Genomic DNA, 53975 nt, shown 5'->3' on the forward strand with positions numbered 1-53975 from the left:
CCTGCATCCGCCGACCGAGACGGTGGCGACCACGCGCTGGCCCAGGATTCCGAACTTCGTCTTCACCGCGACGCGGACGCTGCCTGCCCCGGTGCTTGCCGACATGGATTGGCGCGATGCCGACATCCTCGACCACGCCCAGCGCGCCCGGGTCGCGATGCCCGTCCGCACGCTGTGGCCGCAGCCGCAGCTTGCGCGGTTCGCATCGGTCTCGACATTGCCGGTCCCGGCGTCCGACGTGTTCCGCGTTCCCGAAGCGCTCGACCTGACCCTGCTCGCAGCCCGATCGGCGGCCGATCGCCGCCTCGCGCGGCGCGCGACCGTTGGCGTTGGCGTATCGCGCGCGCAGGCGTTCTCCGCGCGCCAGGCCAGGCATCCGAACCAGGCTGCGCATCAGGCGCCCGGCGCGGCGCACGGCAGAGCCCACGGCACACCCTTGCATGTCGCGCCGCCGGCCGTGGAGAATGCTTCAGTCCACGTCGCCAATAATTTGAAGAAGCGCGCGCCGCGCGCCGAGGCGTCGGCTGGCAGGCGCGTGCCTGATTGACGGGATCTAGCTGGCCACGATCTTGGCGACGCAGAGCAGGATCACCAGCGCCAGGAAGAAGATGTCGATATAGGATTTGATCTCGCCGGCATGCCTGAGCACAGTGACATCGGCGACGATCTGCCTGCGCGAGGCGACAGCATTGGGCCCCTCGCCGGCCGCCGCGGCGAGCCGCCGCGTCTCGCCCTCCAGGCGCTCGATGCGCTGGAAGAAATAGAACGAGCGCAGGCCGGAAAAGGCGTGCATCGCCGCATAGACCAGGATCAGGACCGCGACCGTCGCACGCTGCTCGTACTTCTCCAGAAGGTTCAGCATGAAATAGACCAGCCCCAGGAACACGAAGTTGGAGACGACGCGGTAGGCGTAGCTGGCAAAGATCATCAGGCGCCCCGGGTGGGGCAGGCTTGCAGCCGCGCGATCGGGGGAAAGCGGCCGGCTTCGGTCGGCAACACCAAACCGGTAAGGCCATGCATCCGCGAATCTACCTGACCGGTGTTACATGACCGCATCGACCGGCACCTCCACGTCACCCGCCTGCACTCGTCGGACCTGCCCCCGGAGGGCACGGGCCGACATAGCCGGCGAGCGGCCATGTTCCGAAAAGTCCAGCGATTTCAAGGATCGGCTGAGGTATGGTGCGCTCGGAGGGACTCGAACCCCCACGGTGTTACCCACTGCCACCTCAAGGCAGCGCGTCTACCAATTCCGCCACGAGCGCTAGGATGCCGGATGGAACCCTAAGGCGCCGCCGCATCGACGGGGCCATGTAACAAATCATGCATGCAGGGACAAGGCGATTAATGCGCGAATTAACTGCGAACGCCGGGAGATTTCGGCAGCATTTGCTTGACCTCGACCGCAATCCGGTTGCGGTCGACCAGGACCACGCCGCTGGCCACCGGCAGGTTGTTGGCGAGGATCTTGACCTCGTCGGCCTCGGTGGCATCCAGTTCGATGATGGCGCCGCGGGATAGCCGCATGACCTGGTGAATCGGCATCGTGGTGGTGCCAAGGACCACCATGAGATCAACGCTGACTTTATCGAGGGTGGGCACTTCTGAACCGCCGAACTGGAACTAGATTGTGGGTTCACCTGACCACGTTAGGGTTAGCTAATGGTTAACGAACGCCAGAGCCTCGATTCGACGACTTTTGCGCGCCCTTCGGGCGAAGGCGCGGTCGAATGGCGGATTTCGGACCGCGCGGTGCCCTACCCCGATTCGCTCGCCGCAATGGACGACCGGGTGGCGAAGATCGCGGCCGGCTCGGCCCCCGAACTGGTATGGCTGCTGGAGCACCCGCCGCTCTATACCTCCGGCACCAGCGGCAAGGCCGACGATTTGCTCGCGCCGCGCTTTCCGACCTTCCAGAGCGGCCGCGGCGGCCAGGTCACCTATCACGGCCCGGGCCAGCGCGTCGCCTATGTGATGCTCGACCTCAAGCGGCGCCGGCCCGATGTGCGCGCCTATGTCGCTTCGCTGGAGGAATGGATCATCCGCACGCTGGCCGCATTCAACGTCCGCGGCGAGCGCCGCGAGGACCGCGTCGGGGTCTGGGTGCGGCGCCCGGACAAGGGACCGGGCCATGAGGACAAGATCGCCGCGATCGGCGTGCGGCTGCGCCGCTGGGTCTCCTTCCACGGCATCGCGATCAATGTCGAGCCTGATCTTGCGCACTTCCAGGCCATCGTGCCCTGCGGCGTGGTCGATCCGCGCTACGGCGTCACCTCACTGGTCGATCTCGGACTGCCGATCACGATGGCCGATGTCGACATCGCGCTCCGGCAGGCCTTTTCCGAGGTGTTCGGCGACACTGCAGCGCGCCTGCCGGAGGCGACGTCATAGGCTTCACGCCGCCTTCTGCGGCGCGACCTCGAGCTTGCCGGCGATGTAGCGACGCTCCTGGGTGAGGCCGCCGAAGCCGTAGGCGTCGCCCTTCACCTCGTCGACATGGGCGTAGCTCTCGGTGTGGATCGGCCCGAGCAATTCGCCCATCCGCTTGAACAGCGCCGCGAGATAGGCCGCCTTCTCGTCCTTGGTGTTGGTGCCCTCGGTGACGTGGATGTCGAGCCAGTAGCTCGCAAGCCCCTGCTCGGCGAGCGACTTGCCGCCTGCGAACCAGTCGTCGGCATCAGCCGACTTCACGATAACAGCGGTGACGTTCGGATCCTTGTGCAGAATCCGTGCGTTCAGATCCGACACGGCGGCGGCGATGTCGGACTTCAGCGACGGCCTCTCGCGCGAGGTCGCGTAGGTGACGGTGATGAGCGGCATGATCGGTCTCCTTGAATTCGGTTGGCGCGGGTCAATCGCGCCTCCTCTAGCTAGACCTTCGCGCATCATCTTGGTATCTTATTTATGCAGATAGTAATGATAACGATCATTGATCATGACAACCACGCTCGATATCGACACCGTGCAGGCCTTCCTTCTGGTCGCCGAGCTTCAAGGCTTCACCCGCGCCGCCGAGGCGCTCGGCACCACGCAAGCGGCGATCAGCATGAAGTTGCAGCGGCTCGAAACGGTGCTCGGCAAGCGGCTGGTCGAGCGTTCGCCGCGCACGGTGCGGCTGACCGCCGACGGCGCGGCCTTCCTGCAGCACGCCCGCGCGCTGATCGAGGTGCATGATCGCGCGCTGGCCGGCGAGAAACCGGCGCGCCAGCAGCTCACGCTCGGGATCAGTGATCACGCCGCGGGCCCGGAGCTGGTGCCGCTGCTGGAGCGGCTGCACGCGATGGCCTCCCAGCTTGCCCTCTCCGTGACCATCGGCTTCTCGCGCGAAATGCTCGATGCTTACGATGGCGGCGAGCTTGACGCCGTGATCGTGCGCCAGGAAGGCAGCCGGCGCGGCGGCGAGAAGCTGACCGAGGACGAATTCGGCTGGTTCGCCGCCAAACGCTTCGTCTGGCCGCGCGGCGATGCGCTGCCGCTGGCAACGCTGGCGCCGCCCTGCGGCGTGCGCGCCCTCGCAGCGCGCGCGCTCGACAAGGCCGCTATCGCCTGGACCGAAAGCTTCGTCGGCGGCGGCGTCACCGCGGTGGTGGCGGCCGCGCTTGCAGGGCTTGCCGTTGCGCCCCTGGTCCGCCGCATCGCACCGCCGGGCCTGGTCGATATCGGCCCTGCCCACAAGCTACCGCGGCTCGGCACGTCGAAGGTGATGCTGCATTCAAAGGTCGGCGATCCCGCCAAGCTCGCGGCACTCAGGACGCTGGCTGCGACGTTTCGGAGCGTGGCGTCTGCGGCATAGGTTGAACATCGTAGCGGTTCACATCGAGTCTTCGCCTGTCGCCAGTTCGCACACGACGAACCAGTAGGTCAGGCCGGCGACAAAGCCGGCCACGACGAACAGGCAAACCAGCCCAGATGTCCAGACAGCCGGGGATCGTAGAAGGACACTGATGCACAACGCGCCGATCGCCGCGCCTGCGCAGGCGAAAAATCCCGCGGCCCGGATCTGGAACTCCTCGGTGAACCAGACGACGATCGCCGTGGGAATTGCTGTGAGCAGACAAGTGATCACGAAGATCGCAGCCGACGGAAGCAGCATCACGACGATGCCGTAGAGCAGCCGCGCGACATCGCCGTGCGACGTCATCATCAGAATGGTCTGACCGACGGCGGAAATCACCGCGGTCGCGGCGCCACAGCCCGCAAGCCAACCTCCGAATGCACGGGAACAGGTGCTGCACATCCAGACCTCCTTACAAGATGGCATCGAACGCGCTGCGCAAGGTTTCGTGCCGGAACACAAAGCCGTTGCTCAGCGCCTTGTTCGGCAGCACGCGCTGGCCGCCGAGCAAGAGCTCGTCGGCGAAGTCGCCGCCGACGGCGCGGAGCAGCGCCGCCGGAACGCGGACGATCGCCGGCCGGTGCAGACGGCGTCCGAGCTCCTGGGTGAATTTCGTGTTGGTCACCGGGATCGGCGCGGTCGCGTTGACAGGACCGGACAGTTCAGGTCTCGCAATCACATGCGCGATCAGGCGCACGAGGTCGTCGCGCTCGATCCACGACATCCACTGCTTGCCCGAGCCGAGCGGGCCGCCGAGCCCGAACTCGAACGGCGTCAGCATCCGCGTGATGAAGCCGCCGTCGGTGCCGACCACGAGGCCGATCCGCAAATATGCCACGCGCACGCCGTGATCCGCGGCCGGCATCGCCGCATTCTCCCAGGCCTCGCACAATTCGTGACTGAAGCAGGCGTGGGATTTCGCCGACTCCGTCAGCACCTGGTCCTGCCAGAGTCCGTACCAGCCGGTCGCGGAGCCGCTCACGAGTACCGACGGCTTGCGTTCGAGGCGCGCGATCAGCTTGATCACGTCAGACGTCATGTCGATCCGTGAGGCGATGATCTTGCGGCGCTTGGCCTCGGTCCATAGGCCGTTGCCGATCGGCTCGCCCGCGAGATTGACGATGGCGTCGATCCCGGTGTCGGCGGGCAATTGGTCGAGGCTCGTGATCAGCGTCACCGGTGGCGTCAGCATGTCCGCCTTTGCCGGATTGCGGATCAACGCAATCACCTGATGGCCGGATGCGGTGAGGCTCGCGACCAGGCGGCTGCCGATGAAGCCGGTCGCGCCGGTGACGAGCACGGTCCGCCGCGCCGGCAATTTCTCGACCAGCGTCGCGGCCGGCACGCTGACCATCCGTCCGAGGCGTCTGGCGGCGGCAAAGTCGCGCGCGCCGAACAGCGCGGCGCCGAAGGCCGCAGCCGTCGCGAACAGACTTAACGGACCCGCATAGGCCGGCGCGACGGCGGTCGGCAGCATCGCCCAGCCGGTCAGGACCGGCACCAGCAGCACCAGGATGGCGCCGTAATTGATCGCCAGCAGCGTGTGATTGATCCGCTCGCTCGGCGGCAGCTTTCGGCTCAGATCCTCCTCGACGAAATCCATCAAGGTGATGACGACCTCGACGACGAGAACGGCCATGATGGCGATCGCAAGAATGCCGTGCACCTCCAGCCAGCCGAGCACGAGGAACAGCAGCGCATAGAGCATGTTGCGAACGCTGTGCAGCTGGAGCTCGTGGCGCTGCGAGGGACGCCAGGCCAGCCGCTCGGTGAATTCGTGGTGATAGAACGTATCGAATGCGCCCATTGCAATCTGGATGGCGACAAGCGTCCAAAGCAGCGGCGTCATGGCGTGGCCTCCCTGAACACAGCGGACTGACGGATCAGCCGGCCGAAACGCGGGTGGATGATCTCCAGCGTGAAGCGGAAGTCGCCGCAGCCGAGATCGGAATGGGTCACGGTGAGACCGCCCGGCGTGAGCCATTCGGGCAGCGGCATCCGAAACGGGCCGAGCTGCAGCGAATAGCCGACGCTGCGAAACACCAGCGCCTCGTGCTCGACCGCGATCCGCAGCGCCATGCTGACGCCGGAGCCGACATATTCCTCGAGCCCGGTGGACCCGGCAAAGCGCTTGGCGGAATGAATCACCTGCGGGAAGCCGTCGCGGCGCGCGCAGATGCGGGTCCAGACCTGGCCGCCGCTTGCCGCGTCCTCGGTGACGGTGACGATCATCGGCACGCGCGTTTCGGTGCCGGTCGGGAACGGCCCGCCGATCAGCCGCGCGGCCTGCGCCAGCCACCAGCCGATGCGGCTGCTCGCCGCCTCCTCGACCTCGCCGACATAGACGACGGTGTTGCCGTCCTCGAACCGTTTCGAGAAGCGCCGCCAGATCGCAACCGGCAGGCGACCCCAATCCTCGTCCGACAGCAATGCGCGGAAGCGATGGTCGTCGAGCAGCTTTGTATCGGAAGCCGGTGCTGTCTTTAAGGTGGATATCCTTGCTGACGCCATCGCACGCTCCCGTTACGCCGCCGCCTTTATTTGGCCCTGCCCGTGGGCAGGAAACTCACGATCTTCTCGCCGAGCTTGATCAGCGCGACCAGGCGCGGCCGCGGCACGTTCAGCATCTGCGTGTACCAGCGGTCGACCAGCTCGGTGAATGTCAGCATCTCCTTCAGCCGCTTGCTCGCGAGCGGGCTGATAGCCGGATCGTCGGCCGCGTCGGAGACGCAGGCGCGCAGCGCTGCGAGCGCGGGATCGATCTCGCGCTCCTTGCGTCCCGCCGCGATCTTGGCCGCGACCTCCCAGATGTCGGTCTCGGCCTCGAAGTGGTCGCGGCGGTCGCCAAGGATCGGCACCCGCCGGATCAATCCCCAGGACAACAGCTCCTTGATCGAGTTGGAGACGTTCGAGCGCGCCATGCCGAGGGTGTCGGCGATGTCCTCCGCCGTCATCGGCGCTTCGGCGAGGTAGAGCAACCCGTGGATCTGGCTGACCGAACGGTTGACGCCCCATTCGTCGCCCATGTCGCCCCAATGCAGGATGAAGCGCTCGACGACGGCAGGGAGTTTTTTCTTGGCGGTTATTTCTGTCATGACAGAACTATCAGACCGTTCGGAGCAGAAGTCAAGGCTGGCCATGCGGTCCACAAAGACGCAGGAGACATGGCAGGTCTCCTGACCTACCCGATGCCCGGCGAATGCCGTTCGTCACAGGTGAGGAGTTTTCCTTTGTCGCCCCCGAGCTCTTCGTCCAAGCTGATCCGGGTGGATGATTTTGGGCCGTGCACCGGATTGCCCGCGTCACGGCCGCAATGGAGATTGCGCATGCCAGCGTCCGACAAGGAGTTCGTTGGGTCCATTCCAGAGCTTTACGACCGGCTTCTCGTGCCGATGATTTTCGAACCCTACGCACGCGATCTGGCGCAACGCGCCAAGGTTCTTGGCCCGCGCGACCTGCTTGAGACGGCAACCGGCACCGGTGCCGTCACCCGCGCGCTGGCGTCCGCGCTCGGCTGCAACACCAGGATCGTGGCGACCGACCTGAATGAACCGATGCTCGAACGAGCAAAGTCACAGATGCCGGGCGGAACCGCAATCACCTGGCGGCAGGCCGATGCACTGAACCTGCCGTTCGACAATGCGAGCTTCGACGTCGTCGCCTGCCAATTCGGCGCGATGTTCTTCCCCGACAAACCGAAGGGTTATTCGGAGGCTCGCCGTGTGCTGAAGCCGGGCGGCCGTTTCCTGTTCAGCATGTGGGGTCGCATCGAAGACAACGAGTTTGCCGACGTGGTGACCCAGGCATTGGCGGAGGTCTTTCCGGCCGATCCGCCGCGCTTCCTGGCGCGCACGCCTTATGGCCACTACGCAGCCGACCCGATCCGGGCCGACCTTGCAGCCGCGGGCTTCAGCAAGATCGAGATCGACGACGTCCGGCTGCAAAGCCGGGCGAATGCGCCGCATGATCCTGCGATCGGCTTTTGCCAGGGATCACCGCTCCGCGGCGAGATCGAGGCGCGCGGCGGTATCGGCCTTGATGCTGCGACCGAGCACGCCGCATCGGCGCTCGCGCGCCGGTTCGGCAGCGGCGCGATCGAAGGCCGGATTCAGGCGCTGGTGATCTCAGCGGTCGCGTAACGACGCGCTTCAGATCGTCGGCAGGACCGAGAAACGCTCCCCTGCCCGGCGCTGGTTCAAAAGATCGGAGTTGCCTGATGCGGCGTGCACGGCAGCGACGCGCGCCGAGAACGGACCGCGGTTGCATGCCGCAATCACGTCAGTGACGACGTCGTCGGGGCCGGCAAACACCGCCTCGACGCTGCCGTCGCGGCGATTGCGGACCCAGCCTTCGAGGCCGCGTGAGTTTGCCTGCTCGTCGACCCAGGCGCGATAGCCGACGCCCTGGACGCGACCGCTGATGGTGACGTGGCGGATCACGCCGCTCATTTTTTCAGACCGAGGAACTCGCCGCTGCGCGCCTTGGTCTCCGCCTCGCGCATGACGCGGCCGGTCAGTTCGGACGAGGCAATGCCCCTGAGGTTCTTCGGCGAGGTGCCTTCGCGCAGCGCCTTCAGCGTCTCATAGACCGCCTGGGTTGCGGCCGCGAATGGCGCGTGGCCCTGCAGCGCGATCCTGACGCGCCGGCTCGCCAGATAGTCGAGCGCGGTCATCTCCTCCGGCGCGCCGCCGAGCACGATCGGCAGCGTCGTCGCGGCCGAGAGCGCCTCCAAATCGCCGCGCGATTTGATGCCGGTGAAGAACAAGCCATCGACGCCGACCGCCTCATAGGCCCTGGCGCGAGCGATCGCATCGTCGAGATCAGTGATCGAGGCGGCACCGGTCCGGCCCAGGATGACGAGCGTCGGATCGCTGCGGCCGTCAAGCGCGGCCTTCATCTTACCGACACCTTCTTCCAGCGAGATCAGCTGGGTCTTGGCCTGGCCGAACGCTTGCGGCAGCAGCGTGTCCTCGATGGTGAGGCCGGCGGCGCCAGCGGCCTCCACCTCCTGCACGGTGCGACGGACATTGAGCGCGTTGCCGTAACCGTGATCGGCATCGACGAGCACCGGCAGCATCGACGCACGCGACATGCGGCGTATCTGCTCGGCGAATTCGGTCAGCGTGATCAGCGCAATATCGGGATCGCCGAGCACGGCGAGCGAGGCCACCGAGCCGCCGAACATGCCGAGCTCGAAGCCGAGATCGTCCGCAATCCGGATCGAGGTCGCGTCATAGACCGAGCCCGGGCGAATGCAGGCTGATCCGCTCAGAATCGATCGCAGTGCTTCGCGGCGTTTGCGGAAGGCCATCTTGGTGACTCCTTGTTCGTCCTTGCAAAGGCCCGGCGACACTTTGATCGCCGAAGCCTTCGAAGGTGGAGCTTCTTAGGCGAACTCCAGGATCAGCGCGTCGACCGCAAGCGTAGCGCCGGGGGCGGCGTGGATCTTCTTGACCGTGCCGTCACGCTCGGCGCGCAGCACGTTCTGCATCTTCATGGCTTCGACCACCGCCAGGGTCTCGCCGGCCTTGACCTCCTGCCCCTCGGTCACCGCGATCGACACCACGAGACCGGGCATCGGGCACAGCAACTTCTTGCCGGTGTCGGCGGCCGAGACCACCGGCATCAGCCGCGCCGAGGTCGCCTCGGTCTCGGTGAAGACATAGACCGGGACCTCAAAACCCTGATGCGCGAGGCGGAAGCCGTTGTTGATCGCCCGCACCTGCACGGCGACAAAGTTGCCGTCGACGGTGCCCTGCCAGACCGGCTCGCCCGGCACCCAGCCCGACACCAGATTGTGCGGATTGCCGGGCAGCCCGTCAGCGCCGATGAAGCGCACCGCGATGGCGTCACCCTCGCGCGCGACGTCGAGCGCGATCTCGGCGCGGTCGAGCCACACCGCGCGGCGGCGCTCGCGCAGCACCACGCGGCCGCCCATCTGGCCGGAGATCTGCCGCTTGCGTTCGCCCAGCACGTGGTCGATGGCGGCGCCGACCGCGGCCAGCCGCCGCGCGATCTCGCCCTCGGGCGCGCGCGCCGAAAATCCCTTGGGGAACTCTTCCGCGATGAAGCCGGTCGAGAGCCGGCCCTCGCGCCAGCGCGGGTGGTTCATCAAGGCCGACAGGAACGGAATGTTGTGCCGGATGCCGTCGACATAGAACGCGTCGAGCGCGGTCGCCTGCGCCTCGATCGCTGCGGCGCGCGACGGGGCGTGGGTGACAAGCTTGGCGATCATCGGATCGTAATGGATCGAGATCTCGCCGCCCTCCTGCACGCCGGTATCGTTGCGGATCGTGATGCTGTCATGGCTGGCCTCGGCCGGCGGACGGTATTTCACCAGGCGCCCGATCGACGGCAGGAAGTTGCGGAACGGATCCTCGGCATAGACGCGGGATTCCACCGCCCAGCCGGTCAGCGTCACGTCCTTCTGCGCGATCGCGAGCTTCTCGCCGGCGGCGACGCGGATCATCTGCTCGACGAGGTCGATGCCGGTGATCAATTCGGTGACAGGATGCTCGACCTGCAGGCGGGTGTTCATCTCCAGGAAGTAGAAGCTCTTGTCCTGGCCGGCGACGAATTCCACGGTGCCGGCCGAATCGTAGTTCACCGCCTTCGCCAGCGCGACCGCCTGCTCGCCCATCTTGCGGCGGGTGGTCTCGTCGAGCAGCGGCGACGGCGCCTCCTCGATGACCTTCTGGTTGCGGCGCTGGATCGAGCACTCGCGCTCGCCGAGATAGATCACGTTGCCATGCTTGTCGCCGAGCACCTGGATCTCGATGTGCCGGGGATCGACGATGAACTTCTCAATGAAGACGCGGTCGTCGCCGAACGACGACTTCGCCTCGGCCTTGGCGAGGTTGAAGCCTTCGGCGACCTCCGCCTTCGAATGTGCGATGCGCATGCCTTTGCCGCCGCCGCCGGCGGAGGCCTTGATCATCACGGGGTAGCCGATCTCGTCGGCGATCTGGACGGCGTGCTTGTCGTCCTCGATGACGCCGAGATGACCCGGCACGGTCGAGACCTTGGCCTTGGCAGCGGCCTTCTTGGATTCGATCTTGTCGCCCATCGCGGCGATGGCGCCGGGGTTCGGGCCGATGAAGACGATGCCGGCGGCTTCCAGCGCGCGCGGAAACGCCTCGCGCTCGGACAGGAAGCCGTAGCCGGGATGCACCGCCTGCGCGCCGGTCTTGCGGCAGGCCTCGACGATCTTGTCGATCAGAAGATAGCTCTCGGCTGCGGCGGGCGGGCCGATCAACACGGCCTCATCGGCCATCTCGACATGCAGCGCATCGCGGTCGGCCTCGGAATAGACGGCAACCGTCTCAATCCCCATACGGCGCGCAGTCTTGATGACCCGGCAGGCGATCTCGCCGCGGTTGGCGATCAGAATTTTCTTGAACATGCTCTTCTTGCTTGGGCTTCTTAGGACTTGGGCTTTGGCAGGATTCCTCCCCGCGCAATCTGGCACGGGCGATTGGGCGTAACCACTCCGTGGTACAGCAAATTGCCCCGGAGGCAACGGTCTAATGCACGTCCTGCCCGATGCTTGGCCAAATCCTCGGCCAAATCCTCGGCCAAATCCTCGGCGGTAGCCTGAGGGGTACTTCAGCCCGAATAGGTCTTGAAGCGGCCACGCGAATGCGCCTTCGCGACGGCTTTCATCAGTTCGCTGACCTCGTTCTCCAGGAATTCATTGGCCACGATCAGCGCCCGGATGGTGGCGCGCAGATTGCCGCCGCAGGCGGAAATGGCCTGATCGACAGCGGCCTCCAGCCCGTCATCGTCGTCAGATTCGGGCCGTGCAGACATCATGGGGTATCCGGGATTCAGGTGGCGCATCATGTTCCTATTTTGTTCTCATCAAGTCAATCGGATCTTTGATCGGGTCTCCCGAGCCGCCTGTCTCTTCCGCCGCCAGCGCGCGAGACATTGCAGGCTCCAGATGTCGGTGACGATTTCGGCAAGGACGTTGATGATGAACTCGGCCATGCGCATCCCTTCGATGGCAATGTCCGGCCGTTCTACGTCGCGGAATGCCGATCGGGACGTGACGGTGCGCACGCCCCTGTTCACGAACAGTCCTTGGTTGGATCGTACCGGCTTGTGCTAGAAGTTTGGCTGCCCGCCAAAGATCTGAAGTGAAAAAATGCGGTTTCGAAATCCCGTCGCCACGACGCTTCTCCTGACCTGCCTGTCTGCAATCCCTGGCCTGCCCGCCACCGCTGGCCCCGCGGCGTCAGCGATCATCAAGGACGCCGGCACCGTTCAGCTCGGCAACACAACCTATCGGCTCGACGGCATCGACGCGCCGGCGGTCGATCAGCTCTGCATCGACGAGCACGCCGACGTCTGGACCTGCGGGATCGAGGCGCGCGACCAGCTGACCAGACTGATCGGCGGCAAGCAGGTTCACTGCGACGATATCGGCGTCGATCCGACTTTCAAGAAGCGCCGCCTCGGCGTCTGCAAGATCGAGGGCGACCCGACCAGCCTCAGCCAGGTGCTGGTCCAGAAAGGCTATGCTCTCAATGTCGAAAACTCGGCCACTGGCCGATTCAAGCCGGATGAAGCCACCGCCAAGGACAATCGCGCCGGGCTCTGGAAGGGCTGCTTCGTGGCGCCGCGCGATTTTCGTACGGCCAGGAAGGACAGCGCCCTGCTCGGCAACGCCTGCCCCGCCGACCGTGACACGCAGATCCGCAACGCGCTCTTCCCCGACGACCTGCCGATGCCGGCCAGCTGCAACATCAAGGGCAAGTACGCCGTGCGGGCCCGCGTCACCGGCAATGTCGGCATCTACCACCTGCAGGCGTGCCGCAGTTACCCGGGCCTCGGCAATCCGGATCGCTGGTTCTGCACCGAGGAGGATGCACAGGCCGCCGGGTTCCGCCGGGCCTATAATTGCCGGCCGCCCAAAGCCAAGTGAGTGGCAAGTGAAGAACCAGTGAAGGGCAAGTGATCGCGATAAATCAAGCTGGCAAAGCCGCCTCGTCCTGTGTGAGACTGCACCGAGAGGTTGCCGGCGCGTATGACCCCATCCGATCCCGCTGATGTGCTTCCCGAAGCTGCGGCAGCCGAACGGCTGCGGCAGCATCTTGAGGAGATCGCGCGCGAACGCGATCGCGCCCATCGCGAGCTCCAGGAGCGCGAGGCGGAGCTGGCGCGGATCCAGCGCATCGCGCGGGTCGGCGGACTCGAGATCGATTTCCGCGACGGCGTGCGCAACCGCCGCTCTCCCGAATATCTCCTGGTGCATGGGCTGCCGCCCGAAGAGGTCAACGAGACCTATGAGAACTGGGTCGCGCGCATCCACCCCGAGGACCGCGAGCGCACGATCCGGCACCTGTTCGGCGTGCTCAAGGCTGGCGGCGAAGACTACACGGCCGAATACCGCATCATCCGCCCGAACGACGGCGAGAGCCGCTGGATCCGCGTCGTCGCCAAGATCGAGCGCGACCGCAGCGGCCGTGCGCTGCGGCTGGTCGGCGCCGATCTCGACGTCACCGATCAGATGCTGGCGCAGGAGACCCTGCGCGAGAGCGAAGAGCGCTTCCGCCTGATCGCCGACAGCGCGCCGGTGCCGATCTGGGTGACCAAGCTCGACCGCACCCGCTCCTTTGCCAACCAGGCCTATCTCGACTTCCTTGGACTGCCGTTCGAGGAAGCGATCGTGTTCGACTGGCGCAAGGCGCTGCATCCGGATGACCTGCCGCAAATCCTGCAGGAGCAGATCACCGGCGAGCTCTCGCTGAAGCCATTCGTGCTCGAGGCCCGCTATCGGAACGCCGCAGGCGATTGGCGCTGGCTGCGCTCGGAATCGCAGCCGCGCTGGGACCCGAACGGCAAGCACATCGGCTTTATCGGCGTCGCTCACGACATCACGGCGGCCAAGGAAGCCGAGATCGAGCTTCGCAAGCTCAACGAGTCGCTGGAGCGGCGCATCCTGGAACGCACCGCGCAGCTCGAATCCCGCGAAGCGCAGACGCGCGCGATCCTGGAAACCAGCCACCAATACCAGATGCTGCTCAACCGCGATGGCGGCCTGCTCTACACCAACCAGACGGCGCTGGCCGGCATCTGTACCGATGCCGCCGACGTCGTCGGCAAGCCGTTCTGGGACACGCCGTGGTTCGCCGCGACCGAGGGCATGCCGCGCGTGATCCAGAATGCCTTTGCGACTGTGATGCGCGGCGAGGAAGTCAAGATCGAGATGCAGCTGCGCCTGCCGATCGGCGAACGCTATTTCGATTTCGCGATGCGGCCGCTGCAGGACCAGCACGGCACAATCGTCGGCGCCGTGCCGGAGGCCGTCGACATCACCGAACGGCGCCGCGGCGAGGAGGCCCTGCGGCAATCGCAGAAGATGGAAGCGGTCGGCCAGCTCACCGGCGGCGTCGCGCATGATTTCAACAACCTGCTCACCATCATTCGCTCCGCGACCGACTTCCTGCGCCGTCGCGAGCTGCCGGATGACCGGCGCCGCCGCTATATCGACGCGATCTCCGAGACCGTGGAGCGGGCCTCCAAGCTCACCGCGCAGCTATTGGCATTTGCGCGCAGGCAACCGCTCAATCCGGAAGTGTTCAATGTCGGGACGCAGGTCGACAGCGTGACGCAGCTGATCCGCCCGCTGGTCGGCGCGCGGATTCACATCGAGGTCAGGATCGAGGATCCCGACTGCTTTGCGATCGCCGACATCGGCCAGTTCGAGACCGCGCTACTCAATCTCGCGGTCAACGCCCGCGATGCCATGAGCGGCGAAGGCCAGCTGACGATCGGCGTCCGGAAGGTCAAGAATATCCCTGCCCTGCGCGCCCAGGCCTCGCGCAGCGGCGATTTCGTCACGGTCTCGATCCAGGACACCGGCACCGGCATCTCGCCGGAAAATCTCGACGCGATCTTCGAGCCGTTCTTCACGACCAAGGAGGTCGGCAAGGGAACGGGTCTCGGATTGAGCCAGGCCTTCGGCTTCGTCAAGCAATCCGACGGCGACATCGAGGTCACCTCGACGCCCGGGCACGGTGCGACCTTCACCATCTATCTGCCGCACGCGATGCGCCCGGCGGACGCCAAGGTCGCAGCCCGCGCGGGCACCGAGCAGGCTTCGATCGGCCGCGGCTATCGCGTCCTCGTGGTGGAGGATAACGATGATGTCGGCCAGTTCTCCACCGAGCTGCTCGAGGATCTCGGCTATTCAGTCAAGCGCGCGGCCAATGCCAATGCCGCGCTCTCGATCCTCTCGGAGAACGAGTTCGCCGCCGACCTTGTGTTCTCCGACGTGATCATGCCGGGCATGAACGGCGTCGAGCTCGCCGGAATCATCCGCGATCGCTTTCCCGGTCTGCCGGTGGTGCTGACCAGCGGCTACAGCAACGTGCTCGCCGAGAATGCGCACAGCGGCTTCGAGCTGATCCAGAAGCCCTATTCGGTCGAGGCACTGTCACGGACGCTCCGCAAGGCGATCGTCGAACAGCGGGCGACCGCTTCCAAGCCCTGATCCCGCCGCGGGCCGCGCCCTACTGGATCACAACATGCGCGACGCCGAGCTGAAGGATGCCGAGCGCGCGGGCCGCCGTGGTAGACACATCGATGATCCGCCCACGAACGAACGGACCGCGGTCATTGACGCGGCACCGGATCGATTTTCCCAGATAGGAGACGGTGATCATGCTGCCGAATGGTCGCTTGCGATGCGCGCAGGTCATCTCGCCACTCTTGCCGATGCCACGATAATAGGACGCTAGGCCACTCTCTGCGTTTGCCATGCACGAGGCAAACAGCAGCATGGCCGCGGACGTTGCTGCGGTTTTCATTGATCGCCTGCCGGTCGAGCCCCGCAAGGGAACTCGGTTCCACGGCTTCGGTTCCGCACCCCAGCGTCGGCAGGTCGATTTCTAGGAACTTTTCGACGGAAAGCGTCAGGCGGTCGCGGCGGGATCGATCAGGGCGATGCCGAGCTCGGGCCGCTTCCGCCGGCGAAGCCTGGCGGGGGCTTCCGTGACCACAACCTCCAGCGTCGGGCGGACGATGCCGGCAAGCAGATGGCCGCCGCGGGTCGATCCGTCCGACAGTCCGAGCACGATGTGCATGTGCAGGCTGGCCTTGCCGTCGTCGCCGGTCGCGATGTCGCCGAGCGCGCACAGCACCTCGCACTGTTCGTTGATCTCGATCTTCCGATAGCTCTTGGATGCGAAATCGAACCAGCCGACGGTTGCCCGCTCGAACGCGCCGATCGCGGTGAGCGATGCCGCCGTCACCTTCGCATCATTGACGAATTTCGTCAGCGCGCCGAACGCTTCCTCGCCGCTATCGAGCACGACGACGTAAACCTGCGCGCTGGGCGCATCGGACACGAGCTTGCTTTTCATGGACCGCCTCTTCTCTCAAGAGCTTTCACCCTCAATCGGAGACGGCGACGATTGTTCCTGACGGACCGGATCGGCAGCCGCTCAGGCGGCGACGCTGTCGGCCGCGAGCAGCGTCCGCAGGTCCCGCGCAGGAACCGGCCTGCTGAACAGGTAGCCCTGCATCTGCGTGCAGCCGAGCATCTGCACGGTGTCGCGCTGCTGGTCGGTCTCGACGCCCTCGGCGGTGGTGATCATGTTGCGGTCGGCTGCGATCGAAACCACGGCGCGGATGATCGAGGCCGAGCCGCTGTTGCGGGTCACTTCCTTGACGAAGCTGCGGTCGATCTTGATCTTGTCGAACGGGAAGCGCTGCAGGTATTGCAGCGACGAGTATCCGGTGCCGAAATCGTCGAGCGCGATGTGGACACCGAGCGCGCGGAGCTGGCCGAGCGTGACCAGCGCCGCATCGTCGTCGGCGATCAGCACCGCCTCGGTGATCTCGAGCTCGAGCCGGCGCGGATCGAGCCCGCTCTCGGCAAGCGCATGCGCAACCTTCAGCGCCAGCGTCTCCGACTTGAATTGGATCGGCGAGACGTTGACCGCGACGCGCACATGCGCCGGCCAGGCTGCCGCCTCGATGCAGGCGGTGCGCAGCACCCACTGCCCGATCTCCTCGATCAGCCCGGTCTCCTCGGCAACCGGTATGAATTCCGCCGGCGAGATCATGCCGCGCATGGGGTGCCGCCAGCGCAGCAACGCCTCGCAGCCGGTCACCTCGTCGCTGCGCAGATCGACCAGCGGCTGGTAGTGCAGCTCGAAGCCGCCCTCGGCCAGCGCGGTGCGTAAATCGGCCTCCAGCGCGCGGCGCAGATTGGCTTGCGCCTCCATCGCCGGATCGAAGAAGCGATGGGTCCTGCGGCCCGCCGCCTTGGCGGCGTACATCGCAAGGTCGGCACATTTGAGCAGGCGGAACAGGTCGGAGCCGTGGCGCGGGGCGATCGCAATGCCGATGCTGGCGTCGCTCGACAAATGATGGCCGAGGCAGTCGAACGGTGTGCGCAGCGACTGATAGATGCGCGCGACCAGGTCGCTGACGTCCTCGTCCGAGGTGATGTCGTGCTGGACGATCGCGAACTCGTCGCCGCCGAGCCGCGCGATGAAGTCGTTCGACCCGACCGACTGACGCAGCTTCTCGGCGACGCGCCGCAGGAACTCATCGCCGATCAGATGGCCCAGCGTGTCGTTGATCCGCTTGAACTCGTCGATATCGATGTAATGGATGGCGAACTCGCGCGTGGCGGCCTCGAGCAGCAGCCCTTCCGCGTGGCGCTGGAACAGCGTCCGGTTCGGCAGATTGGTCAGCGCATCGTAATGCGCGAGATACTCGATCCGCGCCTGCGCACGCCGCCCGTCGGTGACGTCCTCGAGCGTGGTGGCCCAGCCGCCGTCGGGCGCACGCTTGTAGATCAGGCGGATGCTGCGACCGTCCGGCGTCATGATCACGGAGTCCCGGACCTCATCGTCCCTCGGGTTTGTGAAGCGGGCGCAGTACTCATCGACGTCGCCGACGAACGAGCCGATCGCCTGGCGATGCAGGATCAGGTCGCGCAGATGGCAGCCTGGCCTTGCGACATCAGGCGAAAGGCCGAACATGTCGATATATTGCTGGTTGCAGATCACGAGCCGCGCCGAGGCATCGAACAACAGCAGCCCCTGCGTCATGGTGTTGATCGCGGTGTCGAGGTGCTGGCTCTTCTCGGACAGGCGGCGGCTTGCCGCATCGTGCTGCCGCTGCAGCTGGCGGACGATCAGGAAGACCGCGAAGCTGATGATCAGGACCGCCAGCACGGCTGCGCAGAATTGGAGTTTGGTCTGGGCGCGCCAGTCCTCCAGCGCGCTCGATGTTTTCGTGGTGGCGAGGATCAGGATTGGAAAATGCGACAGCGATCTGACCGCACCGACGTTCTCCTCGCCTGAAGCGCCAACGAACCGTCCCGACGTGTTGCCGCCAAAGCTGATGACCTTTTGGAACACCGGCAGGTTGATGATGTTGCGGCCGATCACGCCGGCATCCTGCGGATAGCGTGCGATGATGGTGCCGTCGCGGTGGATCATCGAAATCACGGTGTCGCCGCTCAGTGCCAGCGAGGCCACGAAATCCTCGAAATGGCTCGGCTCGACGCCGCGGCTGGCGAAGCCGATGATCTCGCCGTTGCGCCCGGTGATCTTGCGCGCAAGGATCGTGGTCCAGTTGCCGCTCACCTTGCTCATTGCGGGCTCGACGATCACGGGCGAGGTCGGGCGTCCCGAGGTGAACTCCTGGAAATAGCGCCGGTCCGCGACGCTGATGTCGGGCACCGGCCACATCTCGGATGAGTTGATCAGCCATCCCTTGGCGTTGAACAGATTGAGCCCGCCGACATGCGGCAGCGCCGCCAGCCGCGTGCGCAGCATCTCGTGCGCGCTCAAGAGCGACATGTTCTTTTCGAACTGATCGGCGGTCTCGACCTGCTCGGCCCGCAGATAATTCACGATGTCGTCGTGGACATGCTGGAGGTCGGTAAGCTGCTGGTCGAAATGCCGCGACAGCAGCAGCGCGGTGTTGTTGAGCTCGCGCTCGGACATCTCCAGTGCGCGCTCGCGAAACTGCAGCGCGAGATAGCCGGTGCCAAGCGTGATGGCGAGCACCAGCAGCGCGGCACTCAGGACGAGCCACTGGATGGCGCCCATCCTGCTGGCGCGCAACACACCTTTGATCGACAGCCGCCGGTATTCCGGCACGCTGCTCGTTGAGACAACCGACATTTTCCTGCCCCTGTGGATGCCCTTGTACGGGAACACAACCCAAGGGGTGGTTAGGAAAATCAGTTATCGGACGGTTAAGGCCAGCGTGGACTCGCGCGCAACCGGCCCCTCGGCCGCTCCATGCTCACGAGTTGCAGCAAGCCGAGGCCCCGGGCGGCGCGGCCTGGGGTGTGGAGCACAACACGCGCTCTGTCTGTCTTCCTGCTTCTCGTGCGCGACACGCGCGGTCCGCTCGCCGGTGCCGTCGCCATAGACGATGCTCTCACCGGTCGTATGGAACGTCTCCCAGGCAATCCCCGCGGGATCGTCGATCCACGACTTCTCGGACTTGGCATAGCAGCACACCGTCTGGCCCTGCTCGATGACCTCGCCGCCGGCCCTGCGCAGCCGTCCATACAATTCGCCGAGCTCTTCAGCGCTCTCGACCTGAATGCCGAGATGGTCCAGGCCCGGTTCGCGGCCGCGGGTCGAGATCGCGAAGTTGACGCGGGGATCGTCGAGCATCCATTTGGCATAATCGGATTTCACGACCGTCGGGTCGGCCCCAAACAGCGCCGAGTAGAAGCCGACCGATTGCGGGATGTCCTTGACGGCGACGTGAACATGCGTGCGCTTCATGGTGCAGTCCCTTTAGGGCGGCGACGCTGGATGGATATTCCATCCCAAGCATGCTCAGATATCAACAGCGTTACAACAGGAGTTCTGCTGCGGAATGGATGCGCTGACGCTGTTCGGGTTATTCGCCGTGACCATGATGCTCGTCTGCTATGCGGCCGAAGATCGCAGCCCCTGGTTCATCCTGGCCTTCGCTGTCTCCTGCGCGCTCGGCTCAGCCTACGGTTTCCTGCAGGGCGCCTGGCCGTTCGGCCTCGTCGAAGCGATCTGGGCGGTCGTCGCGGCGCGCCGATGGTTGACGCGCCGAACCGCAGACCGCGCGTAACGTTATAGTATCCACGGCCAATCTGTCGCGGACCCGAACTTGAATGCGCGCGGGCACGGCGCTAAGTAGGCCCCATGGACGCTTCGCGCACCATGATTCAGTCTTCTCCTCACGCAACGGGATCGCGCCGCTGGCGCAGCCTGCTTGCGGGACTGATTTCGCTCGCGCTGGTGCTGTCGTTCTTCCACGGCTGGACCTCCGACGGCGATGCCGACGCGGCTCCCGGCTTCTCGATCGCACAGTCGATCAACGACGCCGGCGCCGGCGGCAAGGCTCCAGCGCATCCGGCCTCGCCTCACGGCGACCATTGCCTGACGCACGTCGCGTCCGTGGCTCCTCAGGAGACCGCGTTCCCGATCGCCTATGCGCCGCATAGCTATGGCCACAGCAACACTGAGCTGCCCGCTTCGGCCGACCGCCTCTCTCCCTTCAAGCCACCCCGCGCCTGATCCGGTCGGCATGACCGGCCGTGCGCTGCTGCCATTAGCCAGCGCACGCTTCCGCACAGATCGATGTCGCGACAGCGCAGGGCCATAGGCCTGCGCTGCGGAGAGGCGCATATGAAACGGGTTGTTCTATTTTTCGCCGGCGTGGCCGCCGGCATTGCACTGGTCGTTGTGGCGGCCGGATGGATCGGCTGGCCGGTCAGGTTCCCGGCCGCGACGCAGGAGACTGCGACGACAGACACAAAGACCGAGGCCCGGCACGAGGCCCCCGGACATATCGAGCTGAGCGAAGACCAGGTTCGCGAAGCCGGCATCACGTTCGCGCAAGCCAGCGGCGGCATGCTGAAGCGGCATTTCCTCGCGCCGGGATCGCTGATCCCCGATGCGGATCACATCGGCCGGGTCTCGGTGCGCGTGCTTGCGACGGTCACGGAGCTGCGCAAGCGCCTCGGCGATGTCGTCGAGAAGGGCGAGATCGTCGCCGCGATCGAAAGCCGCGAGGTGGCCGACGCCAAGAGCGAGTACCTCGCCGCGCGTCTCACCAACGATCTGCAGCAGACCCTCTACGCGCGGCAGAAGACGCTGGTCGAGACCCGCATCGTGTCGGAGAACGAGTTCCTGCGGACGCGGCTGACCGCGAATGATGCCCAGATCAAGCTCGACGGCGCCCGGCAGAAGCTGTTTGCGCTGGGCCTCTCGGAGAGCGAGATTGCCGATCTGCCGAACCAGCCCCCGGAGAGCCTGCGGACGCAGTTTTTGCGCGCGCCGATCAGCGGCCGGGTGTCCGAACGGCGTGTCGACCTCGGCGGATTGATCGGGCGCGAGGGCCAGGAGAGCGAGCTCTTTGTCATCGTAAATCTCGATGACATCTGGGTCGACCTCGCGGTCTCCCCCGAAGACATCGGCGCGGTTCGCGAAGGCGTTTCGGTGAAAATCCGCGCCATCGGCACCGAGGATGAAGCCAATGCCGGCGTGATCTTCGTCAGCCCCCTGCTCGACCGCGAGACCCGCAACGCGCGCGTGATCGCGACCATGCCCAACAAGGACCACCGCTGGAAGCCGGGCACCTTCGTCACCGCGGAGGTCCCGCTGTCAGGTGCGCCGTCGACCGTGATCGTCTCGAAGAAGGCGCTTCAAACCATCAAAGGAACGCCGACCGTGTTCGTGCGCGATGCCGACGGCTTCGAGGCGAGATCGGTGCGCACCGGCCGCGAGGACGACGACGATATCGAGATCGTTGCCGGCCTGTCAGCCGGCGAGACCATCGCGGTGCAGAACACCTTCACGCTGAAGGCGGAGTTCGAGAAGGACGAGGCGGAGCACGACCATGATTGAGCGCATCATTGGTCTTGCGATCCAGCGGCGCTGGGTGGTCGTCACATTGGCGGCGATCCTGATGTTCCTCGGGGGCCTTGCGCTGTCCAGGCTGCCGATCGACGCAGTGCCCGACATCACCAACAAGCAGGTCCAGATCAACACCGTGGCTCCGGCGCTGTCGCCGGCGGAAATCGAGAAGCAGATCACCTTCCCGATCGAGACGGCCCTGGCCGGCGCGCCGGGACTCGAGAGCACACGCTCGCTCTCGCGCAACGGCTTCTCGCAGATCACGGCGGTGTTCAGCGAGGCCACCGACATCTATTTCGCCCGCCAGCAGGTCGGCGAGCGCCTGACCGAAGTCCGCGCGCGCCTGCCGCAAGGCATCGAGCCGCGGATCGGCCCGACCTCGACCGGCCTTGGCGAAATCTACATGTGGACCGTCCATTATTCCGGGCAGAAGGTGCAGGCCGACGGCGCGCCGGGCCTGCAAAGCGACGGCCGCTTCCTGACGGCGGACGGCCAGATGCTGCAGAGCGAGGTCGAGAAGGACGCCTATCTGCGCACCGTACAGGACTGGATCATCAAGCCGCAGATCAAGATGGTGCCTGGCGTCGCCGGCGTCGACACGATCGGCGGATACCTCAAGCAGTATCAGGTCCATCCCGATGCGGCGAAGCTGATCGCGCTCGGCCTCACCTTTGCCGACGTTGCCAAGGCGATCGAGACCAACAATGTCAGCCGCGGTGCGCGCTACATCGAGCGCAACGGCGAAGGCTTCGTCGTGCGCTCCGGCGGCCGGCTCGAGAACATCGACGAGCTCGGCGCCGTCGTCGTCACCACCCGCGGCGGGGTCCCGGTCCGGATCCGCGACCTCGCGACGCTTTCGATCGGCGGCGAGACGCGCACCGGCAGCGCCAGCGAGAACGGCCGCGAGGTCGTGGTCGGCACGGCGCTGATGCTGATCGGCGCCAATAGCCGAACCGTGTCGGCCGCGGTCGACGCCAAACTGCGGACAATCATGCCGTCCTTGCCGGCCGGCATCGAGGTCAAGACGGTGCTGGATCGCACCCAACTGGTCGATGCGACGATCGGCACCGTGGCGCGCAACCTCAGTGAAGGCGCACTGCTCGTCATCGCCGTGCTGTTCGTGCTGCTTGGCAATTTCCGCGCGGCATTGATCACGGCGCTGGTGATCCCGGTCGCGATGCTGATGACGGCGATCGGCATGTGGCAGGGCCGTATCAGCGCCAATCTGATGAGCCTTGGCGCGCTGGATTTCGGCCTGATCGTCGACGGCGCCGTGATCATCACCGAGAACAGTCTGCGTCACCTCGCCGAGAAGCAGCATGCGCTTGGCCGCGTGCTGACGCGCGACGAACGGCTGGCGACGGTGCGGGCGTCCGCCGTGGAAATGGTCCAGCCGAGCCTCTATGGCCAGGCCATCATCCTCCTGGTCTATGTGCCGCTGCTGACCTTCACCGGTATCGAAGGCAAGATGTTCGAGCCGATGGCGCTGACCGTGATCCTTGCGCTCGCGGCCGCCTTCGTGCTGTCGCTGACGCTGGTTCCGGCGCTGATCGCGATCGGCATCACTGGCCGCGTGCAGGAGCAGGAAAACCGGCTCGTCGCGGCGCTGAAGCGCTGCTACAGCCCGCTGCTCCGGCGCGCGGTTGCAACGCCTATCCCGGTCATCGCGGTAGCGGTCGTGCTGTTCGCGGCCGCCCTGTTCGGGTTCTTCCGCCTCGGCCAGGAGTTCATCCCCTCGCTCGACGAGAAGAACATCGCCATGCACGCGCTCAGGATTCCGAGCACGGCGCTGTCACAGTCGCAGGCGATGCAGCTGTCGGTCGAGAAGGCCGTCAGCCGCTTTCCGCAGGTGTCGTTCGTCTTCTCCAAGACCGGCACCGCGGAGGTGGCGAGCGATCCGATGCCGCCGAACGCGTCCGACACCTTCATCATCCTGAAACCGCGCGAGCAGTGGCCGGACCCATCGCTGACCAAGGAGCAACTGATCGAGGACATCTCGAAGGCGGTCGGCCGGCTGCCCGGCAACGTCTATGAATTCACCCAGCCGATCCAGATGCGCTTCAACGAACTGCTCGCCGGCGTTCGCGGCGACATCGCGGTCAAGGTATTCGGTGACGAGTTCGGGCCGATGCAGAAAGCCGCCAACCAGATTGCCGCCGCGCTGCGCAGCGTGCGCGGCGCGACCGACGTCAAGGTCGAACAGGCCGGCGGCCTGCCCGTGCTCGAGATCAAGGTCGACAAGGCGGCGATTGCCCGGCGCGGCCTCAGCGTCTCGGCCGTGCAGGACGTGATCGGCGCCGCCGTCGGCGGTCAGGATGCCGGCGTCGTCTACGAGGGCGATCGCAGCTTCGACATCGTGGTGCGATTGCCGGAGACCGTGCGCTCCGATCTCGAGGCGCTGAGCAATTTGCCGGTCGCGTTGCCGAAGGCGACGCCGAGTTCGCCGGTGCAGAGCCTGCCGCTCAACCGCGTCGCCCAGTTCTCCTTCACCGAAGGGCCGAACCAGATCAGCCGCGAGAACGGCAAGCGCCGCATCGTGGTGACAGCCAACGTTCGCGGCCGCGATCTCGGCTCGGCGGTCGAGGAAGCCCAGGCAAAAGTCGCGCAATCAGTGCAGCTGCCGCCGGGCTATTGGATGACCTGGGGCGGCCAGTCGGAAAATCTCGCGGCGGCGCGACAGCGCCTGGCCGTCGTGGTGCCGGCCTGTTTTGCGATGATCTTCCTGTTGCTGCTGGCGGCGATGGGCTCGGCCCGCGATGCGCTGCTGGTGTTCAGCGCGGTGCCGCTGGCGCTCACCGGCGGCATCGCCGCGCTATGGCTGCGGGGCATGCCGTTCTCGATCTCGGCGGCGGTCGGCTTCATCGCACTGTCGGGCGTTGCGGTGCTGAACGGGCTCGTGATGCTGAGCTTCGTCCGGCAGTTGCGCGAGCGCGGCGTGCCGATGCGGGAAGCCATCGAGCAAGGCGCCCTCACCCGCTTCCGCCCCGTGGTGATGACCGCATTGGTGGCCTCGCTCGGCTTCGTGCCGATGGCGTTCGCCACCGGCACCGGTGCCGAGGTGCAGAAGCCGCTCGCCACCGTCGTGATCGGCGGCCTGATCAGCGGGACCCTGCTGACGCTTGCCGTGCTGCCGGCGCTCTATGCCCGGTACGGGCATGCCGGCAGCGCTGCGCGCAATGAGAGAACCGCGATTCAGCCTGCGGAATGACGGCGTGTTGACCGGCAGTCCGCGCGAAAAATCCGGCCGTTACAGCGCCGAACAAGCGCTGTAACATTTCTGTCATATGGCAAAACTAAACGAGGGCTGCGGCGGGCTGCCGCGGGGCTTCATCAGGGGGAATAACACTATGCGTCGTGCCATTACCTTACTGGCCGCGAGCATGATCGCGCTTTCGGCGGGCGCCGCCTCGGCGCAGAACGCCAAGCCCCGTAACCTCATCCTGTTCGTCCCCGACGGCCTGCGCGGCGGCATCGTGACGCCGGAGACGGCACCGGCCATGGCCGAGATCCGCGACAAGGGCGTCAACTTCAAGAATTCGCACTCGCTGTTCCCGACCTTCACCATGGCGAACAGCTCGGCGCTGTCGACCGGCCATTATCTCGGCGACACCGGCACCTTCTCCAACACGATCTATACCGGCTACACCTCGGTGCCCGCCGGCGACACCGTGGTCCCCTTCATCGAGAACGACGCGGTGCTCGCCGACGTCGACGATCACTTCAACGGCGACTACCTCAACGAGGAGACGCTGCTGAAGATGGCCCGCGGCCAGGGTTTCAGCACCGCCGCCATCGGCAAGGTCGGCCCGACCCTGCTGTTCGACCACACCGATCGCGGCAAGAACACGATCGTGGTCGACGATTCCACCGGCGGCAAGACCGGCGTGCCGCTCTCCGACGAGGTGAAGGAGGCGCTGACCAAGGCCGGCCTGCCGCTCGCCACCCCGAGCCGCGGCGACAACGCCAAGGCGGGCGACGCCAAGACACCCGGCACCACCGTCGCCAACGTCGCGCAGCAGGCCTACATGGCCGATGTCGCGACCAAGGTCGTGCTGCCGATGTTCAAGGCGCGCAACAAGCCGTTCGTGCTGGTGTTCTGGTCGCGCGATCCGGACGGCAGCCAGCACAATACCGGCGACAGCCTCAACACCATCACCCCCGGCATCAACGGCCCGACCTCGATGGCCGGCATCAGGAACGCCGACAACAACCTCGCCCAGCTGCGCAAGGCGCTCGACGAGCTCGGGCTCTCCGCCGACACCAACATCATGATCTCCTCCGACCACGGCTTCTCGACGATCTCGAAGGAGAGCAAGACCAGCCCCTCGGCCAAGATCGCCTATAGCGACACGCCGAAGGATTTCCTGCCGATGGGCTTTGTGGCGATCGACCTCGCCAAGGCGCTGGACTTGCCGCTGTTCGACCCCAACGACAAGAACGCGAAGGTCGCCGACAACGCCCACCCGAAGGCCGGCAACGGCGTGCTCGGCCAGGATCCGGCCAAGCCTGACGTCGTGATCGCGACCAATGGCGGCTCGGATCTGATTTATCTGCCGAACCGCGACAAGAAACTCGCCGACCGCGTCATCAAGGCGCTGCTCGAGCAGGACTATGTCAGCGGCCTGTTTGTCGACGACAAGCTCGGCACCTTCCCGGGCACGCTGCCGATGTCGAACCTCAATCTGAAGGGCAAGGCGGTGACGCCGAACCCGTCGATCGTGGTCAATTTCCGCTCCTGGTCGAGCGGCTGCGAGATCCCGACCAACTGCTCGGTGCAGGTCGCCGACACCGTGCTGCGCCAGGGCCAGGGCATGCATGGCAGCTTCAGCCGCGGCGACACCTTCAACTTCACCGCGGCGATCGGCCCCGACTTCAAGGCGGGCTATGTCGATCCGCTGCCGGTCAGCAACGCCGATGTCGGCATGACCGCGGCCCAGCTGCTCGGCCTGCGCGCGCCGAACAATGGCGGCCTGATCGGCCGGGTGATGTCGGAGGCGCTGCCGAACGGCATCGTGCCGAAGATGGCCGAGGGCACCATCATGTCGAAGAAGGCGTCGGCCAACGGCCTGCGCACCGTGCTGAAATTCCAGCGCGTGCTCTCGACCCGCTATTTCGACGTGGCCGGGTTTCCGGGGCGGACGCTCGGGCTCGAGGACACCGGCGGCAAACAGAAAACGGCGGGGAAGTAATCCCCGCCGCTCTGCTCGAATTCCAATCACGCGGGATGATGGTTTACATCATTCCGATGTCGAACACGTTGGGGAGCTGCGCCGCAAGCGGCAGCGCAGTCGCGCCGACCAGCGTCGCCACCATCGCCGCCAGCGCGCGGCCGGTGCGGCGCTGACCGCGCATCTGGCCCGCGATCCACTCCAGGACCTTGGTGTCCATCTTGGCGCCCTGCCTCGGCGCCCAACGATCGATCTCGGTGTCGGGCGACAGCGCCACCGTGCGCGGCGGCACCGGCAGGCCGGACTCGGAGGCGGCATGATGGGCGATCGCCTTGGCGAGCAGATCGTCGAACCGGCCGCCATCGCTGCGCTCGGCAGCGGCCTCGTTGATCGAGAACAGCGCCTCGATCTCGGCCCGGCTGACCGGCTGATGCTCGACCGCGGCCGCCGTCAGGATGCGCGCGCACCACGCAGCGTCATCGGCATCGAGTGACCGGGAGAAATGGATGCGGCCCTTGGTGGTCGGGCCTTCGCCGGTGATCACGCCGTCGCGCACGATGGTGAGCGCATGGGCGGCGGTCTTGCGGCAGGACGGATGCAACGCACCGCTGAGGGGCTCAGCGGTCTTGGTACTTGGGGTAGACATTGCGGGAGCTTTCAATTCCTATCTCTGGCCAGCTTTTCCATGCGGGCGTAAACGAGTGGTTAATGATTCGGAACTTGCGTTCCGAGATTTTTAGATGGTTGCTATTTGGTCGCTTTAAACGCCGTCACGGTTCAGTCCTATGGCAGCCGGGGCCGGCGTGATGACGGCGATAAGCGGCATTATCTGGGCATTTCCAAGCCTTTGTGCCGCAGCTGATATTTCGCCGCAGGGATCCGGATCAAAACAAGTTGCTTGGAATTCCACCCTCAAGGAGAAATGTTTCACCTTTTTTCAGAACCCGTTCACTTAAGCCTTATCCCGTCCTATACTGGAACAGACAGCCTCAAATACAAATTCAACTGTGACTTCAAAGAGATGAGGTAAAATCATGACACTTCCGATTGGCGCGACCGCACCGGACTTCGAAGCCCAGACCACTGAGGGCAAGATCAAGTTCCATGACTGGATCGGCAACAGCTGGACCCTGCTGTTCTCCCATCCGAAGGACTTCACCCCGGTCTGCACGACCGAGCTCGGCGCGCTCGCCAAGCTGAAACCGGAATTCGACAAGCGCGGCATCAAGCTGATCGGCCTTTCGGTCGATCCTGCGGATCGCCACGCCAAATGGGCCGAGGATATCTTGGAGACGCAGGGGGCGGCCCCGAACTATCCGCTGATCGCCGACACCGACTTCAACGTCTCCAAGCTCTATGAGATGCTGCCTGCCTCGACGTCCGGCGACCCCCTCACCCGCACGCCGGCGGACAACCAAACGGTCCGCAACGTCTTCATCATCGGCCCCGACAAGAAGATTAAGCTGGTGCTGGTCTATCCGATGACCACGGGTCGGAACTTCCAGGAGATCCTGCGCGTCATCGACTCGCTGCAACTCACCGCCAAGCACCGCGTCGCCACCCCTGCCGACTGGAAGCAGGGCGAGGACGTGATCATCGCAGGCTCGGTCAGCAACGACGAGGCCAAGACGATCTATCCGCAGGGCTGGAAAGAACCGAAGCCCTACATCCGCATCGTGCCGCAGCCGAAGTAACGGCAGGCTCACTGCGTCCGGGTGACCCGCGCACAGCCTGTTATCGTCTGGTTTCGCGACGATCTGCGGCTGTCGGATCACCCGGCGTTGCATGAGGCAGCGGCAAGCGGCGCGCCGGTCGTCGGCCTCTATGTGCGTGACGAAGAGAGCCGTGCATTGATGCCGCCGGCCGTACGTCGGCTCGGGGGTGCGACGCGCTGGTGGCTGGCGCAGTCGTTGCGCGCACTTGGCAAGAGCCTCACCATGGCAGGCGGATCGCTGGTGCTGCGCACCGGACCGGCCGCGTCGGTGATCGCCACGGTGGCGCGCGAAATCGGCGCACGCGCCGTATTCTGGAACGACATCGCGCATGCGCCGCATCAGACCGTTGCCAGAGAAGTCGAAGCCGCGCTCGCAAGTGACAGCATCGACTCGCAAATTTTCCGCGGCGACCTGCTCGTCGATCCCAAGGCGATCCGCAACAAGGACAACCGCGCCTTGCGCGTGTTCACGCCGTTCTGGCGGCGCGTACAAGACCTCGGCGATCCGCCAAAGCCGTTGCCGGCGCCGAAGAAGCTTACATCCATCCGCGGCATCGCGAGCGACGCCCTCGGCGATTGGAAGCTCGAGCCTGACAGGCCGGATTGGGCCGGCGGCCTGCGCGAGACCTGGACACCGGGTGAAGCCGCGGCGCAGGCGCGGCTGAAGCGATTCCTCGACGAGGGGATCAGCGGTTACGCCGGCGACCGCGACCGGCCCGACCGCGACGGCACCTCGCGCCTGTCGCCGCATCGCTTCGGCGAGATCAGCCCGCGCCAGGTCTGGCATGCGGCCCGCTTCGCCGCCGCGGAAGACTCGCGCCTTGCCGGCGACATCGACAAGTTCCTCAGCGAGCTCGGCTGGCGCGAATTCTGCCGCCACCTGCTGTTCGACGTCCCCGACATGGCGGATCGGAACTTGCAGGAGCAGTTCGATGCCTTTCGGTGAAGGCGCAACGCTCTTGCCTTGGAGGCGTGGCAGCGCGGACTCACCGGCTATCCGATCGTCGATGCCGGCATGCGCGAGCTCTGGCACAGCGGCGTGATGCACAACCGGGTGCGGATGGTGGCGGCCTCGTTCCTGGTCAAGCACCTCTTGATCGACTGGCGCACAGGCGAACAATGGTTCTGGGATACGCTGGTCGATGCCGATGCCGGCTCCAACCCGGCGAACTGGCAATGGGTCGCGGGCTGCGGCGCCGAAGCCGCGCCTTATTTCCGCGTCTTCAATCCGGTCCTGCAGGGCAAGAAATTCGATCCCGACGGCGGCTATGTCAGGCGCTGGGTGCCGGAGCTCGCGCAGCTCTCCAACGACCTGATCCACCAGCCCTGGACAGCAACACCGATCGAGCTGGCGAGCGCCGGCGTCGAGCTCGGCAAGACCTACCCGCCGCCGATCGTCGATCACAAAAAGGGGCGCGAACGCGCGCTTGCAGCTTACGCGAAGATCCGTCGCAAAGACTAAGCGCGGCGATTGACCAGCAGCACCGCCGCGGCGCAGGCGGCCATGCCGGCAATGGCGACATGATCCAGCCGCTCGTCGAACAGGATGTAGGCCATCAGCGCGGTCACCGCCGGCACCAGATAGAACAGGCTCGCGACCGAGGTCGCGGCATGGTGACGGATCAGCCAGTACAACAGCCCGATCGAACCGATCGACAGCGCGAACACCAGCCAGGCCAGCGCCAGCACGAACTCGCCGGTCCAATGCACGACATTGGTCTCGAACACAAAGGCGCCGATGCCGAAGAAGATCGTCACCGCGATGTACTGCACCAGATTGCCGGCGCGCCAGTCGATCCGGTTGCAATAGCGCCGTTGATAGAGCGTGCCCAGCGTAATACTGATCAGCGAGACGCCGGAGGCGAGCCAGCCCCACCCCGCCTCGCCCGTCATTGGCCGGTTGTGCAGGATCAAGACGACGCCGGCGAGGCCGAGCACCAGCCCGCCCCATTGCAGCGGCGTGACGCGCTCGCCCAGCCAGCGGTTGGCAATGGTCGAGGTCAGGATCGGCTGCAGGCCCGGGATCAAGGCCGACAGCCCGGCCGGAACCGAATGCGCGATCGCAATCGCGGTGCCGCCGAGATAGAAGCCGTGCACCAGGATGCCGGCGACCGCGCTGTGGAAGATGCCTGTCCGGTCCGGCCAGTTCGGCCGCGCGATCGCGGCGATGACCGCCATCACCACCACCACGAACGCCATCCGGATCGCCAGATAGGTCAGCGGCTCCGCATTGTTGATGACGTATTTGGTGCCGATGAATCCGGTGCTCCACAGCACGACAAAGATCGCCGGCGCCAGACGAGCGGCAGTTTCCTCGAAGCTCTTGTTCATTGCAGGCCGTCATTGCCTGAAGATGAGGCAGCCAGCAATCGCGAATTTTGGTGGGAATCGCTTCAACCCCGCTGTCGTCCCTGCGAAAGCAGGGACCCATACTCCGCGGCGGTTGTTGTGAACGGGAATCGTCGTATCAGCATCGCGCAGTAATCAGCATTTGTGGTTATGGATCCCTGCTTTCGCAGGGACGACACCGAGTGTGTTGCGCGGTCAGTCCTCTCATGCGATGCGACGCAAAGCGCCGGCCGCACGCGCTGCCAATCACGACGATGTGTCCTCAGGGATGCCATGCGCGTTTATTGGATGCGACATGCCGCCCTCACCGATACCCTTGGTAGAATCTCGCAGCCGTCGGTCGCGGCACGTTCCGGATTGCACTGGAATCTACCGTCGCCGAATACCGGCGGCCAAAAACACTGCACAAGAAGAGCCGGCCACGAGCCGGACAAGAAGAAAAACAATGGATCAAGTGGCGTTGGTCGTCGTTCGGGCGGTCGAGAGCGGCGCGACGACGACGAAAGATATTATCGGCGTGACCAGATTGTCGCGCCTCAAGGTCGAGCGTGCACTGAGCACGTTGGAGAAGCAGAAGCTGCTCCTCCGCGAACGACAAGGCTCGTGGGCGCTCGGCTTTCCCGTGGCTCCGACGGTCAGGCAGTGTGGATCATGCCCCCTCTGCTGCAAGGTGCTTGAGGTGACCGATCTCCGCAAGCCGATGAATACGGTCTGCAACCACATCCTGGCGGGCGGCGGGTGCGAGATCTACCACGAGCGTCCCCGGCAATGCCGGTCATTCAGCTGTGCCTGGCTGCAAGGCCACCTCGATGACGACTGGTTTCCCGAGACCGCGGGCATGGTGCCGCATTTCGGGCTCGACGCGCTGAATGTGCAGGTTGACCTCGATGATCCCGACCGCTGGCGCGAGGAACCCTATTTCAGCAAGCTGTGCGAACTTTCGTTGAAGGGCCTCAGGGTAAGTGAAGGGCGGCCATATGCCACCCTCGTCATCGTCGGTCAGGATCGCTACCTGCTGCTCGGGCGGACCATCGTGCCCGATCCAACGCTGTTCGGCACCGCCTTCGTGCCGATTACGTTCGATACCTTCCGCTACTGGAAGGCAACATCGCTTGAGCATCTGCAGCGGTTGAACGATCGGGTCATGGAGATCCAGCGCATCCAGCAGGAGTTCGGCCATTGCGCCATCCCTGACGACGACGATCCCTCCCCACCTTACCGGCCGGCTCTTCTCCAACGGTCGAAGGAACTGGGCGTGATACGCACGACGTGACGACAGCCGGACACAGCCCAGCTCAGTTCGTCATCTGAGGTGATACTTTCTGCCGTTGGTATTCGGGTCGGTATTGTCGCTGGTCGAGAACATCAAGGCCGGGCCGAAGTAATTCCAGGTGTCCCGGTAAAATGCGAATCGGCCGGCGCCCTTGTCGATGATCTCTTGCTGGGCGCTGTTCGCGGGGCCGAGCAGCCGGTCGTCTTCATACAATCGGGCGGTCTCGAGCGTACCGTCCACGTATTTGACGGGGATGAGATACGCATATCCCTTGTAAAGACGGAAGGCACCACGCAACAGGTTCCTGTCGATCGGACTCGGAGGAACCAGAAAAAGGAATGCACTCGACGCCAAGGCAAAGAGCGTCGATCCGATCACGATGCGCGTGCTGGCAGATGTCCTCAACGACACTTTTCCCTTCGCTCTTGCTTGCGAGGCTTCCCGCCTTCTGTAGCGCGGGCCTGCAGCGCAGACAACCGACCGGCCGCCGCCACGCCTTGTCGCGAGCCGGATCTGGCTCGCGAGATTTCCGCATCGAACGACAATCAGATTGTCGCCGCGCGGCCGGCTGATCCGCCCAGGACTGCCATCAGCACCGTCGCGACGGCGCAGCATGCGAGCGCGACCTCCCAGCCTCCGGTCGCATCATGGGCCAGTCCGGCAAGCGGCGGGCCCGCGGCGGCGAGCGAGTAGCCGAGGCACTGCGCCATGCCCGACAGTGCGGCCGCCTGGTGGCTATGCGAGGTTCGCAAGCTGACGAATGTCAATCCGAGGATGAAGGCTGCGCCCGCCCCGAAGCCGAACAGCGCGACCCACAGCATTGCGAACGCCGGAAGCTGCCACAATCCCAGCAGCGAGACGCAGGTCGCAAGCGACATGGCAATCGCAATGCCGCGCTGGTCCTTCATGCGCCGGACCATCGGCCCGAGGATCAGGCCGGGGACCGCGGTCGCCAGTTGCAGCACACCGTGCAGCGTACCCGCCGTCGCCGCCGGGTAACCTGCCTGCACGAGGATGGCGGGCAACCATCCGACGATGTAGAACACCAGCGAGGTCAGGCCGAGGAAGCCGGTCACCTGCCAGGCGAGCATCGAGTGCCAGATGCGCCCGCGATGCGGCGACGAGGCCGGCTCGACCATCGGGGCCGCTTGCGTCGCCAGCTGGGGTGCCCAGGCCATCAGCGCCACCAACGGAAAGATCAGCATGCTCGCAAGCGAGAGATGCCAGTTCGATCCCGGCAATTGGGCGAGCGGGATGGCCACGACAGATGCGAGCGCTTGGGCCAATGCGGACGTGATCGCGTAAGCGCCGGTCAGGCTGGCGATGCGGGTCGGAAAGTCCCGCTTGAGCAGGCTCGGCAGCAGCACATTTCCAACGGCGATTCCGGCACCAATGGTGGCGGTGCCGGCGAACAGCGCCCAGACCGGACCGGACGAGCGCAGCGCGATCCCGGCCGCGATGACAAGCAGGGCACCGAACAGCGACCGCTCGATGCCCCACTTGCGCCCGAGCACAGCTGCAACCGGTGAGATCGCCGCGAATGCCAGCAAAGGCAGCGTCGTCAGGATCCCGGCCTCCGCCGCGCTGATCCCGCTGCTCTCACCGATCATGCCGAGCATCGGCGCAACGCCGGTAATGGGCGCGCGAAGCGTCGAGGCGATCAGCAGGATCCCCGTCAACGACAACCACTGCCCGCCTAGCGTGCGCATCGGCGCAATCATCGTCATCGCATGCTCCTGCCCATCTGCATCGCCAGGCTATCGACTTGGCTGCCGGAAGAATTTACATATCTGTTCTATCGATCGCTAAATTCGGTCACTCGACGGGTTTCCGGCTCCGTTATGGGCTTTCAACTTCGCTATCCTTGGCCGGACCTAGATCCGGATGACGTCGCGGCGGCGGCCATCGCCGTGCGCCTCGACGTCACCGAAAACAAGGTCGAGGCGGCCGAGCACGCGCACCGGAAGGGACAGCTCGTCGTTGCGCTCGGCGGCGGCGTGATGTGCCGCGTTCCGAACGGGTTGTGGATGGTGCCCCCGCACTGCGGCGTCTGGCTTCCCGGCGGCACCCACCACACCAATATCGCAACCGCCAATGCGCGGATCTTTTTCGTCTTCATCGAGCCCGGTGCCGCCGACCTGCCCGACCGCTGCTGCACATTGTCGATCTCGCCGTTGCTGCGCGAGCTGATCATCCGACCGCATGCAGCACGACGGCGGCAGCGAGACGCTCGTTACGCAATTGCTGCTGAGCGAATTGCCGCGCATGCCGCTGCAGCAGCTGCATCTGCCGATCTCGCCCGAGCCACGCTTGCGACGGATCGCGGCAGCGCTCGCCGACGATCCGGCCGATCGGCGCACGATGGCCGAATGGGCCGAACGCATGGCGCTGAGCGAGAGCAGTCTGGCGCGTCTCATCCTGAGAGAAACCGGCCTGACATTCGGGCGCTGGCGCCAGCAACTGCATTTGATCGTCGCATTGCGCGAGCTCTCCGCCGGCGCGAGCGTACAGCAGGTCTCGTCCGCACTCGGCTATGAGTCGGTCACAGCCTTCATCACCATGTTCAAGAAGGCGCTCGGCAAGCCACCGGCGAAATATCTCAGCGATATCATGCAAGGTAGCGGCTCGGCCTTCGCGGCTGGCGGGCGAATTTAGGAACACCGGTCAGCAACGGACGTTTTCGACATATCGGGCGAGTGACAGGCGACCCGCCTACGCCAGGCCAATGCTCGAGGATGCCAGATGCCCTACGCACTGTTCGATCACGACAAACAAATCGACAAGGCTTTTCCGACGGAGAAGCAGGCGTGGGAACATGCACTGGTCTCCGGGCTGGTCTTCGATGTTCCGGTCGCGGATGAGGCTCCGGGTCAGGTGCTGCCGGCCGGCTATCACATGAAGCAAATTCCCGGCGACAGCGAAGTCTGCGAGCCGGCGCTCGAATGGAAATTGCCGAACGAGATTTCGTGATCGGCACACCGATTGCGATCGCGACGTTGCGCGATAAGTAACGCCGAACCAGACCAACAATTCAGGATGAGCGCATGGCCGAAACCGGCAAGATTTTTCACGTTCGCTGCGTCGACAACACGTTGCAGCGGGACACGCTCTCGCTGGGGCGCGTCTACGAGGTGACAAGGGATATCGAACGTGACGGCTATTACGAGCTCAGCGGATTGGGCCGCTTCAGCCGGTCCAGATTCGAGGTCGTCGAGCCGGACGACGACCCAGGCGAAGTCCCGCGGACGTCTCGATCAAAATAGACAGGAGAGCGCGATGCCCAGAGGCGACAAGTCGAGCTACACCGACAAGCAGAAGCGGCAGGCCGAGCACATCGAGGAAGGCTACGAGCAGCGCGGCATTTCGAGCCGCGAGGCCGAGCGGCGCGCATGGGCGACTGTCAACAAGGAGACCCACGGCGGCAAGAAGAGCGGTTCCGGCCGCGGTACGCGCGAGGATCATTCACCGTCGCGCAAGGGCGGCAAGCTCGGCGGCAAGGCGGCCGCAAGCCGCCCCGCGGCGGAGCGGTCGCGCTCGGCCAAGAAGGCCGCGCGGACCCGCAAGCGCCGGGCAGCCTGATCCGCACGGGCATCATTTCGCCGGCAGGAAGACAATACCGGGCGCTTTGAGGCGGCGCCTCGCAAATGCGTGATCGGGCGCCACCATTGGTTGCCTTCATTTGGGCATCTATCGGGAACAGGCTGTCGGGCCAGGAAGCAAGGCGGCCACCGCAGGGGGTGCCTGCAATTGACGTATCGGTCCCATAGCAGCTGGCAGGACGTGGATCTGCGCAATCTCGTCCGCGTCATATCGGCCTGCACCCTCGGGCTTTGGGCATTTGCGGCCGGCCTCCTGATCGGGACCTTCCTGCTTTGATGGATCGGCGCGGCACGCGCCGCCTGCCCTATCCGCCGCTCAGGTGATGCGCGGCGACGAACAGGACGAGCGCGCTAAGCACCAATGCCGATGTGGCGCCGGCAACGCCACGCGCAAGTTCGGCCTTCGAAAGATTGGATCTGGTTGCCATCGCAGCCTCCCGTTCGCGCGAGCTGAGCCGCAGCCGCTCCGGCGGCCAGGCTCGCTCATGGAGACATTCGCATCACCAGGATGAACGCATCATGAGCGAAACGAACCGCCGGTGCCTCCGTTCCAAAATCTGACCCGGTGGATCACTTTCGGAACCCGGGCGTTGACCGCATGCGACAAGCGGGCCGAGCCGCGCTGGAATTGGAAATCGGAGATGCCATGGTGATCCGCTGGGGGCGGCTTCAACCGGCGATTTGGGCGACCGTCATCCTGCTCGTGAGTATCACGGCAGCCGACGCTGAGGGCGACAAGGCGAGCAAGCCATCCGAGTTCATTCTGCTCGCCCAGATCGCGCTCCTGATCGCGGTCGGGCGCGGCCTCGGCGAATTGATGCAGCGGATCGGCCAGCCCTCCGTGATCGGCGAACTGCTCGGCGGCCTGCTGCTCGGACCATCGCTGTTCGGCTGGCTGTGGCCGTCGGCGCATAGCGTGATCTTTCCGCCGTCCGGCGAGCAGAAGGCGCTGATCGACGGCATAGCGCAGTTCGGCATCCTGCTCCTGTTGCTGCTGACGGGCATGGACACCGACCTCAAGCTGGTGCGCAAGGTCGGCCGCGCCGCGACCACGATCTCGGTGGCGGGCATCGCGGTGCCGTTTGTCTGCGGCTTCGTGCTCGGCGAATTCCTCCCCGACGGCCTGCTGCCGCATCCCGAAGCGAGGCTGATCGCATCGCTGTTTCTCGGCACGGCGCTGTCGATCTCCTCGGTGAAGATCGTGGCCGTCGTGGTGCGCGAAATGAACTTCATGCGCCGCAATGTCGGCCAGATCATCGTCGCCAGCGCGATCATCGACGACACCCTCGGCTGGATCATCATCGCCGTCATCTTCAGCCTCGCCTCGCGCGGCAGCCTCGACATCCTCTCGGTCGCGCAGGCGCTGTTCGGCACCCTCGCCTTCCTCGCGGTCAGCTTCACGATCGGCCGGCGGCTGGTGTTCCGGCTGATCCGCTGGGCCAACGACCATCTGGTCTCTTCGGCGGCGGTGATCACCGTGATCCTGATGTTGATGTGCGGGATGGCGATGATCACGCATCTGATCGGCGTGCACACCGTGCTCGGCGCCTTCATCGCCGGCGTGCTGGTCGGGGAATCCCCGATCCTGACCCGGCAGATCGACGAGCGGCTGCGCGGGCTGATCTCGAGCCTGTTCATGCCGGTGTTCTTCGGGCTCGCCGGCCTCAGCGCCGACCTCACGGTGCTGAAGGATCCGTCGGTGCTGGAGCTGACCGCGGCGCTGGTCCTGATCGCGAGCATCGGCAAGTTCGGCGGCGCCTTTGTCGGCGGCGCGCTGGGCGGACTGACGCGGCCGGAATCCTATGCGCTGGCGAGCGGCATGAATGCACGCGGCTCGACCGAGGTGATCATCGCCACCATCGGCCTGTCGATGGGGATGTTGAGCCAGACCATGTTCTCGATGATCGTGACCATGGCGATCCTGACCACGATGGCGATGCCGCCGATGCTGCGCAGCGCGCTGGCGCGGCTGCCGCTCGGCAAGGACGAAAAGGAGCGGCTGGAGCGCGAGGAATATGAGCAGCGCGGCTTCGTCGCCAATCTCGAGCGGCTGCTGCTCGCGGTCGACGAGAGCAGCAATGCGACATTCGCCGCGCATCTCGCCGGCCAGCTCGCCGGCGGGCGCGGTCTGCCGATCACGGTGCTGCATGTCGGCGCCAACGCCAAGCTGCAGGAGCAGAACCGCGCCGATGCAGAGAGCCCCGAGGCGGCGGTCATCAACGCGGCCAAGGCGAGCGCCGAAGCCGATGCCGACGGCGGCGGCGGCAATGTCGACGTCATCAGCCGCGCCCGCGAGGAGACGGCGGCGGAGGCGATCGCCGAGGAAGCCAGAAAGGGCTTCGACCTGCTGGTGGTCGGCATGGACGCGGTCGCCGGCCCCGATGGCGGCTTCGACAGGCGGCTCGACGACCTCGCCTCCGGCTTCGACGGCCCGCTGGCGATCGCGGCCGCCAAGGGCGTGCACGAGAAGGAGCCGACGGCGAATGCGCGGAAGATCCTGGTGCCGGTCTCGGGCAGCAACGTCTCGCGGCGCGGCGCCGAGGTCGCGATCGCGCTGGCGCGCCTCTCGAGCGAGCCGCTGCAGGTGGTCTACGTCTCGACCACGCGCGACAAGGGCGCCCGCCGCACCAGCCCCAGCATGTCGCTGGCGCATGAGGAAGCGATCCTGAAGGACATCGCGGCGACCGCGGCGCGCTACGACATCAACGTGACGACGCGGCTACGCGCCAATACCGCACCCGAGGTCGCGATCCTGCAGGAGATCGCGTCAAGCCGGGCCGACCTCGTCGTAATCGGCGTCGACCGCATCCAGGGCGACAGCCTGAATTTCGGCAGCATCGCCGCGGCCGTGCTCGGCAAGTCGAAGGCGTCCGTGCTGCTGGTGTCGGACGGAGAGGTCAGGCCGAAGACTTGAACCCCCAAGACTTGAAACCCCAAGGCCTGAAGCCCCGAGACTTGAAAGAAAGACCTGAGCAAGGAGGTTCGGGGCGCGAGAGCGTCGGCGCCTACCACTCCTCCGGACAGGGATCGACGATCTTCCAGAGATCGACCCCGTTCTTGATCTTCTTCATCTCGGTGGTGAGCCCGCCATTGCGGCGGATCCAGTCCTTCACCGTATCGGGGTAGTAGGACATCAGGTCGGAGGTACCCTCGAGGCTGGTGACCTTGATGCCGAAGGTGAAGGCCTTGTCGTAATAGGCCTGGTGGAAGCCGATGCTGGCCCGCGGCGTGACGCAGATCTTGTTCAGGGGCACGATGCCGAATACCAGCGTGCAGGCCGAGTTGCAGATGCCGTCGATCACGACGCGCTCGCGGCGCTCGCGGATCTGCTTGTACTTGGCCTTGTACTCCTCGACATAGCCGCCATGGTCGCGCGTGATGTGCAGCACCGCCCGCGCGGGCGTCGCGGCCAGAACCGAGAGCAGCAAGGCGACAAGGGGCGTGATGCGCATGGATCGTTCGAAACCGCGGGAAAGGCCGGGCCCGGGCGGACCTGACCGCAAGACTCTGGCCGGACTGTGTTGGCAATCCGTTAAGCATCCGCAAAAAGGCAAAATTTGGCGCGCTGTGACTGATTTCCCGCAGCTTTTGGCCCCGATTCCGGGTTAAATGGGCCTTGGGGCGGCCGAGAATGCCGATTCCCGTAAATGCCCGGAGGCCGTCCATGACCAAGACCAAGCTTTTCGCCGCCCTCGCTCTGGCCGTGATGGCCCTGACCCCGGCGGCCGCGGCCGACCTCACGGCCCATCCGCGCCACCATCGGCATCACCACCACGCGCATTGGGGCCTGCCCTACCACATCAGCTATCTGCACAATTACGGCCCCGGCCCGACTGCCGGCAGCTTCGCCTATTACGATGGCCCCGCGCACAACAAGTGCTATCAGAGCGCGGCCGCCTATATCGGCCAGGATCACCGCCGGCATCCCTGCTTCTGACGGCTTCGGGGAAGCGGCCGGCGGGACGCGCGGGCACCGCCCGGTGCCGCGCTCCGTGGCTACTGGCCCTCCCCGCCCAAGTCTGATAATCGACCCGCAACGCGCTCGTAGCTCAGCTGGATAGAGCATCGGATTTCGATTCCGAGGGTCGGGAGTTCGAATCTCTCCGAGCGCGCCAACGATTTTACCGATAGATCAATAATTTAAGCCGCGCTCATTTCGTTCTGAATCGTTTTCGTGTTGCGAGCCAGCTCAACTAGCTCTGAACAAAATCAACGCGTTACCAACCACTGCAAATCATTCCGCGCAACACGGCGGTTCATCCTCCGTTCGCGTTTTGCCTAGGCGCCGGGCGCAACTGAACCGACCTCGTTCTGGCTAGGACCGAAACGCAAAAAACGATTCCGAAATCTTTAATAAATTCGGACCAGCCTCCCTCCGCGACAGGGAGGTGTATCATGCGTAATCATGACTTCGTGTCCGGCGGGCTCCTCGCACTAATCGCAACCTGCCTTGTGCTGCTGTGCTCGGGCCTGCTCGTCATCGCATTTAGCTAAACCCGGACGGCTCGCCAATGCGGCCCTGCCCGCCTGCCCTCTCTCCCTTATTCCCGAGATCGTGGCCGCCGGGACAAACCATCACGGACCCGGCGGGCGCATTTTCGGGGGGTTGCCTAATGGCGTCGCCAACACCGCCTACAGACAAAAAGTATCTGTGCCCGATTTGCGGTGAGTCTCGCGGATCCTTTCTGCAGCGACGGCTCCCTTCGCGTCTCGTGCGATATCCGATCTAACCTGCCCTAATGGGCACAGGCTCAGAACCACGCCGGATGGCAAGGTCGTAACGGCCTCAACACCTCGGCGTGAACGAAACATCATTCGCGACGCCTAGAAGCGAGCGTGAAACAAAGCGCGCCCACCATCCCGTGCGTGAAAGTTTCCGGGGTAAAGCAATGCAGGAAGAGACAGGCATTCAATTCCAGGACATCGACCAGGTTTTGCGGCATGCCCATCTGCGCCGATCCGCCGATCTGTCCCACTGGATACGACAGTATATCCACGATCGTAGGCTTGCCCGCCAGCAGCGGAATTCTGAGAAGCAGAGAGTGACGGCGACGCCAACCGGCATGACCCATGCAGTCTAAGTGACACTGGGGATTTCAGCGTCCCAGTTCAGGAAGAAAACGCCGCCGGGCGTGTATTTGTGAGGGCGGCGGATTCTGATTAATGGAACAGCAAGGTCGCTTGCCTAAGATGCAGTCTACTCGCTGTAGGACGCTCGAAAATGACCGAGTACGTCATCAGGGAAGTTGGCCTTCGCCAGTGGCTCGTGTTTGCCGATCGGCGAAGCATCGCTTTTTGCGCCGACGAAGATGAGGCGGTGAAAGCCATGGCCGAACATAGCGCGCGCCGCGGCCGGCCACCCGAAAAAATGGAAATTGCGCCAAGGGAAAACCCGCCGGTCTAAACCGGCGGGCTCCGAGCGATCAGTGTTGCGTGCGGTCCGGCGGCGGGTTGTCCGGGCTGTAGCCCATGCGCTCGACCACAAGGAAGCACCGGGTTAGGGCCACGTCGCAGATTTCGGCCAGCGCGAGAAGATGATCCCCCGTAGTGGTCAGACCTTCCAACATCTCAGGTCCGTAGCCCTCGGCCACCATCGCCCCGAATCTCTCTTGAAGACCGATGTGATCTTGGCTCAGCAGAATGGTAGCAAAGGCGTACATGCGGCAGATGGGCTAGCGCCCACTTGTCGTTGCTCCAGTTGAACTTGACGTCGATTGGATCGAACGTCATGGCGTCCGGCTGCTCCTGGGTGGCAGAAGGGTTGGAAGAAACAATCCGCAGATGTGATGGTGGAACGTGTTTCATGGCTCACGCCTCCACCTGCACGCGCCGGCCCGTCGCCGGGATCGTTTCTGAGACGCCACCGTCCAGGCGACGCGGCCGGTCGATCTCGACCAGCTCACCGGTCAGACCATCGTCCTCGGCGCGGCGGAAGGCGGCGCGCAGGACGGGGTCGCGGAAGAGCGAAGAAAGCGGCTTTGTGGTAGACTGTTTGATAGCTCGGGCCATGGGGTCACTCCTTGGCTTGGGTTAGAGTCGAGCGGGTGTTCCAGCACTTGCTCGGCTTGTCTTTTTATGACATTATAAATTCATGCCGTCAAGAATAAATGACATTAAAAAATCGAAGCGTGGGCGCCCACCGGTCGAGAGTGAGGCTGTTACCGTGCGCATGACCCATGATGCGCTGCAGAATCTCGATAATTGGCGCCGTGGCCAATCCGACCTTCCCGGCCGCCCCGAGGCCATCCGCCGGTTGGTCGAGATCGGGTTGAAGGCTAAGAATAAATAAGAGGAATCATGAAGGCTTTTCCATTCGTTGTCCTTGCTACGGGCTCGCTTCGGCGTCCGCACTTGCTCAGAATGCGGGCACCAAGTTTTGCGGCGTTTATATAAACATGCCGAAGGCAGAGGCGAGCCGCCTATCCGATAACTTCGATCTGAAGTGGGAAAAGAACCTATTCGCTATCACCAAAGAAGAAGAGACGATCCCAGTGCTGGCGGTCTATTCGAAGGCAGGCAAGCATTGCGGAAACGTGAAGTTCGATCAAACCAACACTGCCAAGAGCGCAGACTTCTATCGATGCTTCTTCGATGCAGATTCGCTGCCTCCGCAGCAATTTGCTGAGGCTCTAATCAACAATTACAAGCTACCGAAATTGAGCTGCGCAATGGAAAAGAACTTAGCCGGCGAGCCACTGCGAACCTGCGATGGTCTGATGTCAACAGGTGAACAAGTGAGGATCACATTCCCCGCCGGCGCCTCTGACGAACCAGCCATTCACCTTAAGCGCAGCTCCGCAACGCCAAAATTTAATTAGCGCTGACCACCAGGAGACGACCGACAACGCCATGCGTTCGATCGAAAACTAGCGCCTTGTTCCCATCCTTGGCGGCTCGTCAACCGACCGAATGTTCGAGCCGCGCTTGCCGCATCCGAAGCGGATCCAGGCGCTCATGGGGCACGCCACCATCCAGATGACGTTCGACACCTACGGACACCTGTTCAAGGACACTGATGCCGATCAGCGGGCTGCCGAGGACATTCAGGCAAGGCTGTTGGGCTCCTAAATGGGGGACCTGCAGGTCGTCGAGGTACGGTTGCTGGAGGATAGGCTTGTGAGAACCAAACAGCTGCCACCGCTTGGTACGAAGCTTCGCACAGTATACGACGTAACCATTCGTCCGGGCGGCGCCACGCGGGCCGAGTTAAATCGCGCAACTGAGCAAGACGCTTGGAGTTACAAGACCAACACGGAAGATCTGGCCAGGCGAGTCGGTGGCACCGCACACCGCGATCCTCCCGGGCGCGGTGATAGCAGAAGGTTCTGGATCACAATCCCATAGCTACCTGCAACGCCAGCGCAACACGGTGCAGCTAAGCCATTGACCTAACTGATAGTAAATCGGATTTCGATTCCGAGGGTCGGGAGTTCGAATCTCTCCGAGCGCGCCATCATTTGGACGCCCCCGCGCCAGCGTGCGACGGCAGCCACGAAACCATTTTCATCAGCGGACGAAACCGGGCGGAAACAATTGACCGCTACCACTTCTCCCAAACAATAATGGGGAAGTGTCATGATGGAAGCGACCATTGTCGTGCTGCTGCTCCTCAGCGCCGCTGTGTTTTTTGCCCACGCCTACGACGCCCTGCATACGCATTGACGGGATCGGCATCGTTCAGTCTGCGTACCGTCCACCAGGATCTGTGGGCTCGCGCGAGCGGTCAACCGCGCCCTAATCTCGTCCGCCCGCCTTCTCTCCGAACCACCGCCGGCACGCCCGGCTGAAGCTCGTCGCGTCGGTGTAGCCGAGCGCGGCCGCCATCTCGTCGCGCGATTGGGTGCCTGCCGCGAGCATGATCCGTGCCCGCTCGCGCAGCACGCCGTCGAGCAGCGGGCGGAAGGCGCTGCCGGTCTCGGCGAGCCGCCGCACCAGGGTCCGCCGCGAGGTGCCGACGAGGCGCGCGGCCTCCTCCTCAGCCAGGCGCTGCGGCAGGCGCGCCGCGATCAGGCGCTCGACGATCCCCGCCAGCGCCACGGTGTCGGGCTGCGGATTCTCGATCGCCTCGAGCGCTTCGATGGCCTTGGCGTGCAATTGCGGATCGGCAAACGGCGACGGCCGCGCGCCAAGCGCTTTCGGCACCTCGAAGATGAAGGCGGCAGCGTTGAACTTCACCGCGCACGAATAATGCTGCAACAATCGCTCCGCACCCGCAGGCGGCGGCCAGGGAAATTGCAGCGTCGCCTGCCCGATCGAATCCTCGAGCAGCTGGACGTACACGGCGTGCACATTGAGGCTGACCGCCAGCGCCACGGCGTGCCACAGCGCTTCATCCATCGCGACGGCGGGAGAGATTTCAATCTGGATCGCGCGCGCGGTCTTGCGCAGCCGGTTGCGGACGAAGGGCGCGCGGGTCGACCCGAAGCGCGCGCCGGTCGCCAACGCGTCCGCGATGGTCGGCGCCGTCCTGGTCGCGACGTCGAGCGCGCCTTGCAGCGATGTCGACCACACCGCCGCGGCCGACAACGGCCACAGCTCGCCATGCCGGCGGGTGATGTTGGCCGCCAGCACCACCAGCGAGGATACCGGCATGTGAGCGCCGGGCTGGTCGAGCGCCTCGAGCCGAATTCCGGTGCCCTTCAGCAGTTCGTCGCGCTCGCTTCGCGTCTGGCCAAAGGCCCGCACCAGCGCCCGCGCATAAGCCGCGGACACCGGCGTGCGAAGGGCATCGGATTCCGATCCGTGCATGGCGTCGCCGACCTCCCCCTCGCGAACGTCCGGCCGAGCAGATTTGGCGCAAAATGCCACAAAATTGGCCTGTTGTGAACTGGCGGCGCAGGCCCGCCTCGCGGCATGCTTCGCCCAACAACGGCGAACGCCGCCTCGCAAGAGACGCTGGAGGGAATGCGATGATCTTCATGGGCACCAATGCTGCTGGCGAAACCATCACCTACCGGGACGGCAAGCGCTATCTCTGGATGCTCTCGTTCATTCCGCCGCTGATCCCGCTGTTGTCCTACTGGCTGTTCCTGCGGACGCACAACCCGCTGGTGACGCTGATCCCCTTCATCTTCATCTTCATCCTGATCCCGCTGCTCGATGCCGTGATCGGCGAAGACACCCACAATCCGCCGGCGGAAGTGGTCGCCGCGATGGAGGCCGATCCCTATTACCTGCGGCTCGCGCGCATCACCGTGGTGTTTCCCTGGATCAATTACGTCGCGCTGATCGCCTTCTTCGGCACCCAGGATCTGCCGTGGTGGTCCTATGTCGCCTTGCTGCTCGGCGTCGGCACCATCAATGGCGGCGCGCTCCTGATCGGGCACGAGCTCGGCCACAAGGCTGACAGGCTCAACATCCTGTTCGGCATGCTCGCCAACTGCGCGGTCGGCTACGCGCATTTCCGCGTCGAGCACAATCGCGGCCATCACACCTGGGTCGCAACCCCCGAGGACCCCGCCAGCGCGCGCTTCGGTGAATCGATCTATGCGTTCGCAACGCGCGAACTGCCGGGTGCGTTCAAGCGCGGCTGGCGCAACGAGGCCGAACGGCTGACCCGCCGCGGCGAGCCGGTCTGGTCGATCAACAACGAGATCCTGCAGGGCTTCGCGCTGACGCTCGTCGTCGCGGCGATCCTGATCGCGCTGTTCGGCTGGAAGGTCGCGCCGTTCATCGTCGCGCACCATTTCCTCGGCTGGTACGCGCTGACCCAGGCCAACTATGTCGAGCACTACGGGCTGCTGCGCGAGAAGCTGCCGAACGGCCGCTACCAGGCCGTCGAGCCGCGCCATTCATGGAATACCAACCACATCGTCTCGAACCTGATGACGTTCCACCTGCAACGTCACTCCGACCACCACGCCAACCCGATGCGCCCGTATCAGTCGCTGCGCGATTTCGACGACATCCCGCGGCTGCCGAACGGTTACACCGGCATGTTCGGGCTGGCGGCGATCCCGCCGCTCTGGTTCCGCGTGATGGATCCGAAGACCCTGGCCTGGGCCGGCGGCGACAAGAGCAAGCTGAATCTGGGAGATCGACCCGCAAGCTCGTGATCGCGGTCGCCATGCGATCGTTGGTCGTCGTCACTTGCTGTGATGCCGCAGCGCGTCGACGATGACCTTGAACGCCGGTGAGTTTTGACGGCCACTCGGATAGTAGAGGTAGTACCCGGAGAACTTCGGCGACCAATCGTCGAGCACCAGTTGAAGAAGGCCCGATGCAATGGCGTCAGTCACTGTCTCCTCCGGCACGTAGGCGATGCCGTAGCCCGCGATTGCGGCCTTGACCATCGGCTGGGTCGAGTTGAAAGCAAGCTGACCGTCAACGCGAACCCGCATATTCCGACCGGCCTTCCCGAATTCCCAGGCGTAGAAACCGCCGCGCGTTGTTAAACGCAGATTGATGCAGATGTGGCCGACCAGATCCTGCGGCGTCTTCGGCACGCCGTGCCTGGCGAAGTAATCAGGCGAGCCGGCGGCGACCAGACGCCAGTCGGGCCCGATCCGCACCGCGATCATGTCCTTCTCGACGCTCTCCCCGAGCCTGACGCCGGCGTCGAAACCATCCTCGACGATGTTGCGCAGGCCGTTGTCGCGACTGAGCTCGAGCTTGATGTCGGGATAATCGGCCAGCACCGGTTCGAGCTTCGGCCAGATCAGGTTGTCGAGCGCGTGATCCGATACGGTGATGCGCACGGTGCCGGACGGCTTGTCGCGGTATGCGGTCAGCGCCGCAATATCGGTTTCGATTTCGGCAATACGTGGCGCGAGCGATTGCCGCAGCCGCTCGCCGGCCTCCGTGGTCGAGACGCTTCGTGTCGTCCGGGCAAGAAGCCGGATCCCGAGCCGCGCCTCGAGCCGCTTGATGGTGTGGCTGAGCGTCGACTGCGTGACGCCGATCTTCGCGGCCGCCCTCGTGAAGCTGCGCTCCTCGGATACGACCAGGAACCACAACAGATCGTTGAAGTTTTCGCGCATGATCGGTCTCCGTAGCAGCGTTGCTATCGGAGTATTTATGGCCCCAGTCGATAAGTTCAAACACATTTCCACGTCTAATCAGGACAATCGCCGGGTGCTATCTCCCGTGCAGACGAGCCGCCAGGCCACGGCCGGACGGCGCCTGCGCGGTGACTGCGGATGGATGCGATCTACAACGACAAATTGGTAAGGCCACAGGCGGCCTGGGGCGCGGTATTTTCGATGGCGCTGTGCGTCGCCGTCCTGATCGCCTCCGAATTCATGCCGGTCAGCCTGCTGACGCCGATCGCCGACGGTCTTGGCATCAGCGAGGGCCGGGCCGGTCAGGCGATCTCGGTCTCCGGAATCTTCGCAGTCGTCACCAGCCTGTTCATCGCCGATCTCACCAAGCGTATCGACCGCAAGCTGGCGCTGACCTCGTTCTCGCTGCTGCTTGTCGTCTCCGGCCTCGTCGTCACCTTCGCTCCCGATTACGCGGTGCTGATGATCGGCCGCGCACTGCTTGGGGTCGCCATCGGCGGCTTCTGGTCGATGTCCACCGCCACCGTCATGCGCCTGGTACCGCAAAACGCCGTGCCGAAGGGTCTCGCGATGATCAACGCCGGCAGCGCCATCGCAGCGACTGTTTCCGCACCGCTCGGAAGCCTGCTCGGCGATCAAGTAGGCTGGCGCGGTGCATTCTTCCTCGTGGTACCCTTGGCACTGCTCGCGCTCGTCTGGCAGTGGATTTGCCTGCCCGCGCTGCCGCCACGACGGCGCGAGGGGTCGAGCAATGTGTTCAAGCTGCTCCTGCGCCGTCAGGTGGCGCTCGGCATGGCCGCGATCTTCCTGCTCTTCATGGGCCAGTTCGCGCTGTTCACCTATCTGCGCCCCTTCCTCGAAACCGTCACCGGTGTCGGCGTCTCCACTCTCTCGGCGATCCTGCTGCTGATGGGGCTCGCCGGCGTCGCCGGCACCTGGACGATCGGTCAGTTGCTGAAAGAAAGGCTATACAGCATCGTCATTGGCATTCCGCTTGTCATGGCGTTGCTCGCCTCGGCGCTGATCGCGCTGGGCTCGGTGCCGGCAGCGGTAACAACCCTGCTGGTCGGCTGGGGCTTCTTCGGCACGGCTGCCCCGGTCGGCTGGGGCACATGGCTCAGCCGCACACTGCCCGATGACGCCGAAGCCGGCGGTGGCTTGCAGGTCGCCGTCATCCAGTTCGCCATCACGCTCGGCGCGGCGACCGGCGGCGTTCTGTTCGACGCGCTCGGATGGTGGAGTCCGTTCGCGCTCGGCGCGGCTCTGCTGCTCGGTTCGGCGCTCGCCGCAACCGCCGCCGCCATCGAGCCCGGAAGGGCCACGCAATGAAGCGGGTCATCGCTCGCCGTGTCGTGCTCCAGGGTCTCCTCGTCACGGCAGCTGCGCCGCTCGGCGGCCTCATCGACCCGACCCAGGGATGCGCTCGGGGATTCCCGTCGATGAAGATTCAAATCTCATTCAACGAACGGAACATGACGGCGACGCTGGAGGACAATCCGTCCGCACGCGATCTCGCCTCGATGCTCCCGCTCGGTGGCCTCACGCTCGACAACTACGCGAACGAGAAGATCAGCTATTTGCCGCGCAAGCTTACCGAGGACGGCAGCGGCCCCTTCGACAACGAACGGCCCGGTGACGTCTGCTACTACGCGCCCTGGGGCAACCTCGCATTCTTCTACGCGGGCTATCGCTGGTCGCCGGGGTTGATCCGGCTCGGCCGCATCGACGGCAACTTCGATGCGCTGCTGATGCGCGGCAAGTTTCCTCTCCGCATCGAATCCTTGTCCTGATCACCGGGTCACCGGAGGCGGTCGCCCGCCCCCGGTTCCCACAGAACGTGGCGTGCGGATTTCCCGCACCGACGCTCTTCGACAGTTGGTTCACAGCACCGCAAGCGCCTGCAGCTCCCGATAAGGGAGGCGCAGCTTAGGCTTCAGCAACGGTGTCCGTTCTTTGATTTGGTTGAAGGCGTCCCAAGTGAGGCGTCGGCCTGCCCAGCTGCGGCTGCGCAGCATTCCGCGCCAGTAACGCTCCACTGCCCGATAAACTTTTACGAGGCTCCGGAGATTTCCGGCGACGCCGTAATAGCCATAGTGGCCGCGCAGGACGACGTTGATTTCATCGGCCTGGTCACTGATCTTGTAATGCCGTATTCGCCGCATCAGCTCCTGCAGAGACATGAGGCTGCGCTTTAGCCGAGATTTCTCGGTACGCATCCCAACCTTGAAGTTGCCTCTTTGGTTTCGCGTGCAATAGAGCGTCAGCCCCAGAAAGTAGATTGTTTCCGGGCGGTTTCTGCCGCGTTTGCCCGCGTGTCTTTGCGCGAACCGACCAAACTCGACCAACTTGGTCTTGGTCGGCTCTAGAGTGAGGCCGAACTTCCCCAACCGAAGACGCAGGGCCTCCTGTACGCGGATGGCGTCCGATCGATATTGGAAGCAGATCACAAAGTCGTCGATATAGCGCAAAAGTCGGGCTTCGCCCCGCAACCGACCCTTCACCACGCGTTCGAACCAGAGGTCGAGAACGTAATGAAGGTAGAGGTTGCTCAAAAGCACACTGATCGATCCGCCTTGTGGCGTTCCTTGTTCGCTCGGATGCACTGCTCCGTCTTCCAAGACACCCGCTTTCAACCAGCGCCGGATCAAGCTGATCAGGCGCGGATCACCGACTCGATGTTCGACAAACCGGAGGACCCAATCATGATCGAGACTCCCGAAGAAGTTCTTCAAGTCCGCCTCCAACACCCAGCTGATCATGCCGCCGGCGATGACCTCATTGAGGGTCGCCAAGGCGTGATGGGCGCTGAGCTTCGGCCTGCCGCCGAACGAGCTGGGCAAGAAGTCCTGCTCGTAGATGGCGGACAACACCTCAGCCGTGCTGCGCTGGAGGGCCCGGTCGGCGACAGTTGGAACCCCGAGGGGGCGCTTCTCCGTCTTACCGGGCTTGGGGATATAGACACGCCGAATGTTCGGCGCCCGATATCCCTGTCGGTGGATGGATTGGAGCATCGGCTCGATCCATCCGTCGAAGCTCTCCCTCGCCGCCTCCACCGTCTGTCCGTCCACCCCGGCGGCGGAGCGCTTCGGAATCTGTAATAGATTCTTTTGCACTCGGTCGCGCGTGATGTGATGGGCCAACGAGGTGAAGCGAAGATTTGGCTCGCGCCGAGCTTTCACTGCTATTTGTTCAAGTTTCGTTTCCATGGTCAGCTGATCTTCTCTTAGGATAGAAGGCCGTGACTCCCGTTGAATGGAGCCCATGTCGCCCAAGAACAATTCAACTACCGCTGACCGCTTCCCCATGTAGTCGGCTCTCCCGACCTCCGAGTACTATCAGTCAGTCTGACTTCCACCCGGTCATCAGACCCTTCTCACCTCATCGGCTTGGCAGGTCCTACAAGCTTGCGCTTGAACCGGACGGATCTCCCTTGTTCACGTCAATCCCCTTGGTTGCATGCTGGCGGTACGAACCCCGGGAGCACCTCAGCCCGCTCGCGATGACGCGGGTTGCGATTCCGCCTTCCCCTTTGAGAGACAGGGTCGGCTACTCCGATCACGTTCGATTTCGGGGCTATCTTCCCGTTCACTTCATTCCGGCCTGCAACCTCCCTGTCTACGCTTCGTAGCGACCGTTACCGGACGCCACGCAAGACTTGGTACACGGCCGCTCGCTAGGCTTTGCCGTGGCCGTCATCTCAGACGGCAGATTTCAACGCGCTTGCAAGGCGCAACCCTCACGAAAGAACCGGAGGAAAACGCAGATGAAAAAAGTTCTCACGGCAGCGGCCATCGGCGCGACCGGCATCCTGCCCGCGCAAGCGGACGGCATCGAAATTCGTGTCAACGGCAACACCCCCGCGATGTTCGGCGCCGCGGATAATTTCAGCGGGCGGGCAGTCATCAGCCCGCTTTATCCGGCGACGGAATTCACGCGCGCGAGCACCGGCCTCGTCAACTTCGCGCCCGGAGCGCGCACCGTCTGGCATACGCATCCGGCCGGCCAGTTGCTCATCGTCACTACCGGCCAAGGCTGGGTGCAGGAAGACGGCAAGGACAAGCGCACGATCAATCCGGGCGATGTCGTCTGGATTCCTGCCGGCATCAAGCATTGGCACGGCGCGACCGCCACCAGTCCGATGGCGCATATCGCCGTCAGCTACATGCAGGACGGAAAGAATGTGGACTGGCTCGAGCCGGTTTCCGACGAGCAGTACCGGTAAGCGGGAGCAAGCCTTGAAAGGGTTCGCCATGAAGACTTCGACAATTTTTGCACTCGCACTATCCATGGGAGCCGCCGATGCAGAGACGAAAGCAGGATCGCAGACCGGAAGCCTGTCTCGCGACGACGTGCGAGCGGTGTCCCCGGCGCTCGAACGCTACGCCACGGACAAGCTCGCCAACGATCTCTGGAAGCGGCCCGATCTGACGGCGCGCGACCGCAGCATTGTCACGGTCGCCGCGGTCATCACCCGCAACCAGGGCATCCTTCTGTCCGAGCAGTTGAACCTCGCGCTCGACAACGGCGTGAGGCCCGGCGAGATTTCCGAGATCATCACACATCTGGCCTTCTATGCCGGCTGGGGCAATGCGATGGCAGCGACCGCGATCGCCAAGGAAGTGTTTCGCGCGCGCGGAATTGGCCCGGATCAGCTTCCCGACGCTTCGGTCGCTTTGCTGCCGCTCGACGAGACGTCCGAAGCCGATCGGGCGGCCCGGGTGGCTCAAGGCACAGGACCAGCTTCGCCGAGCCTGGTACGCGACATCGCGGAGGTCTTGTTCCGCGACCTCTGGCTTCGGCCCGACCTTGCGCCGCGCGACCGCAGCCTGGTGACGGTCAGTGCATTGATCGCCGCCGGCAAGGTGGAGCAGATTCCCTACCATCTCAACAGGGCGATGGATAACGGGCTGACACGCGCGGAAGTGTCGGAAGTGATCAGCCATCTCGCCTACTATGCCGGATGGCCGAACGCATTTTCGGCCGCTCCGGTCGCCCGCACCGTGTTCGAGAAGCGCTTCGCCAACTGATCACGTCCAAATGCGCCGCGTGCACCTGTGAAGGCGGCCGGTCACAAAATGTCGCGTTCGCCCTCGCCATCCAGTGCGGCACGCTCCGCCGCCATCACCTTGCTGCCGGTCATGGCGGCGGTACTGGCAGGCTTTCTCGTCGTCGGCGCCGCATTGCCGGTGCTTCCCCTGCATGTGAGCCGGGATCTCGGCTTCGGAAGCGTCGTTGTTGGGATGGTGGCCGGCGCGCAATTCGCGGCGTCTTTGCTCTCCCGGGTGTGGTCCGGCTCCTATTCCGATACGAAGGGAGGAAAACGCGCCGTCGTGACAGGTCTCGTCACCGCGATGGTGGCCGGCCTGCTGTATCTTCTGTCGTCGGTCTTCGAGGATACGCCGACCCTTTCGATAACGATTCTTCTCGTCGGACGCGCGGCGCTCGGCGGCGCCGAGAGCTTCATCATCACCGGTGGCGTGAGCTGGGGCCTTGCCCTCGTCGATCCCGCGCACGCCGGCAAGGTCATTGCCTGGGTCGGGACGGCGATGTTCGCGGCGCTGGCCTGTGGCGGACCGCTCGGTGCGCTGCTGTTCGCGTCGCATGGTTTTGTGACGATCGGCGCTTTCAGCACCGTGTTGCCGCTGCTCGTCCTCCTGGTGTTGGTGCGGGCGAAGGGGCCCCTGCCGCAGCCGCGGCCGGCGAAATCCGACTTCGGATACGTCATCGGCGCGGTGTGGCTGCCGGGCGTTGCCGCGGCGCTCAGCAGCATCGGGTATGGAGCGATCCTCGCCTTCAGCTCCCTCCTCTACGCCGTCAGGCACTGGCAACCCATCTGGCTGGGCTTTACGGCCTTCGGCGTCGCGCTGATCAGCGTGCGCGTTGTGTGCGGTCATCTGCCGGACAAATTCGGCGGTGCCAGGATCGCCCTCTGGTTCGTGCTGGTGCAATCAGCCGGGCTGATCGTCATGGGGCTCGCGCGAGACGGCGCGAACGCATCCGTCGGCGCCGCGCTTGCCGGCCTGGGCTATTCTCTCGTCTTTCCGGGGCTGGGTGTCGAGGCCGTTCGGGGCACCTCACCCGAACATCGGGGGCTGGCAATGGGCCTCTACACGGCGTTTCTCGATGTCGCCATGGCGATCGGAAGTCCGCTGCTGGGCTGGATCGCCGATCGGGACGGCTTGAGCACGGTATTCATCGTCAGCGGCGGCGTCACGCTTTGCACGGCGGCAATTGCCGCGCGCCTCGTCGGCAGCGAGCGCGCGACGCGCTAGAACGTGATGAGATTGGCCTGGATCGTCGTCGCGCCCCGGCTCGTTGCTTGAACATGCGCTTGCAAAGTGTCATGCCGCCTGTCGGCGTCAGCGCCGTTTCATGGCGCCCAAGCCGAGGAATGAGCCATTGACCGACGGATACTGGCTGGTGAATTCGAACGTATCGAAGCTCGGCGCCTCGAACTGCTTCAGCGCCTTCCAGATCAGCGTGGTATCGGGACAGGCCTGGGAATGGATGTCATGATGCACGATGACGCGGGCGTGCGAACGCAGCAGCAGATGATCCTGTAGCGCACCGCGCAGGCTGTGATCGCCGTCGATAAAGACGAAGTCCGGCTTCAGCCGGTCGACATGCGCACCGACCAGCGGCGAGGTTGAAAAATCCTGCATGTAGATCGGCTCGATCGCGGCCTGCTGCTGCAGCAGATCGAAATAGGCCGAGATAAAGGGCGTCGGCGCGATCGGATCGAGTGCAATCACGGTCTTCAGGTTGGCGCCGCTGTTCCTGAGCCACTCCGTCACCAGGATGAACATGCCGCCCCAGCGGCAGCCGATCTCCATGTACGAGGAGACGCCGGACGCATTTCGCGCGAGCCAGGCGAGGTACGGCGCGAGCTGGTTCGGGTATTGCCAGAGGTGGAGGCCCTTGCCGAAGTTCGGCGCCAGCTCCGGCGGCTGCTCATGAAGCAATTCGTCATTGAGCCCCAGCGCAGGGATGAATTCGCGTTCGAGGAAATCCACGTCGGTACGCTGGGCCGAGGTCAATGCCCCGATGGTACCGATCGCCTCGCGGACGAAAGGCGCAAGGTCGGCGAAACGCTGGGATCGGTCGGCTTGGGCTTGCTGGGCGTTGAGCATCGGGGCAATCAGATCGAAGGGCGGG

General features: G+C 64.6%; 56 protein-coding genes, 2 tRNA genes and 2 pseudogenes (1 of these 60 cut by a window edge). 30 read left to right on the forward strand and 30 right to left on the reverse strand.

The features are described 5' to 3' along the window. Window positions 1-547 carry the 3' portion of a polysaccharide deacetylase family protein gene (locus tag ACE10X_RS25105; protein WP_038385819.1) on the forward strand. The gene continues 830 nt to the left of window position 1, outside the view, so only the last 547 of its 1377 coding nucleotides appear in the window; the start codon falls outside the window, past its left edge; it ends in the stop codon at window positions 545-547. Window positions 548-553: 6 nt separating this feature from the next. Here ACE10X_RS25105 and ACE10X_RS25110 read toward each other — a convergent pair whose 3' ends face one another. From ACE10X_RS25110 to ACE10X_RS25120, 3 genes are all read right to left on the reverse strand, one after another. Further along, complete coding sequence (locus tag ACE10X_RS25110; protein ID WP_038385820.1) at window positions 554-928, reverse strand: hypothetical protein; 375 nt, start codon at window positions 926-928, stop codon at window positions 554-556. Between the two features lie 252 nt (window positions 929-1180). Beyond that, window positions 1181-1265: transfer RNA gene (locus tag ACE10X_RS25115), tRNA-Leu, on the reverse strand. 91 nt (window positions 1266-1356) lie between these two features. Further along, window positions 1357-1602 carry a FliM/FliN family flagellar motor switch protein gene (locus tag ACE10X_RS25120; protein ID WP_021080574.1) on the reverse strand — a complete coding sequence of 82 codons (246 nt, stop codon included), beginning with the start codon at window positions 1600-1602 and terminating at the stop codon, window positions 1357-1359. A 60-nt stretch (window positions 1603-1662) separates the two neighbouring features. Between ACE10X_RS25120 and lipB the strand changes: the two genes are divergently transcribed. Beyond that, the gene (gene lipB / locus ACE10X_RS25125; RefSeq protein ID WP_038385821.1) at window positions 1663-2391 is read left to right on the forward strand and encodes a lipoyl(octanoyl) transferase LipB; all 729 of its coding nucleotides are present in this window, start codon (window positions 1663-1665) and stop codon (window positions 2389-2391) included. A gap of 3 nt (window positions 2392-2394) precedes the next feature. Here the strand turns inward: lipB and ACE10X_RS25130 are convergent, their stop codons facing one another. Beyond that, window positions 2395-2820, reverse strand: a complete 426-nt coding sequence (locus tag ACE10X_RS25130; protein WP_038385822.1) for a 4-oxalocrotonate tautomerase family protein — start codon at window positions 2818-2820, stop codon at window positions 2395-2397. 115 nt (window positions 2821-2935) lie between these two features. Between ACE10X_RS25130 and ACE10X_RS25135 the strand changes: the two genes are divergently transcribed. Beyond that, window positions 2936-3793 (forward strand): LysR family transcriptional regulator, encoded by an 858-nt coding sequence (locus ACE10X_RS25135; RefSeq protein ID WP_038385823.1) that lies wholly within the window; start codon window positions 2936-2938, stop codon window positions 3791-3793. 18 nt (window positions 3794-3811) lie between these two features. Here the strand turns inward: ACE10X_RS25135 and ACE10X_RS25140 are convergent, their stop codons facing one another. Genes ACE10X_RS25140 through ACE10X_RS25155 form a run of 4 tightly spaced genes read right to left on the reverse strand, consistent with a single transcriptional unit; the run spans window position 3812 to window position 6930 of the window. After that, a complete protein-coding gene (locus ACE10X_RS25140) occupies window positions 3812-4237 on the reverse strand; it encodes a hypothetical protein (RefSeq protein WP_038385824.1) in 426 nt (141 codons plus the stop codon). Between the two features lie 10 nt (window positions 4238-4247). Further along, complete coding sequence (locus ACE10X_RS25145) at window positions 4248-5684, reverse strand: TIGR01777 family oxidoreductase (RefSeq protein ID WP_038385825.1); 1437 nt, start codon at window positions 5682-5684, stop codon at window positions 4248-4250. Next, entirely contained in the window at window positions 5681-6346 is a 666-nt protein-coding gene (locus ACE10X_RS25150; RefSeq protein WP_038385826.1) for a DUF4166 domain-containing protein, read from the reverse strand. Before ACE10X_RS25150 ends, ACE10X_RS25145 begins: the two co-directional genes overlap by 4 nt. Window positions 6347-6372: 26 nt before the next feature. Beyond that, a complete protein-coding gene (locus tag ACE10X_RS25155) occupies window positions 6373-6930 on the reverse strand; it encodes a GbsR/MarR family transcriptional regulator (protein WP_038385827.1) in 558 nt (185 codons plus the stop codon). Window positions 6931-7161: 231 nt separating this feature from the next. Between ACE10X_RS25155 and ACE10X_RS25160 the strand changes: the two genes are divergently transcribed. Then, a complete protein-coding gene (locus ACE10X_RS25160) occupies window positions 7162-7974 on the forward strand; it encodes a class I SAM-dependent methyltransferase (RefSeq protein ID WP_038385828.1) in 813 nt (270 codons plus the stop codon). 9 nt (window positions 7975-7983) lie between these two features. Here the strand turns inward: ACE10X_RS25160 and ACE10X_RS25165 are convergent, their stop codons facing one another. The 5 genes from ACE10X_RS25165 to ACE10X_RS25185 form a co-directional block, all read right to left on the reverse strand. Further along, window positions 7984-8283 (reverse strand): acylphosphatase, encoded by a 300-nt coding sequence (locus ACE10X_RS25165; protein WP_038385829.1) that lies wholly within the window; start codon window positions 8281-8283, stop codon window positions 7984-7986. Continuing rightward, window positions 8280-9146, reverse strand: a complete 867-nt coding sequence (locus ACE10X_RS25170; protein WP_038385842.1) for an oxaloacetate decarboxylase — start codon at window positions 9144-9146, stop codon at window positions 8280-8282. Before ACE10X_RS25170 ends, ACE10X_RS25165 begins: the two co-directional genes overlap by 4 nt. A gap of 75 nt (window positions 9147-9221) precedes the next feature. Continuing rightward, window positions 9222-11237, reverse strand: a complete 2016-nt coding sequence (locus ACE10X_RS25175) for an acetyl/propionyl/methylcrotonyl-CoA carboxylase subunit alpha (protein ID WP_038385830.1) — start codon at window positions 11235-11237, stop codon at window positions 9222-9224. Between the two features lie 203 nt (window positions 11238-11440). Next, window positions 11441-11647, reverse strand: a complete 207-nt coding sequence (locus ACE10X_RS25180; RefSeq protein ID WP_016840474.1) for a hypothetical protein — start codon at window positions 11645-11647, stop codon at window positions 11441-11443. 48 nt (window positions 11648-11695) lie between these two features. Beyond that, entirely contained in the window at window positions 11696-11896 is a 201-nt protein-coding gene (locus ACE10X_RS25185; protein WP_157788024.1) for a hypothetical protein, read from the reverse strand. 85 nt (window positions 11897-11981) lie between these two features. Between ACE10X_RS25185 and ACE10X_RS25190 the strand changes: the two genes are divergently transcribed. Both ACE10X_RS25190 and ACE10X_RS25195 read left to right on the forward strand, forming a co-directional pair. Further along, entirely contained in the window at window positions 11982-12761 is a 780-nt protein-coding gene (locus ACE10X_RS25190) for a thermonuclease family protein (protein ID WP_038385831.1), read from the forward strand. 102 nt (window positions 12762-12863) lie between these two features. Next, on the forward strand, window positions 12864-15332 hold the full coding sequence (locus ACE10X_RS25195) for a PAS domain S-box protein (protein ID WP_038385832.1): 2469 nt from the start codon (window positions 12864-12866) through the stop codon (window positions 15330-15332). 19 nt (window positions 15333-15351) lie between these two features. Here ACE10X_RS25195 and ACE10X_RS25200 read toward each other — a convergent pair whose 3' ends face one another. From ACE10X_RS25200 to ACE10X_RS25215, 4 genes are all read right to left on the reverse strand, one after another. Next, window positions 15352-15648: a septal ring lytic transglycosylase RlpA family protein gene (locus ACE10X_RS25200; protein ID WP_038385833.1), complete on the reverse strand. Its 297-nt coding sequence runs from the start codon at window positions 15646-15648 to the stop codon at window positions 15352-15354. Between the two features lie 105 nt (window positions 15649-15753). Further along, a complete protein-coding gene (locus ACE10X_RS25205) occupies window positions 15754-16203 on the reverse strand; it encodes a PPC domain-containing DNA-binding protein (RefSeq protein ID WP_038385834.1) in 450 nt (149 codons plus the stop codon). Window positions 16204-16284: 81 nt separating this feature from the next. Next, entirely contained in the window at window positions 16285-18987 is a 2703-nt protein-coding gene (locus tag ACE10X_RS25210; RefSeq protein ID WP_304557817.1) for an EAL domain-containing protein, read from the reverse strand. A 63-nt stretch (window positions 18988-19050) separates the two neighbouring features. Further along, on the reverse strand, window positions 19051-19605 hold the full coding sequence (locus ACE10X_RS25215) for an ArsI/CadI family heavy metal resistance metalloenzyme (protein ID WP_080583409.1): 555 nt from the start codon (window positions 19603-19605) through the stop codon (window positions 19051-19053). 94 nt (window positions 19606-19699) lie between these two features. Between ACE10X_RS25215 and ACE10X_RS25220 the strand changes: the two genes are divergently transcribed. The 5 genes from ACE10X_RS25220 (at window position 19700) to ACE10X_RS25240 (ending at window position 26906) form a co-directional block, all read left to right on the forward strand. Next, window positions 19700-19927, forward strand: coding sequence for a hypothetical protein (locus tag ACE10X_RS25220; RefSeq protein WP_038385844.1), 228 nt, complete (start codon window positions 19700-19702; stop codon window positions 19925-19927). Window positions 19928-20001: 74 nt separating this feature from the next. Beyond that, window positions 20002-20376, forward strand: coding sequence for a hypothetical protein (locus ACE10X_RS25225; protein WP_038385845.1), 375 nt, complete (start codon window positions 20002-20004; stop codon window positions 20374-20376). A 111-nt stretch (window positions 20377-20487) separates the two neighbouring features. Then, complete coding sequence (locus ACE10X_RS25230; protein WP_038385856.1) at window positions 20488-21708, forward strand: efflux RND transporter periplasmic adaptor subunit; 1221 nt, start codon at window positions 20488-20490, stop codon at window positions 21706-21708. Continuing rightward, entirely contained in the window at window positions 21701-24925 is a 3225-nt protein-coding gene (locus ACE10X_RS25235; protein WP_375763015.1) for an efflux RND transporter permease subunit, read from the forward strand. Before ACE10X_RS25230 ends, ACE10X_RS25235 begins: the two co-directional genes overlap by 8 nt. 139 nt (window positions 24926-25064) lie before the next feature. Continuing rightward, on the forward strand, window positions 25065-26906 hold the full coding sequence (locus tag ACE10X_RS25240; protein ID WP_038385847.1) for an alkaline phosphatase family protein: 1842 nt from the start codon (window positions 25065-25067) through the stop codon (window positions 26904-26906). A gap of 43 nt (window positions 26907-26949) precedes the next feature. On the opposite strand, the gene ACE10X_RS25245 is transcribed toward ACE10X_RS25240, so the two are convergent. Then, window positions 26950-27531 (reverse strand): hypothetical protein, encoded by a 582-nt coding sequence (locus ACE10X_RS25245; protein WP_038385848.1) that lies wholly within the window; start codon window positions 27529-27531, stop codon window positions 26950-26952. Window positions 27532-27919: 388 nt separating this feature from the next. Between ACE10X_RS25245 and ACE10X_RS25250 the strand changes: the two genes are divergently transcribed. Continuing rightward, the gene (locus ACE10X_RS25250) at window positions 27920-28579 is read left to right on the forward strand and encodes a peroxiredoxin (protein ID WP_016844449.1); all 660 of its coding nucleotides are present in this window, start codon (window positions 27920-27922) and stop codon (window positions 28577-28579) included. 63 nt (window positions 28580-28642) lie between these two features. Further along, window positions 28643-30061, forward strand: a pseudogene (locus ACE10X_RS25255) (cryptochrome/photolyase family protein). On the opposite strand, the gene ACE10X_RS25260 reads toward ACE10X_RS25255, so the two are convergent. After that, entirely contained in the window at window positions 30058-30930 is an 873-nt protein-coding gene (locus tag ACE10X_RS25260; protein ID WP_018272064.1) for a DMT family transporter, read from the reverse strand. The pseudogene ACE10X_RS25255 and the gene ACE10X_RS25260 sit on opposite strands and share 4 nt — an antisense overlap. 463 nt (window positions 30931-31393) lie before the next feature. Between ACE10X_RS25260 and ACE10X_RS25265 the strand changes: the two genes are divergently transcribed. Further along, entirely contained in the window at window positions 31394-32221 is an 828-nt protein-coding gene (locus ACE10X_RS25265) for a hypothetical protein (RefSeq protein WP_038385850.1), read from the forward strand. Window positions 32222-32251: 30 nt separating this feature from the next. Here the strand turns inward: ACE10X_RS25265 and ACE10X_RS25270 are convergent, their stop codons facing one another. Both ACE10X_RS25270 and ACE10X_RS25275 read right to left on the reverse strand, forming a co-directional pair. Further along, a complete protein-coding gene (locus ACE10X_RS25270; protein WP_244435860.1) occupies window positions 32252-32836 on the reverse strand; it encodes a hypothetical protein in 585 nt (194 codons plus the stop codon). Further along, window positions 32767-33948, reverse strand: coding sequence for an MFS transporter (locus ACE10X_RS25275; RefSeq protein ID WP_375763016.1), 1182 nt, complete (start codon window positions 33946-33948; stop codon window positions 32767-32769). The genes ACE10X_RS25270 and ACE10X_RS25275 overlap by 70 nt, the downstream gene beginning before the upstream one ends. A gap of 114 nt (window positions 33949-34062) precedes the next feature. Between ACE10X_RS25275 and ACE10X_RS25280 the strand changes: the two are divergent. The 4 genes and pseudogenes from ACE10X_RS25280 to ACE10X_RS25295 all read left to right on the forward strand — a co-directional run bounded on the left by ACE10X_RS25280 (window position 34063) and on the right by ACE10X_RS25295 (window position 35800). Then, a pseudogene (locus tag ACE10X_RS25280) lies at window positions 34063-34876 on the forward strand (helix-turn-helix transcriptional regulator). Between the two features lie 87 nt (window positions 34877-34963). After that, window positions 34964-35191 (forward strand): hypothetical protein, encoded by a 228-nt coding sequence (locus tag ACE10X_RS25285; RefSeq protein WP_038385852.1) that lies wholly within the window; start codon window positions 34964-34966, stop codon window positions 35189-35191. A gap of 74 nt (window positions 35192-35265) precedes the next feature. Then, on the forward strand, window positions 35266-35484 hold the full coding sequence (locus ACE10X_RS25290) for a hypothetical protein (RefSeq protein WP_038385853.1): 219 nt from the start codon (window positions 35266-35268) through the stop codon (window positions 35482-35484). 13 nt (window positions 35485-35497) lie between these two features. Beyond that, entirely contained in the window at window positions 35498-35800 is a 303-nt protein-coding gene (locus tag ACE10X_RS25295; RefSeq protein ID WP_038385854.1) for a hypothetical protein, read from the forward strand. Between the two features lie 325 nt (window positions 35801-36125). Here ACE10X_RS25295 and ACE10X_RS25300 read toward each other — a convergent pair whose 3' ends face one another. Then, window positions 36126-36248 carry a hypothetical protein gene (locus ACE10X_RS25300; RefSeq protein WP_276325869.1) on the reverse strand — a complete coding sequence of 41 codons (123 nt, stop codon included), beginning with the start codon at window positions 36246-36248 and terminating at the stop codon, window positions 36126-36128. 218 nt (window positions 36249-36466) lie between these two features. On the opposite strand from ACE10X_RS25300, the gene ACE10X_RS25305 reads away from it, so the two are divergent. Continuing rightward, complete coding sequence (locus ACE10X_RS25305) at window positions 36467-38734, forward strand: cation:proton antiporter (protein WP_375763017.1); 2268 nt, start codon at window positions 36467-36469, stop codon at window positions 38732-38734. A gap of 91 nt (window positions 38735-38825) precedes the next feature. On the opposite strand, the gene ACE10X_RS25310 is transcribed toward ACE10X_RS25305, so the two are convergent. Continuing rightward, the gene (locus tag ACE10X_RS25310; RefSeq protein WP_018272072.1) at window positions 38826-39272 is read right to left on the reverse strand and encodes a hypothetical protein; all 447 of its coding nucleotides are present in this window, start codon (window positions 39270-39272) and stop codon (window positions 38826-38828) included. A gap of 212 nt (window positions 39273-39484) precedes the next feature. On the opposite strand from ACE10X_RS25310, the gene ACE10X_RS25315 reads away from it, so the two are divergent. After that, window positions 39485-39757: a hypothetical protein gene (locus ACE10X_RS25315; RefSeq protein WP_038385860.1), complete on the forward strand. Its 273-nt coding sequence runs from the start codon at window positions 39485-39487 to the stop codon at window positions 39755-39757. Between the two features lie 101 nt (window positions 39758-39858). Further along, a tRNA-Arg gene (locus tag ACE10X_RS25320) sits at window positions 39859-39935 on the forward strand. Between the two features lie 696 nt (window positions 39936-40631). On the opposite strand, the gene ACE10X_RS25325 is transcribed toward ACE10X_RS25320, so the two are convergent. After that, window positions 40632-40892 (reverse strand): hypothetical protein, encoded by a 261-nt coding sequence (locus tag ACE10X_RS25325; protein ID WP_375763018.1) that lies wholly within the window; start codon window positions 40890-40892, stop codon window positions 40632-40634. Between the two features lie 149 nt (window positions 40893-41041). Here ACE10X_RS25325 and ACE10X_RS25330 point away from each other — a divergent pair, with 149 nt between their 5' ends. Continuing rightward, entirely contained in the window at window positions 41042-41224 is a 183-nt protein-coding gene (locus ACE10X_RS25330) for a hypothetical protein (RefSeq protein ID WP_157788026.1), read from the forward strand. Between the two features lie 19 nt (window positions 41225-41243). On the opposite strand, the gene ACE10X_RS25335 is transcribed toward ACE10X_RS25330, so the two are convergent. Together ACE10X_RS25335 and ACE10X_RS25340 are read right to left on the reverse strand one after the other, a co-directional pair. Beyond that, window positions 41244-41480 (reverse strand): hypothetical protein, encoded by a 237-nt coding sequence (locus tag ACE10X_RS25335; protein WP_038385862.1) that lies wholly within the window; start codon window positions 41478-41480, stop codon window positions 41244-41246. A 148-nt stretch (window positions 41481-41628) separates the two neighbouring features. Then, entirely contained in the window at window positions 41629-41829 is a 201-nt protein-coding gene (locus ACE10X_RS25340; RefSeq protein ID WP_038385863.1) for a hypothetical protein, read from the reverse strand. A gap of 386 nt (window positions 41830-42215) precedes the next feature. On the opposite strand from ACE10X_RS25340, the gene ACE10X_RS25345 reads away from it, so the two are divergent. Further along, window positions 42216-42638 carry a hypothetical protein gene (locus ACE10X_RS25345; protein WP_038385864.1) on the forward strand — a complete coding sequence of 141 codons (423 nt, stop codon included), beginning with the start codon at window positions 42216-42218 and terminating at the stop codon, window positions 42636-42638. Between the two features lie 91 nt (window positions 42639-42729). Continuing rightward, complete coding sequence (locus ACE10X_RS25350; RefSeq protein ID WP_193375430.1) at window positions 42730-42888, forward strand: hypothetical protein; 159 nt, start codon at window positions 42730-42732, stop codon at window positions 42886-42888. A 666-nt stretch (window positions 42889-43554) separates the two neighbouring features. Here ACE10X_RS25350 and ACE10X_RS25355 read toward each other — a convergent pair. Then, window positions 43555-44568, reverse strand: a complete 1014-nt coding sequence (locus ACE10X_RS25355) for a helix-turn-helix domain-containing protein (protein WP_375763019.1) — start codon at window positions 44566-44568, stop codon at window positions 43555-43557. A 161-nt stretch (window positions 44569-44729) separates the two neighbouring features. Between ACE10X_RS25355 and ACE10X_RS25360 the strand changes: the two genes are divergently transcribed. Continuing rightward, window positions 44730-45875 (forward strand): alkane 1-monooxygenase, encoded by a 1146-nt coding sequence (locus tag ACE10X_RS25360; RefSeq protein ID WP_038385867.1) that lies wholly within the window; start codon window positions 44730-44732, stop codon window positions 45873-45875. Between the two features lie 30 nt (window positions 45876-45905). Here ACE10X_RS25360 and ACE10X_RS25365 read toward each other — a convergent pair whose 3' ends face one another. Continuing rightward, on the reverse strand, window positions 45906-46802 hold the full coding sequence (locus ACE10X_RS25365; protein ID WP_038385875.1) for a LysR family transcriptional regulator: 897 nt from the start codon (window positions 46800-46802) through the stop codon (window positions 45906-45908). A 156-nt stretch (window positions 46803-46958) separates the two neighbouring features. On the opposite strand from ACE10X_RS25365, the gene ACE10X_RS25370 reads away from it, so the two are divergent. After that, window positions 46959-48149, forward strand: a complete 1191-nt coding sequence (locus ACE10X_RS25370; protein ID WP_038385868.1) for an MFS transporter — start codon at window positions 46959-46961, stop codon at window positions 48147-48149. Next, on the forward strand, window positions 48146-48610 hold the full coding sequence (locus ACE10X_RS25375) for a cyclophilin-like fold protein (protein WP_038385869.1): 465 nt from the start codon (window positions 48146-48148) through the stop codon (window positions 48608-48610). Before ACE10X_RS25370 ends, ACE10X_RS25375 begins: the two co-directional genes overlap by 4 nt. 90 nt (window positions 48611-48700) lie before the next feature. Here ACE10X_RS25375 and ltrA read toward each other — a convergent pair whose 3' ends face one another. Beyond that, entirely contained in the window at window positions 48701-50026 is a 1326-nt protein-coding gene (ltrA, locus tag ACE10X_RS25380) for a group II intron reverse transcriptase/maturase (RefSeq protein WP_375763020.1), read from the reverse strand. Between the two features lie 557 nt (window positions 50027-50583). On the opposite strand from ltrA, the gene ACE10X_RS25385 reads away from it, so the two are divergent. From ACE10X_RS25385 to ACE10X_RS25395, 3 genes are read left to right on the forward strand one after another with little or no spacing between them, the layout of a single operon-like run. Then, window positions 50584-51042, forward strand: coding sequence for a cupin domain-containing protein (locus ACE10X_RS25385; protein WP_038385870.1), 459 nt, complete (start codon window positions 50584-50586; stop codon window positions 51040-51042). A gap of 28 nt (window positions 51043-51070) precedes the next feature. Continuing rightward, window positions 51071-51847 (forward strand): carboxymuconolactone decarboxylase family protein, encoded by a 777-nt coding sequence (locus tag ACE10X_RS25390; RefSeq protein WP_038385871.1) that lies wholly within the window; start codon window positions 51071-51073, stop codon window positions 51845-51847. A 48-nt stretch (window positions 51848-51895) separates the two neighbouring features. Beyond that, window positions 51896-53092, forward strand: a complete 1197-nt coding sequence (locus tag ACE10X_RS25395; protein WP_038385876.1) for an arabinose transporter — start codon at window positions 51896-51898, stop codon at window positions 53090-53092. An 87-nt stretch (window positions 53093-53179) separates the two neighbouring features. On the opposite strand, the gene ACE10X_RS25400 is transcribed toward ACE10X_RS25395, so the two are convergent. Next, on the reverse strand, window positions 53180-53950 hold the full coding sequence (locus ACE10X_RS25400; RefSeq protein ID WP_375763021.1) for a hypothetical protein: 771 nt from the start codon (window positions 53948-53950) through the stop codon (window positions 53180-53182). Window positions 53951-53975: the final 25 nt, after the last annotated feature.

The organism is Bradyrhizobium sp. Pha-3, assembly GCF_042258325.1.
GTDB lineage: Bacteria > Pseudomonadota > Alphaproteobacteria > Rhizobiales > Xanthobacteraceae > Bradyrhizobium > Bradyrhizobium elkanii.

Excerpts from the sequence above, each read along its gene's own strand:
- ACE10X_RS25110 (WP_038385820.1), bottom strand. The coding sequence starts at position 928 with ATGATCTTTGCCAGCTACGCCTACCGCGTCGTCTCCAACTTCGTGTTC.
- lipB (WP_038385821.1), top strand. The coding sequence starts at position 1,663 with ATGGTTAACGAACGCCAGAGCCTCGATTCGACGACTTTTGCGCGCCCT.
- ACE10X_RS25130 (WP_038385822.1), bottom strand. The coding sequence starts at position 2,820 with ATGCCGCTCATCACCGTCACCTACGCGACCTCGCGCGAGAGGCCGTCG.
- ACE10X_RS25135 (WP_038385823.1), top strand. The coding sequence starts at position 2,936 with ATGACAACCACGCTCGATATCGACACCGTGCAGGCCTTCCTTCTGGTC.
- ACE10X_RS25140 (WP_038385824.1), bottom strand. The coding sequence starts at position 4,237 with ATGTGCAGCACCTGTTCCCGTGCATTCGGAGGTTGGCTTGCGGGCTGT.
- ACE10X_RS25145 (WP_038385825.1), bottom strand. The coding sequence starts at position 5,684 with ATGACGCCGCTGCTTTGGACGCTTGTCGCCATCCAGATTGCAATGGGC.
- ACE10X_RS25150 (WP_038385826.1), bottom strand. The coding sequence starts at position 6,346 with ATGGCGTCAGCAAGGATATCCACCTTAAAGACAGCACCGGCTTCCGAT.
- ACE10X_RS25155 (WP_038385827.1), bottom strand. The coding sequence starts at position 6,930 with ATGACAGAAATAACCGCCAAGAAAAAACTCCCTGCCGTCGTCGAGCGC.
- ACE10X_RS25160 (WP_038385828.1), top strand. The coding sequence starts at position 7,162 with ATGCCAGCGTCCGACAAGGAGTTCGTTGGGTCCATTCCAGAGCTTTAC.
- ACE10X_RS25165 (WP_038385829.1), bottom strand. The coding sequence starts at position 8,283 with ATGAGCGGCGTGATCCGCCACGTCACCATCAGCGGTCGCGTCCAGGGC.
- ACE10X_RS25170 (WP_038385842.1), bottom strand. The coding sequence starts at position 9,146 with ATGGCCTTCCGCAAACGCCGCGAAGCACTGCGATCGATTCTGAGCGGA.
- ACE10X_RS25175 (WP_038385830.1), bottom strand. The coding sequence starts at position 11,237 with ATGTTCAAGAAAATTCTGATCGCCAACCGCGGCGAGATCGCCTGCCGG.
- ACE10X_RS25180 (WP_016840474.1), bottom strand. The coding sequence starts at position 11,647 with ATGATGTCTGCACGGCCCGAATCTGACGACGATGACGGGCTGGAGGCC.
- ACE10X_RS25190 (WP_038385831.1), top strand. The coding sequence starts at position 11,982 with ATGCGGTTTCGAAATCCCGTCGCCACGACGCTTCTCCTGACCTGCCTG.
- ACE10X_RS25195 (WP_038385832.1), top strand. The coding sequence starts at position 12,864 with ATGACCCCATCCGATCCCGCTGATGTGCTTCCCGAAGCTGCGGCAGCC.
- ACE10X_RS25200 (WP_038385833.1), bottom strand. The coding sequence starts at position 15,648 with ATGAAAACCGCAGCAACGTCCGCGGCCATGCTGCTGTTTGCCTCGTGC.
- ACE10X_RS25205 (WP_038385834.1), bottom strand. The coding sequence starts at position 16,203 with ATGAAAAGCAAGCTCGTGTCCGATGCGCCCAGCGCGCAGGTTTACGTC.
- ACE10X_RS25210 (WP_304557817.1), bottom strand. The coding sequence starts at position 18,987 with ATGTCGGTTGTCTCAACGAGCAGCGTGCCGGAATACCGGCGGCTGTCG.
- ACE10X_RS25215 (WP_080583409.1), bottom strand. The coding sequence starts at position 19,605 with ATGAAGCGCACGCATGTTCACGTCGCCGTCAAGGACATCCCGCAATCG.
- ACE10X_RS25220 (WP_038385844.1), top strand. The coding sequence starts at position 19,700 with ATGGATGCGCTGACGCTGTTCGGGTTATTCGCCGTGACCATGATGCTC.
- ACE10X_RS25225 (WP_038385845.1), top strand. The coding sequence starts at position 20,002 with ATGGACGCTTCGCGCACCATGATTCAGTCTTCTCCTCACGCAACGGGA.
- ACE10X_RS25230 (WP_038385856.1), top strand. The coding sequence starts at position 20,488 with ATGAAACGGGTTGTTCTATTTTTCGCCGGCGTGGCCGCCGGCATTGCA.
- ACE10X_RS25235 (WP_375763015.1), top strand. The coding sequence starts at position 21,701 with ATGATTGAGCGCATCATTGGTCTTGCGATCCAGCGGCGCTGGGTGGTC.
- ACE10X_RS25240 (WP_038385847.1), top strand. The coding sequence starts at position 25,065 with ATGCGTCGTGCCATTACCTTACTGGCCGCGAGCATGATCGCGCTTTCG.
- ACE10X_RS25245 (WP_038385848.1), bottom strand. The coding sequence starts at position 27,531 with ATGTCTACCCCAAGTACCAAGACCGCTGAGCCCCTCAGCGGTGCGTTG.
- ACE10X_RS25250 (WP_016844449.1), top strand. The coding sequence starts at position 27,920 with ATGACACTTCCGATTGGCGCGACCGCACCGGACTTCGAAGCCCAGACC.
- ACE10X_RS25260 (WP_018272064.1), bottom strand. The coding sequence starts at position 30,930 with ATGAACAAGAGCTTCGAGGAAACTGCCGCTCGTCTGGCGCCGGCGATC.
- ACE10X_RS25265 (WP_038385850.1), top strand. The coding sequence starts at position 31,394 with ATGGATCAAGTGGCGTTGGTCGTCGTTCGGGCGGTCGAGAGCGGCGCG.
- ACE10X_RS25270 (WP_244435860.1), bottom strand. The coding sequence starts at position 32,836 with ATGCTGCGCCGTCGCGACGGTGCTGATGGCAGTCCTGGGCGGATCAGC.
- ACE10X_RS25275 (WP_375763016.1), bottom strand. The coding sequence starts at position 33,948 with ATGACGATGATTGCGCCGATGCGCACGCTAGGCGGGCAGTGGTTGTCG.
- ACE10X_RS25285 (WP_038385852.1), top strand. The coding sequence starts at position 34,964 with ATGCCCTACGCACTGTTCGATCACGACAAACAAATCGACAAGGCTTTT.
- ACE10X_RS25290 (WP_038385853.1), top strand. The coding sequence starts at position 35,266 with ATGGCCGAAACCGGCAAGATTTTTCACGTTCGCTGCGTCGACAACACG.
- ACE10X_RS25295 (WP_038385854.1), top strand. The coding sequence starts at position 35,498 with ATGCCCAGAGGCGACAAGTCGAGCTACACCGACAAGCAGAAGCGGCAG.
- ACE10X_RS25300 (WP_276325869.1), bottom strand. The coding sequence starts at position 36,248 with ATGGCAACCAGATCCAATCTTTCGAAGGCCGAACTTGCGCGTGGCGTT.
- ACE10X_RS25305 (WP_375763017.1), top strand. The coding sequence starts at position 36,467 with ATGGTGATCCGCTGGGGGCGGCTTCAACCGGCGATTTGGGCGACCGTC.
- ACE10X_RS25310 (WP_018272072.1), bottom strand. The coding sequence starts at position 39,272 with ATGCGCATCACGCCCCTTGTCGCCTTGCTGCTCTCGGTTCTGGCCGCG.
- ACE10X_RS25315 (WP_038385860.1), top strand. The coding sequence starts at position 39,485 with ATGACCAAGACCAAGCTTTTCGCCGCCCTCGCTCTGGCCGTGATGGCC.
- ACE10X_RS25325 (WP_375763018.1), bottom strand. The coding sequence starts at position 40,892 with ATGGGTCATGCCGGTTGGCGTCGCCGTCACTCTCTGCTTCTCAGAATT.
- ACE10X_RS25330 (WP_157788026.1), top strand. The coding sequence starts at position 41,042 with ATGACCGAGTACGTCATCAGGGAAGTTGGCCTTCGCCAGTGGCTCGTG.
- ACE10X_RS25335 (WP_038385862.1), bottom strand. The coding sequence starts at position 41,480 with ATGTACGCCTTTGCTACCATTCTGCTGAGCCAAGATCACATCGGTCTT.
- ACE10X_RS25340 (WP_038385863.1), bottom strand. The coding sequence starts at position 41,829 with ATGGCCCGAGCTATCAAACAGTCTACCACAAAGCCGCTTTCTTCGCTC.
- ACE10X_RS25345 (WP_038385864.1), top strand. The coding sequence starts at position 42,216 with ATGCCGAAGGCAGAGGCGAGCCGCCTATCCGATAACTTCGATCTGAAG.
- ACE10X_RS25350 (WP_193375430.1), top strand. The coding sequence starts at position 42,730 with ATGTTCGAGCCGCGCTTGCCGCATCCGAAGCGGATCCAGGCGCTCATG.
- ACE10X_RS25355 (WP_375763019.1), bottom strand. The coding sequence starts at position 44,568 with ATGCACGGATCGGAATCCGATGCCCTTCGCACGCCGGTGTCCGCGGCT.
- ACE10X_RS25360 (WP_038385867.1), top strand. The coding sequence starts at position 44,730 with ATGATCTTCATGGGCACCAATGCTGCTGGCGAAACCATCACCTACCGG.
- ACE10X_RS25370 (WP_038385868.1), top strand. The coding sequence starts at position 46,959 with ATGGATGCGATCTACAACGACAAATTGGTAAGGCCACAGGCGGCCTGG.
- ACE10X_RS25375 (WP_038385869.1), top strand. The coding sequence starts at position 48,146 with ATGAAGCGGGTCATCGCTCGCCGTGTCGTGCTCCAGGGTCTCCTCGTC.
- ltrA (WP_375763020.1), bottom strand. The coding sequence starts at position 50,026 with ATGGAAACGAAACTTGAACAAATAGCAGTGAAAGCTCGGCGCGAGCCA.
- ACE10X_RS25385 (WP_038385870.1), top strand. The coding sequence starts at position 50,584 with ATGAAAAAAGTTCTCACGGCAGCGGCCATCGGCGCGACCGGCATCCTG.
- ACE10X_RS25390 (WP_038385871.1), top strand. The coding sequence starts at position 51,071 with ATGAAGACTTCGACAATTTTTGCACTCGCACTATCCATGGGAGCCGCC.
- ACE10X_RS25395 (WP_038385876.1), top strand. The coding sequence starts at position 51,896 with ATGTCGCGTTCGCCCTCGCCATCCAGTGCGGCACGCTCCGCCGCCATC.
- ACE10X_RS25400 (WP_375763021.1), bottom strand. The coding sequence starts at position 53,950 with ATGCTCAACGCCCAGCAAGCCCAAGCCGACCGATCCCAGCGTTTCGCC.